Genomic DNA, 57,056 nt, shown 5'->3' with positions numbered 1-57,056 from the left:
TGCAGGCGGCCGATATACCGATTGCCAGCGAAGCGCTGGAAAGCCATGTCACCACACAGGTCACAGCCATCGACCAGGCCAATCGCCAGGTCACGGTCAAGGGCCCGCACGACAAGGACGTGACCTTCCAGCTCACGGAAAAGGCCAAGGCGCTGCCCAACCTGAAGGTGGGTGACGAGGTCGACATCTACGTGACGCGCGCGGTCGCCTATGTGCTCAACACCGATGTTGGCGGGGCGCCGAAGGCAAGCGAGGAGTCCGGTACGATTCGTGCCACCAAGGACAACCCCAACCCGGGGGGCGAAGCGTTCCGCCAAGTCAGGGTGACTTCGCAGATCAAGAAGATCGACCTCAAGAACCATGAGGTGAGCCTGCTGCCGCCGGAAGGCAAGTTGCAGGTGGTCAAAGTCGAAGACCCCGAGTTGCAGGCGCGCATGAAGAACCTCAAGGTCGACCAGACGGTCGATGCGATTTACACCGAAGTGCTGCGGGTCGAGACATCGCGGTAAGTCTGTTAAAGCCTCTTCGCGGGCGAGCTCGTGAGGAGGCCATTGCAGCCCACGACTATTCACCAGGCGAATACTGAAAGTGCATATCTTCAATTTCCATCATCCTTGTCGATTCTTGCATCATCCAGGCATCTTCCCCCTCGATGAGTCCATACATGGTTAACAAGGCGCTGCTTATCGCGTTTCTTCCTCTGGTACTGGCCCTCTTGGCGGGCGTCGTGCTGCCCTACCAGGCTGCCAGCAACGCAGCAGTCGGCCGCGCGCTCGGGCACTGGCTATGGGGTGCTTTCACGTCGCTGACGGTCAGCTCGGTGGTGGTCATCGCTGCGCTGCTGATCCTGCGCGTACCCATGCCCGACCTGGGCAAGGCACTGCAAGGCCCGTGGTGGCTGTGGATCGGCGGGGTGTTGGGTGCGCTGTATGTGGCGGCAGCTGCGGCGTTGACGCCCAAGCTCGGCACGGCGGGGTTTCTGGTGCTGGTGGTGGCGGGGCAGATCCTGACGTCGGTGATCGTCGATCACTTCGGCCTGATGGGGGTTTCCGCCAAGCCGGTCAGCCTGCCCAGGATTGCCGGGGTGGTACTGATTCTGGCAGGCGTTTTCCTGGTGCAGAGTACCTGGGCGGCGAGCCCGTCTACCGACCAGGCTGCAATCGTCAAACAGCCGGAAGGCTGATCAATGCCCGGGCTGGCAGCAGGCCCAGACCGCCTCGCGCAGCCAGCGATGACCCGGGTCGCTGTCTTTCCTGTTGTGCCAGGCCTGCTGATAGGCCAGGGAAGGGATCGCCAAGGGCGGTGCGAACTGGCGCAGGGCCTTGTGCTGGTGCATCGGGCCCACGGCACGCTTTGCGACGGTGAGGATCAGGTCGGTACCACCAAGCACCTCGACCGCTGCACTCCAATGCGGTAGCGCCAAGGCGATGCGCCGGCGCAAGCCCTGCGCGGCCAGGGCGCGCTCGATCTCGTCATGGGCATCCGGGCGCATGGCCATGAGCACGTGCGGCCGCGCCAGCCAGTCGTCCAGCGCCAGGCCGCTCTTGGCCGGCAGCACCTGGCGATCGGCGATGCTGACGAAAGTGTCTTCGAACAGGGTTTGGGCCGTGATGCCTTGCGGCAGCTCGGGGAAAATGCCCAGCGCCAGGTCGAGCTCGCCATCGAGCAACTGCGCCAGCATCGCTTCGCGACTGGCCTGGCTGATGGCCAGGTCGACGCCGGGGGCTGCCTGGCGCAGGTAGCGAACCAGCGGGGGCAGGATGATCCGCGAGGCGTAATCGGACAACGACAAGCGGAACCGCCGCTGCGCCAGAGCCGGGTCGAAGCGTGGGGCGGCCAGCAAGCTGTCGAGGCTGGCCAGAGCGTCCTGCAGGGGCTTGGTCAGGGATTGGGCGCGGGCGGTGAGGGCCATGTGCCCGTTCTGGCGAATCAGCAGGGGGTCGTTGAAATGCGTGCGCAGTTGCGCCAAAGCGTGGCTGACCGCCGGCTGGCTACGGTGCAGGCGAATCGCGGCGCGGGTGACGTGCTTTTCGCTGAGCAGTGCGTGCAGGGCCAATAGCAGGTTGAGGTCGATCTTGCGCAGTTCATCCATGGGGCGAATGGTCTGGGTGGCTTCAGGGGCTATGCATCAGCCTAACAGATGTGCCGGTGCCCTCACGCGCGCTGAAGCTGGGGTGGGTCTGGCGCTGGCCGTTGTTGATTTGTTGTTCATGAGACCGAGCGCCGCCCGCGGCGCATCGCGAAGCGCTTGCCTTGAGATCTTCAGCGCCTTTGAGAACGAGCGCCGCCCGCGCGGCGCATCGCGGGCAAGCCCGCTCCTACATTTGTTGCAACGTGCCATTCCAGTCAGGCCATGGTTGTCCGCCTTGGCGCATGACTGAAGACAGGTGAGGCGGCAGCTGTGCCAGCCGAAAAATCTCGTCGAGCCACCAAGGCTAACAACTATGGCCCATCAGGCCATGGCACGTTGCAACAAATGTAGGAGCGGGCTTGCCCGCGATGCGCCGCGCGGGCGGCGCTCGATCTCAAGGGCGCTAAAGATCCCAAGGCAAGCGCTTCGCGAAGCGCCGCGCGGGCGGCGCTCCGATCTCAAAGGCGGCAAATACCTCCAGGCATGCCCCCGCACCTTCGCTATAATCGCCGCCCGTTTTACTGTAATCCGAGCATTCCAATGGGTCTCTCCACAACCGCCACACCTGAACCGCGCCGCCTGGGCGCCCCCGTGATAGCCTTGGCCCTGTTGCTGGCCGGCGCCTGGTTTCTCAACCTCAACGCCGGCTTCAAGCAGGTGCTGCTACTGATCGTCGGCGCCGCCCTGGGCCTTACGCTGTACCACGCCGCCTTCGGCTTCACCTCGGCCTGGCGGGTGTTCATCAACGAGCGCCGCGGCGCCGGCCTGCGTGCGCAGATGGTCATGCTGACCCTGGCGGTGCTGCTGTTCTTCCCGGCGCTTTCCGCCGGCAGCCTGTTCGGTAATCCGGTGACCGGGCTGGTGGCGCCTGCGGGCGTTTCCGTGGTGTTCGGTGCCTTTATCTTTGGCATCGGCATGCAACTGGGCGGTGGCTGTGCGTCGGGTACGCTGTTCACCGTGGGCGGCGGCAACGCGAGGATGCTGGTGACCTTGCTGTTCTTCATCATCGGTTCGGTGACGGCCACGCACCACGCCGACTGGTGGTTCGCACTGCCGTCGTTGCCGGCAACCTCGATCGTCCAGGCTTGGGGCGTTGGGCCGGCGCTGGTGGTGAGCGTGGCCGTGTTCGCGCTGATCGGCTGGGCTACCGTGGTGCTGGAAAAACGCCGCCATGGTGGCCTGGAAGCCCCGGTGAGCAGCGAGCATCAGGGCCTGCGCCGCTTCCTGCGTGGCCCGTGGCCGCTGCTGTGGGGCGCCATCGCACTGGCCCTGCTGAACTACGCCACCCTGGCCTTGGCCGGGCGCCCGTGGGGCATCACCTCGGCCTTCGCCCTGTGGGGTGCCAAGACCCTTTCCAGTTTTGGTGTGGATGTCGGCAGCTGGGTGTTCTGGCAGGCCCCGGCCAATGCCAAGGCGCTGGCCGCGCCGCTGTGGCAGGACGTGACCACGGTGATGGACCTGGGCATCGTGCTAGGTGCGCTGCTGGCGGCGGGCCTGGCCGGGCGTTTTGCGCCAAGCCTGAAAATCCCGCTGCCGTCGCTGATTGCCGCAGTCATCGGCGGCCTGCTGCTCGGCTACGGTTCGCGCCTGGCCTACGGCTGCAACATCGGCGCCTACTTCAGCGGCATTGCCTCGGGCAGCGTGCATGGCTGGCTGTGGCTGGTTGCGGCATACACCGGCAACCTGATCGGCGTACGCCTGCGCCCGTGGTTCTTCGCCGGCGAGCGTCGGCCAGTGGCGCTGACCGGCTGCTAGGCGCTAGGCTCAAAACTTAATGGCTGGGATGAATAGTTGTCGCAACTAACTGATAAGTAAAGGCTTATCGTTTGGCGACTGCGTGCTGAACGCACTGTTCGTAGTACGTCTGCTTGATCGCCGCCGGCTTGAGCTGCGAGCGGCTGTTATAGGTCTGCTCGGTGATACCGAAGGCGGTCATGCGCATCCATGGCTTGGCGAACCTGCGCACCTGCAGCTTCTTGCGCGTGGCATACAAGGTCACGCCGGAGAGTTTGGCCTGCTGGGCCTCGGCGGCGATCTGTGAGCCCCAACCACACGCCTGGCGATCGTTCTGGCTCAGCGTTCTGGCCTGGGCGCCGAAAGCAGTCGTGGCCAGCAGGCAGCCGGCCACCGTTGCTAGAAATACTCGCATGTTGCTGTCCTAAGCATCTGACGGAGAACGAAGTTTGCCTTCGCTTCAGATGCCTGGGGGCCAGTACTATGCCGCTCAGGTGGTGGCGATGCGCAGGCGATTTGCCAGCGCAGGGCGCAAGCTGTGCAGTGCAAGGCCCGCCACCCATATCACCGAGACTGCGTAGTTCAACCGTTGGTACAGGCCGAACAACTGGCCGCTTTTGGCGGCCTGTGCCATCAGTACCACGGTGATGATCGCCCCAACCACACAGGCCAATGAGAACCGCCCAAGCGCTGGTGAGCCCGCCACGTGTTTGCCGGCCCATATCCAGAGGGCGCTGGCCAGGGTCAACGAGAGGAACATCAGCAGGCCGGACGCATTATGCAGCTGTTGCGACAGCGAAGGATGAGCAGGTGCACAGCCCTGGTCGCAGGGGAACCAGCCGGTGCCCAGGCTGCCCAAGCCATGCAGCAGTAACAGCGCAGCACTTGCCAATGCCACCTTCGAACCCTGCCAACGCCGCGCCAGGCCCCAGGCGAACAAGGCGAACAGCACCGCGAGCGGGAAATTGTTGAGCAGTGGCGACCAGGAATAGGTGGGGGCGCCTACAGCGCCCAGCTGGCTCATGGCTTGCTGCAGGTGGTCGTAGCCGGGGTAGGCCTGGGCGGTGAGCCAGACGCCCAGCAGCAGCCAGAACGGGATGAGCAGGCCGCAAGTCAGCAAAATACGGTCGAGCGTTTTCATCAGTGGTTTCCTTCCGTGGAATGGCTAGATCAAGCATCTACAGTAGCGAGAGCGTTGCGGTCTGCCCCGACCTGATCGCGGGCAACTAGGTATTCAGCCAGCCGCCTTGTCCCGGCGCATCTGCGTCACCAAGGTGAATCTATCATCCGGGTGGACAGTTTCGGATACCGCCATCAGCCCCCCGTCGTCATCCCGGTAGTGCCTCAGAATCTTCAACCCCGGCGCCCCTGTTTCCGCCTTCAGGGCCCGCGCCAATTCTGCGGTCAGCAGCACCGCACGCACCTGTTGGTCCACCACTGCGATAGCGCGCCCGTAATGTTGCTCGATCAGGCTGGCGATCAGTTGGTCGGGGTGTTCACGGGCCAGCTCGATAACGTCGGCATAGTCACGCTGGGCGTAGACGTCGGTCCAGCACAGCGGGGCGGCGCTGTGCTGGCGGTCGACGCGAATGCTCGACACGCAGAAGTAATGCTCGCCCGGCACCAGCCCTAGCCGCGCTGCCTCGCTGAGGTCGGCGACGAAGTGGCGCACGTCCTGGATCTCACGCTGCTGGGTTTCTGCCAGATGCGCAAGGTCGGCCACGGTCGCCAGCGACTGCGAATACCCGCCACGCGGGCTGCTGGCTTCCACCCGGGTGCCGACGCGCTTACGGCGTGACACCAACCCTTGGTTGAGCAACTGGTTGATCGCCGCTCGCACGGTGTGCCGGCTCACTTCATACAGGTCACACAGCTCGAACTCAGTGGGCAACAGACTGCCGACCGGGTAGCGGCCGTTGGCGATGCCTTCCATCAGGTCCCTGGCTACCACGGCGTAGCGCGCTTCGTTCATACCTTCGGTCAGTCCCGTCAATTTCTTCGGTTGACAGTGTAACAGTGGCAGGGCAAGAATTATGTACGGACATATCAAATATGTACGCTCAATAAAAACATTTCAGGATCCTTGCCTATGTCCACCACCGTTTTCGACTCCACCCTGTTCCGCGACATGTTCGGTACTGCCGAGATGCGCGGGGTGTTTGCCGACCAGGCGCTGATCGAGCGCTATATCGAAGTTGAAGTGGCGCTGGCCAAGGCCGAAGCACGCTGCGGCGTGATCCCGCAAGACGCCGCCGAGCAGATTGCCGAGCTGTCGCGCTATGCCTCCCTCGACCTGGCGCTGATGCAACACGAAACCGAAATCGTCGGTTACCCGATCCTGCCCCTGGTAGAACAACTGTCGAAGCTGTGCGGGGACGCGGGCCGCTATGTGCACTGGGGCGCGACCACGCAGGACATCATGGACACCGCCGTTGTACTGCAGGTGCGCGCGGCGCTGGCCATCGTCGAACGTGACGTGCAGGCCGTAAGAGGCCTGCTGGCAGAGCTGGCGCAGCGCTACCGCGACACGCCAATGGCCGGCCGCACCCACCTGCAGCACGCGCTGCCGATTACCTTCGGCTACAAGTGCGCGGTGTGGCTGAGCATGTTCGACCGCCATGCCGAGCGCCTGATGGAGCTGCGCCCGCGGGTGGAAGTGGGGCAGTTCGCCGGTGCCGCCGGTACCCTGGCGTCGCTGGGCGACAAGGGCCTGGAGGTGCAGGCAGCGTTGATGGACGAATTGGGCCTGGGCGTGCCGCAGGCCACCTGGCACGTAGCTCGCGATGGCTTGGCCGAGACCCTGAACTTCCTCGGCCTGGTTACTGCTTCGCTGGGCAAGGTGGCGCTGGACGTGATGATGATGATGACCAGCGAGCTGGGCGAGGTGTACGAGCCGTTCGTCAAGGGCCGTGGCGCCAGCAGCACCATGCCGCAGAAGCGCAACCCGATTTCCTGCGAGCTGATGTACGCCGCAGCCAAGGGCGTGCGCCAGCAGGCCGGGCTGATGCTCGATGCGATGATTCAGGACTTCGAGCGCTCCACCGGCCCATGGCAGGCTGAGTGGATCGCCATCCCCGAAGCGTTCGCTTTGACCGCCGCCTCGCTGGGCCAGGCGCGTTTCATGCTGGCTGGCCTGGACGTACGTACCGAGCGCATGCGCAAGAACCTCGACATGACCCAGGGCCTGATCGTCGCCGAGGCGGTCATGATGGGACTGGCCCCGGCGCTGGGCCGCCAGGTGGCACATGACGTGGTGTATGCCGCCTGCCGCATGGCCAACGATCAGGGCATCAGCCTCCTCGAAGCGCTGCAGGCCCAGGGCGAGGCCACCGCGCGCCTGGACCTGGCAACCCTGGAACGCCTGTGCGACCCGACCAACTACCTAGGCCTGGCGCCGCAGATGGTTGACCTGGCGCTTTCGCGCCCCGGTGCCGTCGCCCGCTGATGCTGCACGGGCCTGGCCGCCGCCAGGCCCTCCCATTACAAGAACAATGAGAACACAATCATGTCTTGCGCCATCAAGAAACCGCTGTACAAGGACCTGACCTTCCAAGTCATCGCGGCGATGCTGCTGGGCATCGCATTCGGCTTCCTCGCCCCAGAGCTTGCTGCCAAGTTCAAGATCCTTGGGGACATCTTTCTCAAACTGATCAAGACTGCCGTGGCACCGCTGGTGTTCTTCACCGTGGTGCACGGCATTGCGTCGGCTGGCGACATCAAGCGCGTCGGCAAGGTTGGCTGGCGGGCGCTGGTGTACTTCGAACTGCTGTCGACCCTGGCCCTGGCCATCGGCCTGCTGTGGGGTAACCTGATCGGCATCGGCTCAGGGATGCACGGCGCCCATGCCAGCAGCGCTGCCTCGGCCGCTGCCAGCGCCGCTGTTGCCAAGGGCCATGCGCCGAACTCGACCATGGACTTTATCTACGCGATTTTCCCCGACAACTTCGTCGGTGCCTTCGCCGGTGGCCAGTTGCTGCAGGTCCTGGTGATCGCGGTGCTGTTCGGCTTCGCCCTGCTGGCTCTCAAGCATGAGCGCCGCGCAGTGATCGAAGATGGGCTGAACCGGGTGTCCGAGTGCTTCTTCGAGTTCATCAACCTGATCATGAAGTTCGCCCCACTGGGCGCTTTCGGTTCGGTGGCCTACGCCGTGGGCAGCAATGGTTCGGCAGTGCTGATGTCGCTGGCCAACCTGGTGCTGATGTTCTACCTGGCCGTGGCGTTCTTCCTGTTCGTGGTGCTGGGTGCGGTGTGCCGGTTATCCGGGTTCAGCCTGTGGCGCTTTCTGACCTATATCAAGGACGAGATATTCATCGTGCTGGGCACCGCCTCGTCGGAAAGCGCCTTGCCACGCCTGCTGCAGAAGCTCGAAAGGTTCGGTTGCTCCAAGCAGAGCGTGGGCCTGGTGCTGCCCACCGGTTACGCCTTCAACCTTGACGGTACCTCGATCTACATGTCGATGTGCGTGCTCTTCATCGCCAACGCCTATGGGGTGCCGCTGGGCTGGGAGCAGCAACTGGGCATCCTGGCGATCATGCTGGTCACCTCCAAAGGCGCGGCAGCGGTGTCCGGTGGCAGCTTCGTGGTGTTCGCCGCCACCGTCACCGCCATCGGTGTGCTGCCGGTGGAAGGCCTGGCGTTGCTGTTCGGCGTGTACCGCTTCATGTCCATGGCCATTGCTACCTGCAACACCATTGGCAACAGCGTAGCGACCGTGGTGGTGGCCAAGTGGGCGGGCGAGTTCACCGAGCAGGCTGCACGCGAGGAGTACACGCGAGTGCTGGGCCGAGCGCCTGGCGCAGCGCTTTGATAAATACCGCGTCAGGTGTATGTGATCGTACAACCGCTTGCGCTATCATGACGGCTGTCTTTCAAGGTGAAATACAGGGCATGACAGAGCAGCAGGTACAGGCAAGGACCCGGCGCAAACCGCGCAGTCTGGCCCAGGAACTGGTCACGGTGCTGACCGAGCGCATTCGCAGCGGCCAGCTCAAGCGCGGCGACAAGTTGCCGACCGAATCGCAGATCATGGCCGAGGAGGGCGTCAGCCGCACCGTGGTGCGTGAGGCGATCTCGCGGCTGCAGGCTGCTGGGCAGGTCGAGACGCGCCATGGCATCGGCACTTTTGTGCTGGATACGCCCTCCACCGGGGGTTTCCGCATCGACCCGGCCACCGTGGTCACGCTGCGTGAAGTGCTGGCTGTGCTGGAGCTGCGCATCGCCCTGGAAATCGAATCGGCCGGCCTGGCTGCGCAGCGGCGCAGCGATGAGGAACTGGCCGGCATGCGTGCGGCGCTGGACGAGCTGAACGAAGGTGCCGCGCATGCCAACGATGCGGTGTCGGCGGACTTCCAGTTCCACCTGCGCATCGCCCAGGCCAGCGGCAACCACTACTTCGCCGACATCATCAACCACCTCGGTACCAGCATCATTCCGCGTACCCGGCTCAATTCTGCACGCCTGGCGCATGATGACCAGGCGCATTACATGAGCCGCCTGATGCATGAGCACGAGGCGATCTACGAGGCCATTGCCCGGAGTGACAGCGAAGGGGCGAAGATGGCCATGCGCATGCACCTGAGCAACAGCCGCGAGCGGCTGCGCCAGGCGCATGCGGAGGCCGAGGCGCAAGGGGTTTGAATTCACGGTTGGCGTTGCTGGCCCTATCGCCGGCAAGCCGGCTCCCACAGGTACGCCGCTGTTCTCAGGCTCAGCGCAAACCCCGTGGGAGCCGGCTTGCCGGCGATAGGGCCGGTAAATTCAATGCAAGACTCAAAAGAAAGCCCCGCAAACGCGGGGCTTTCTTTTATCTCAGGGCATTCAGGGCATTCAGATCGCCCCGTCACTCCACTGCCCATTCACCAGCCGGCGCAAGCCCAGCGGGTTGCTGTCGCGCAGCGCCTCAGGCAGCAGCGTCTGCGGGTAGTTCTGGTAGCAGACCGGGCGCAGGAAGCGGTCGATGGCCAGGGTGCCGACGGACGTGCCACGGGCATCGGAGGTGGCCGGGTACGGGCCGCCGTGCACCATGGCATCGCACACTTCAACGCCAGTGGGGTAGCCGTTGACCAGGATGCGGCCTACCTTTTCTTCCAGCAGCGGCACCAACCAGGCAAACGCTTCGAAGTCTTCCGGCTCGCCGATCAGGGTGGCAGTCAACTGGCCACGCAGCCCGAGCAGGGCGGCGCGCAGTTGCTCGTTATCGCGGGCTTCGACGGCAACCGTGGTCGGGCCGAACACTTCTTCCTGCAGCAGCGGGTCGGCGTCTACCAGCAGGCGGGCATCGGCCTTGAACAGCTGCGCGCGCGCCTGGCTGCCTTCCTGAGGCTGGCCGGCCAGATGTTCGATGCCGGCGTGCGCCTGCAGGTGCTCCAGGCCGCCAACATAGCTGCGCAGGCCACCGGCGTTGAGCAGGGTCTGGCCGGCTTGTTGGTCCAGGTGCTGGCCAAGGTCGCTCAGCAGTTGGCTGAACTGCGGCGATTGCAGGCCGATCACCAGGCCTGGGTTGGTGCAGAACTGGCCGGCGCCCAGGCACACGGAGCCGGCGAGCTCGCGGGCGATGGCCTCGCCACGCTTGGCCAGCGCGCCCGGCAGTATGATCACCGGGTTGATGCTGGACATTTCGGCGAATACCGGGATCGGCTGCGGGCGCTCGGCGGCCATGCGGCACAAGGCGTCGCCGCCCTTGAGCGAGCCGGTGAAACCGACGGCCTGGATGGCCGGGTGCTTGACCAGCCATTCACCGACACCACCGCCGAAGACCATGTTGAACACGCCCTTGGGCATGCCGGTGCGCTCGGCGGCGCGGACGATGGCTGCACCGACCAGGTCGGCAGTGGCCATGTGGCCGCTGTGCGCCTTGAACACCACCGGGCAACCGGCGGCGAACGCTGCAGCGGTGTCGCCGCCAGCGGTGGAGAAGGCCAGCGGGAAGTTGCTGGCGCCGAACACGGCAACCGGGCCGACACCAATGCGCATCTGGCGCAGGTCTACGCGCGGTAGCGGTTGGCGGTCGGGCAGTGCCAGGTCGATGCGTGCGCCCAGGTAGTCGCCACGGCGCAGCACTTGGGCAAACAGGCGCATCTGGCCGCTGGTGCGGCCACGTTCACCCTGGATACGCCCAGCGGGCAGGGCGGTTTCGCGGCAGACAACGGCGACGAAGGCATCGTCCAGCTCGTCAAGCTCAGCAGCAATGGCGTCGAGGAACTCGGCGCGGCGCGCCGGGGCCAGCTGGCGGAATTCGGCGAACGCGGCAGCGGCGGCCTGGGCCGCCTGGTCCACTTCGGCCTCGGTGGCCTGGGCGAAGCTATAGGGCAGGGCCTCGCCGGTGGTGGCGTCCAGGCTCTGCAGGCGTTGCGCGCCAGCGGCGCTGCGCTGGCCGGCGATGAAGTTGTGGCCAAGAATCTCAGGCATGGGGTGCTCCTGTAGGTGAGTAATCAGGTGATAGGCGCCGGGTTGAACAAAGTGATGTCGTTGTGCAGCCGGTGCTGTTCGGCCCAGGTCTGTTTGCGGCCGCTGGCCACGTCCAGGTAGTAGTGGAACAGCTCCCAGCCCAGCTCTTCGATGCTCGACCGGCCGCTGGCGATGCGCCCGGCGTCGATGTCGATCAGGTCCGGCCAGCGCTGCGCCAGTTCGGTGCGGGTGCAGACCTTGACCACCGGCGCCATGGCCAGGCCGTACGGGGTGCCGCGGCCGGTGGTGAACACGTGCAGGTTCATGCCGGCTGCCAGTTGCAGGGTGCCGCAGACAAAATCGCTGGCCGGGGTGGCGCAGAAGATCAGGCCTTTGCGCCCGACCCGCTCGCCGGGGCCGAGCACACCTTGAATGGCGCCGCTGCCTGACTTGACGATCGAGCCGAGGGATTTTTCGACAATGTTGGACAGCCCGCCTTTCTTGTTGCCCGGCGTAGTGTTGGCGCTGCGGTCCGCCGCACCTTGCTGCAGATAGCGGTCGTACCAGTCCATTTCGCGCACCAGCGCGTCGGCGACGTCCTGATTCTCGGCGCGCGAGGTGAGCATGTAGATAGCGTCGCGCACTTCGGTAACTTCCGAGAACAGCACGGTAGCGCCAGCGCGCACCAGCAGGTCGGCGGCATAACCCAGCGCCGGGTTGGCGGTGATGCCCGAGAACGCGTCGCTGCCGCCGCACTGCATGCCGAGGATCAGTTCACTGGCCGGCACGGTTTCGCGGCGGCGCTGGTCGAGCTTTTTCAGGCGGGTTTCGGCCAGGCCCATGATCTGCTCGATCATTTCGGTAAAGCCGAGGCTGGCGTCCTGCAGGCGATACAGCCAGGGTTCGCTGAGGTCCACCGACGGGTCGTTGTCGTGCATTACCTGGCCGGCCTGCAGCTTCTCGCAGCCCAGGCTGATGACCAGCGCTTCGCCGCCCAGGTTGGGGTTGCGCGCCAGGTTGCGTACGGTGCGGATCGGGATGTAGGCGTCGCGCGCGTTGATTGCCACACCGCAGCCGTAGCTGTGGGTGAGGGCGACCACGTCATCGACGTTGGGGTATTGGGGCAGTAATTCGGCGCGGATGCGCTTGACCGCGTGTTCCAGCACGCCGGTCACGCATTGCACGGTGGTGGTGATGCCGAGGATGTTGCGGGTGCCGACGGTGCCGTCGGCGTTGCGGTAGCCTTCGAAAGTGAAGCCGTCGAGTGGCGGCAGGGGCGCAGGGACGGCATCGCAGCGCGGCAGGCTGTCCAGTTCCGGTGCCGCCGGCATGGCCAGCTGGCTTTCCTGGACCCAGCTGCCTTGGCGCAGGTCTTCCAGGGCGTAACCGATGATTTGCCCGTAGCGGCGCACCGGCTCGCCCTTGGCGATCAGCACGGTGGCGACCTTGTGGCTCTGCGGCACGGCTTCGACCAGGGTCAGGCCGTCGGGGAAGCGGGCGCCTTCGCCCAGGCCGCCGTCGTTGACCACCACCACGACGTTATCGTCGTCGTGCAGGCGGACGTAGCGGGGCGAGTCGGAATGTTCGATCAACTGCATGTTCAGGCCCTACGTTTAGGTTCTCAGGCTTTTGTACATCCGCCCGCACCGGCAACCCGGCGCGGGCGTGTTCACTCAGTGACGCGAGCTGGCCAGTTCACCGTTGGCGGCAGGCTCAGCCTGTGGCTTGGGGGCGTCTTCGCGCAGCTCGATACGCTTGATCGGGCCGACGATCACCAGGTAGCTGAACACCGCCACCAGGGCGTTGGCACCGACATACACCAGGGCCCACTTGAACGAGCCGGTAGCACTGATGATGTAGCCGATGACAATCGGGGTGGTGATCGAAGCGATGTTGCCGAAGGTGTTGAACAACCCACCAGACAACCCGGCGATCTGTTTCGGCGAAGTGTCGGCGACCACCGCCCAGCCCAGCGCACCGATGCCTTTGCCGAAGAAGGCGAGGGTCATGAAGCCGACCACCATCCATTCAGCGTCTACATAGTTGCAGAAGACCATGGTGGTCGACAGCAGCAGGCCACAGACGATTGGCAGCTTGCGCGAGAAGGTCAGCGAATTGCCGCGGCGCAGCAGCCAGTCCGACAACACGCCACCCAGCACACCCCCGATGAAGCCGCAGATGGCCGGCAGCGAGGCGATGAAGCCTGCCTTGAGAATGGTCATGCCGCGCTCCTGCACCAGGTACACCGGGAACCAGGTCAGGAAGAAGTAGGTGATCGCGTTGATGCAGTACTGGCCCAGGTAGACGCCCAGCAGCATGCGGCTGGTCAGCAGTTGCTTGATGTAGCCCCATTTCGGGCCGTCATTGCCGCGCTTCTGGTCCATGTCCACCAGGCCGCCGTTCTGCTCGATGTGCTCGAGCTCTTGCGGGCTGATGCGCGGGTGTTGGCGTGGGTTGTAGATGGTCTTCAGCCACACGGCAGAGAACACGATGCCCAGTGCACCCATGACCACGAACACGTGCTCCCAGCCGAAGCTGAACACGATCCAGCCCATGATCGGGGCGAACAGCGCGGTGGCGAAGTACTGCGCCGAGTTGAAGATCGCCGATGCCGTGCCACGTTCTGCGGTGGGGAACCAGGCCGCGACGATACGGGCATTGCCCGGGAACGACGGGGCTTCGGCGAAACCGACCAGAAAGCGCAGGGTGAACAGGGTGACGACCGCCCAGGCGACCGGCAGGCCACCGACAAAACCCTGCAGCAGGGTGAACAGTGACCAGGTGAAGATGCTGAACGCGTACACGTTCTTGGAACCGAAGCGGTCCAGCAGCCAGCCACCAGGGATCTGGCCGGCAACGTAAGCCCATCCAAAGGCGGAGAAGATATAACCGAGGGTTACGGCGTCAATGCCGAGGTCTTTCTGCAGGCTGGAGCCTGCGATGGCGATGGTGGCGCGGTCGGCATAGTTGATCGTGGTCACCAGGAACAGCATGAACAGGATCAGGTAGCGCACATGCGTCTTTTTAGTCGCTTGCATGCTGGCAATACTCCCACTAGTTATTTTTGTGCGGGCTCACGAGTTGTAGCCGGAGTGGGGGTAGCCCACTCCGGGTGCGGCATTGGCAGGCCGCTGGGGGTGCGCTTATTGCGGACCCATCTTGTCCATCAGCGCTGCGAGCATTTCGTATTCTTCAGCGGTCAGGTCGGTCAGCGGGGTGCGCACCGGGCCTGCGTCGTAACCGGCGATCTTGGCGCCAGCCTTGACGATGCTCACGGCATAACCGGCCTTACGGTTGCGGATGTCCAGGTACGGCAGGAAGAAATCGTCGATCAGCTTGCCAACGGTGGCGTGATCTTCACGGGCGATGGCGTGGTAGAAGTCCATCGCGGTCTTCGGCACGAAGTTGAACACCGCCGACGAGTAAACCGGCACACCCAGGGCTTTGTAGGCAGCAGCATACACTTCGGCGGTCGGCAGGCCACCCAGGTAGCTGAAGCGGTCACCCAGGCGACGACGGATCGACACCATCAATTCGATGTCGCCCAGGCCGTCCTTGTAGCCGATCAGGTTCGGGCAGCGTTCGGCCAGTTTTTCCAGCAGGTCGGCGTTCAGGCGGCAGACGTTGCGGTTGTACACCACCACACCGATGTTCACCGATTTGCACACGGCTTCGACGTGGGCCGCAACACCGTCCTGGCTGGCTTCGGTCAGGTAGTGCGGCAGCAGCAGCAGGCCCTTGGCGCCCAGGCGCTCGGCTTCTTGAGCGTATTCGATGGCCTGGCGGGTGGAGCCGCCGACGCCGGCGAGGATGGGTACCGACGTTGCGCAGGTGTCGACTGCGGTCTTGATCACCTGGCTGTACTCGCTGGCGGCCAGGGAGAAGAACTCACCGGTGCCGCCGGCGGCGAACAGGGCGCTTGCGCCGTACGGGGCCAGCCATTCCAGACGCTTGATGTAGCCGGCCTGGTTGAAATCGCCCTGGGCATTGAAGTCGGTGACCGGGAAAGAGAGCAGGCCGTGGGAGAGGATGGATTTCAGTTCTTGTGGATTCATTGTTGTTGGCATCCTGTGGCGCTTGGGGTGAAGGTGTGATGTGTTGCGATGGAGGTAAGTTATCGTACAACCTCCGGAATGGCTAGTCCTTTGTTGGAGATTTTTTTGGGGGAGCGTGAGGGTGCTTGTCATAGGATTTGCGGTGGGGCATAGATCGAGCGCCGCCCGCGCGAAGCGCTTGCCTTGGGATCTTTGGCGCCTATGAGATCGAGCGCCGCCCGCGCGGCGCATCGCGGCTAAAGCCGCTCCTACATTTGTTGCAACGTGCCATGGCCTGATAGGCCATAGTTGTCAGCCTTGGTGGCTCGACGAGATTTTTCGGCTGGCGCGGCTGCTGCCTCACCTGTCTTCAGTCATGCGCCAAGGCGGACAACCATGGCCTGACTGGAATGGCACGTTGCAACAAATGTAGGAGCGGGCTTGCCCGCGATGCGCCGCGCGGGCGGCGCTCGGTCTCAAGGGCGCTGAAGATCCTAAGGCAAGCACCCCGCGGGCGGCGCTCCATCTCCCAGGCGCAGAAAATCCTACGACGACCACACATAAGGTCATCGTATCTCTTAAGAAGGAAAGGAAAAAACGATCGCGGAGACAGGCACAAGCCCGCCGCCCGCTTCCACGGGAAGTGTTCTGGGACCAGCAGAGGGTGACCGAGGAAGCGGGGGCGACCTTGCGCCGCCCCGCGATCAAAACCTAACGAAGCTGAGGTTCAAGCCGCCTGTTGGCGCTTGATCTGGGACTTGCGAACCTGGGCTCGGCAGGCATCGCCGAAGGCCTGGAAGATCTTGATCGAGTCAGGGTTTTTCGCCGCTTGCCACTCCGGGTGCCACTGCACGGCGAACAGGAACGGCGAGATGCTCGGGCCGTGGATCGCTTCGACCAGGCCGTCTTCAGCATGGGCGATCGGCTCTAGGCCGGCACCCAGGTTGCGCAGGCCCTGGCCGTGCAACGAGTTGACGCGAATCTCGTCGGTGCCGAGGGTGTCACGCAGCCAGCTGCCCGGCTTGATCTTCACGCTGTGCACCTGGGCGTACTGCACCTCGACCGGGTCTTCCGGGTTTTCGCGGTGGTCGTTGAAACCAGGTTCGGCGTAGACCTTCTGGTAGATGTCGCCGCCCAGGGCCACGTTGATTTCCTGCATGCCGCGGCAAACGCCGAAGATTGGCAGGCCGCGCTTGAGCGCTGCCTTCACCAGCGGGATGTCGAACAGGTCGCGATTGACGTCCTGGCCTTTGCCCGGGGTCTGGTTTTCCTGGCCGTACAGGCTTGGCTCGATGTTGCTGCCGGCACCGGTCAGGTACACGCCGTCGGCCATGTCCAGATAGGTCTCGAGGTCTTCGACGCCACAGCAGGTGGGCACCAGAACCGGGACGCAATCGGAGAAGTCGACCAGCGGGGTAATGTATTTGTGGGTCATGACCTGATAGTCATGGCCTTTGCGCTCTTGGCTGCCCATGGTCATCAGGACGACGGGTTTGCGCAGGGAAGGTTGCTTGTTGCCAATGTTGCTGTTGGACATATGTCACCTTATGACAGGTTCGACCTGTCGTTGTTGTGCAGGTGCACGGCCCGGGGCCTGATGTGCTACCTGAAGCCCCGAGCACTGCCGGCTCGTCAGAGGCGACGATTCCGGTCGGGGCTTGTAGACAGCTTGCCAGAGCCGTTCGATATGTCAAACGACTGGCAGGGGGGAGGGAAGGGATAAAACGCCTGAATTCGGGGGCTAAAACCCTTGCGGGCCTCAGGCGGCAAGGGTTTGGCAGGGGGTGAGGTCAATAATATTTAACGACGCAGTTGGGTCATTGCAGCGGTGCAATGAAAGGCCGCTTGTGTTGTGTTCGCTGGCCCTATCGCCGGCAAGCCGGCTCCCACAGGGAAAACATCGCATTCAAGACCTGCGCCGTACCTGGGCTGCCCCCAAGGATTGGATTGGTGTCCAACTTCTTGGGGGCAGTCCATACCTGTGGGAGCCGGCTTGCCGGCGATTGGGCCAGTGGCCTCAATGAAGGATCTGCGCCAGAAAACTTTTGGCCCGTGCGGTGCGTGGTTGGTTGAAGAACACCTGCGGCGGGCTGTCCTCGATGATTTGCCCTCCCTCCAGAAACAACACCCGCTCTGCGACCTGCCGGGCGAAGCCCATTTCATGGGTGACGCACAGCATGGTCATGCCGGTGCCGGCCAACTGCACCAGCACATCCAGTACTTCGGCGACCATTTCCGGGTCGAGTGCCGAGGTTGGCTCGTCGAACAGCATGATGCGCGGTTTCATGCACAGTGCTCGGGCGATCGCCACGCGTTGCTGCTGGCCACCGGACAGCTGGCTGGGGTACTTGTGCGCCTGGCTTTCGATACCGACCTTGCTCAAGTACAACCGCGCCCGCTCCTCGGCGTCCTTGCGCGACAGCCCGCGCACGCTGGTGGGCGCCAGCAGGCAGTTGTCCAGCACGCTCATGTGCGGGAACAGGTTGAAATGCTGGAACACCATGCCGATCTCGCTGCGCACCTGGGCCGCCTGGCGGGTGGTGGCAGCGAGGTCGGTACCGGCCACCTGGACGCTGCCTTGTTCAGCAACCTCCAGGCGGTTGATGCAGCGGATCAGGGTGGATTTGCCCGAGCCGGACGGGCCGCACAGTACGATGCGCTCGCCTTCGCGCACCTGCAGGTCGATATCGCGCAATACGTGATAGGCGCCATAGTGCTTGTTCAGGCCCTCGATGCGGATCAGCACCGGGCGTGGGTCGGTTTCAGGGGCAAGGCTGGCAACGCTCAAAGGGGCGGTCATGTTGTTGTTCTCCCGCTTGGATTCAGTCGAAACGTGCCGCGCTATAAGGCGCAGGGTCGGTAAAGGGGCGCTCGCCGGTGAGCAGTTCGGCCAGCAGCCGGCCGCTGACCGGGCCTAGGGTCAGGCCGTGGTGCGCGTGGCCGAAGTTGAACCACAGGCCTTCGTGTCGCGGCGCCGGGCCGATTACCGGGCGCATGTCCGGCAGGCACGGGCGGCGGCCCAGCCAGGGTTTGTCGTCCAGGCGCTCGCCCAGGGCCGGGAACAGCTTGCGCGCCAGCGCTTCGCAGCGCTTGAGCTGGATCTCGTTGCCAGGCGCGTCACTGGCGGCGAACTCGATGCCGGTGGTCAGGCGCACGCCACGTGCCATGGGGGCCAACACATAGCCGCCTTGGGTATCGCAGATCGAGTGCTGCAACTGGGCGCCGCCGCGGGTGCCGTAATGCATGTGGTAGCCGCGCTTGATACCCAGCGGGATCTGGTAACCCAGGCGCTGGTAGAGGTCGGCCGACTGCGGGCCGAGGCAGGCCACCACGTCGTCGGCGGTGATCGAACCGCGCTGGCTGTCGACCTGCCACTGCCCGCCGGCCTGGCGCAGGCTGCATGCATCGCCATGCAGGAACTGCCCGCCACGCTGCACGAACAATGCGGCGTAACCACGCGTGAGGGCGCCGGGGTCCTTCACGGTTTTCGGGTCCAGCCAATGGATGCCGCCGACCACGGCACTGTCGAGCTGATGCTCGCGGGCTTGCATTTGCCCGCGCTCGAGAATCTCGTAGCGCAGGCCGTAACGGGCCAGGCCCTTGAGCTCGGCCTTGGCCTGCTCGAACAACGCAGTGTCGCGGTATACCTCGATCCAGCCCTTGGCCTGCACCAGCCCTTCAAGGCCGGCGGCGGCGATCAACGCGTCATGCTCTTCGACGCAGCGCTGCACCAGCGGCAGCATATCGGCGGCAGCGCCGGCCAGCCGCCCAGGCGCCGATTGCCGCCAGTAGCGCAGCAGCCACGGCGCGGCCTTGGGCAGGTGCAGCAGGCTGTAGCGTACGTCCGGTTGGCGGTTCAGGCCGTAGCGCAGCAGTGCGCCGAATTGCCGCGGGAAGGCATAGGGAATGACGCTGGAGCGCTCGATCAGCCCGGCGTTGCCATGGCTGGTGCCGCTGCCGGGCTGGTCGCGGTCGATCAGGATCACCTGGCGCCCGCGTGCCTGCAGGTGCAGGGCGGTGCTGACGCCGACGATACCGGCGCCAAGGACAAGGGTCTGGCAATGCATGAATGTATCCTCGGTCAGTTCAAGTGGCGGCCCAGGCGGGCTTCCAGGTGTTTCAGCAGGCGCCGTACCAGCTCCACGATCACCAGGTAGAGCACAGCGGCCCACAGGTAGATCTGGAAGTCGTAGCTGCGCGAGAACGCCAGCTTGGTCACCCCCATCAGGTCGTAGATCGTCACCAGCGAGGCGATGGCGCTGGCCTTGATCATCAGGATCAGCTCGTTGCCCAGCGGGCCGATGGCCACCAGCAACGATTGCGGCAGGATCACCTTGAAGAAGGTGGTCGAGCGTTTCAGGTTCAATGCCCGTGCGGCTTCATGCTGCCCGGGCGCCACCGCCATCAGGCTGCCGCGGAAAATTTCGGCCTGGTAGGCGGCGGTGTTCAGGGTGAAGGCCAGCAAGGTGCACAACCAGGCTTCGCGGAAGAACCACCAAAGGCCAACGTCCTGCCAGAACCCCTTCAACGAACCCAGGCCGTAATACAGCAGAAACAGCTGCGCCAGCAGGGGCGAGCCGCGGAAGAAATAGACGTAGCCGGCGGCCAGCCGTTGCAGCAGCAGGTGGCGCGACATCCGCGCCAGCGCCAGCAGCAGGCCGAGCACGGCACCCAGGCTGAAGGAAATCGCCACCAGCTTGGCCGTTACCAGCAAACCATCCACAAAACGCGGCCCGTAGCGCTCCAGCAGATCGGGGTCGAGCACCAGGTTCAGCAGTTGTTCGGCACTCATGTGCGTGCTCCTTGCAGGTGACGGTTGCTGCGCCGTTCGATGAAGGCGAACACCCGCCCCGACAGTGCTGCGAACAGCAGGTACCCCAGGCAGGCCACGCCATAGAAGAACATGGGCTCTTTGGTGACGCTGACCGCGAGGTTGGTCTGGCGCATCAGGTCGACCAGCGAGATGGTCGAAACCAAGGAGGTGTCCTTGAGCAACGACAGCCAGTTGTTCGAAAGCCCTGGCAGGGCAATGCGCGTCAGCTGTGGCAGCACTACCTTGAAGAACGCCGTGCGCCTGCCCAGGCCCAGCGCCGAGCAGGCTTCAAGCTGGCCTTTGGGCAGGGTCTTGAAGGCAGCCAGCCAGATCTCGCTGGAAAACGCGGCGAACACCAGGCTGAAGGCGATCATGGCGGCGAGGAAGGTATTGATCAGGAACTCACCCTGGTAGCCCATCGCGGCCAGCAGCTTCTGCGCGGCGATCTGGCAGCCGTAATAAATGATCAGCAGGGTCAGCAGCTCGGGCAAGCCACGGAACACGGTGGAAAAGCAGGTTGCCCAGGCGCGCGCCAGGCGTTTGCGTGAGCGCGCCGCCAGGGCCACGGCCAGGCCCAGCGGCAGGCCGATGGGCAGGCAGGCGAGGGCCAGCGACACGGTGACCAGCGCGCCGGCCAGCAGCGCCTGGCCCCAGCCGCCACTGGCGAAGGACAGCAAGGACAATTGATCGAGCATGACATATCCCTTGTATTGGCTGGCCCGGCCTCAATCGCCGGCAAGCCGGCTCCCACAGGTGTCGCAGCGAACCTGGGACTCTGTGGGGGCCGACGTGCGGCGTTGGGCTGAACGTCAGTTATAGATGTCGAAGTCGAAATACTTGCTGGCAATCTTCTGGTAGGTGCCGTTGGCGACGATCGCTGTCAGTGCGGCATTCAGGCGCTGGCGCAGCGCCTCGTCGTCCTTGCGCACGGCGATGGCGGCATCGGCCTTGGTCCCGGCCACGTCGCCGAGTACCTTGCAGCAGTCCTGGCCGTTCTTGGTCATCCACTCGTGCAGCGGGAACTTGTCGGCGATCACCCCGTCCAGGCGGCCGGCGGCGAGGTCGGCGTTGGCCTCGTCCAGGGTCGGGTAGAGTTTCACGTCGGCGCCGGCCTTGGCGTATACGTCTTCGGCATAGATCGCCTGGGTGGAGGACGACTGGGCGCCCACGGTGTAGCCGTCGAACGTGGTCTGAGCGTCGCTGATCTTGCTGTCCTTGGCCACGGCGACGGTCAGCGGGGTGCGGTAGTAGTGCTCGGTGAAGGCGATCTTCCTGCGCCGCTCTTCGGTGTCGATCATCGAGGCCACCACGGCATCGTACTTGCGCGCCATCAAGGCGGGGATGATGCCTTCCCAGTCCTGGGCGACCAGGGTGCACTCCACCTTCATCTGTTCGCACAGGGCGTGGGTGATGTCGATGTCGAAGCCATGCAGCTGGTTATCGGCATCCACATAGTTGAAAGGCGGGTACGCGCCCTCGGTGGCGAAGCGCAGGGTTTCGGCGCTGGCGGCACCCGCCACCAGCAGGGCACACGCACCCACCAAAGCCATGGTCTTGTTCATCTCGCACCTCTTGCACTCTTGCTATTGTTGTTTGCCCGTCGTGTAGCCGACGAACTCGTTATGTAGAGCGGCAGTCGCTTCCAAGCGTTTTTCAACATCCGGCCCAAGTTTCTTGCAGACCTCGTTGACCATCAGGTGCACCCACGACAGCATCGCCGAGGTGGATTCCCAGAACAGATTGAATTCGGTGGGGATGCGGAACACCTCGTCGGCGTTGGCATCGGCCCAGTCACAGAAGGTGTCGGTCACCAGCGTCACCGGTATGCCGGCCTGGCGTGCCTTCTGGCACAGCAGCAGGGCATGGCGGGAATACCGGCGCGCCTCGAACACCACCAGGGCGCTGTTTTCCGGGCGGCCAAGCAGCACGTCGCCATAGTGCCCAGCGCTGCCATCCACCACCTGCACGCCATCGCGCAGGTACTGCAGCAGGTGCGCCATGCACTGGGCGACGCCGCGCTCGGTCTGAAAACCGGCAATGAACACCCGTGGCCTGTCCGCCAGGCGCTGGGCGGCCTGGTGCCAGGCATCGCTGCGGCTGTATTCATGCACCCGCACCAACGCGGCGATTTCCAGCTCCAGGCTGCCGGCGCGGTGGCTGTCATCGTGCTGCTGGCGATACTCCTGCAAACGGTCGCCCACCAGCCACGGGCCGTCACCCAAGTCGCTCTGCAGGTCTTGCTTGAGCGCCTTGAGATGGGCATAACCGAGGGAGCGGCAGAAGCGCCCGACGCTGGATTCGCTGACCCCCAGCTTGTCGGCGATGCTGGCAGAGGTCTGGAACGGCAGTTGCTGAAGATTGGCGAGCATGTAGCTGGCGATCTTGTGGCCCGAAGCCGTGGCCCCTTGCAGGCTGTTTTCCAGGCGTTGCTTGATCGGTTGGCTCATGCCGCTGCTCCAGGTGAGGCGTGGAATAGAAAATGGATGTTTTCTGTCACAGCGTCAATATTTGACAGATAGCTGTCACATGCAGGAAAGTTTTTGTCGCTGCCAATGCTGTTGCCATTCCAAATCCAAGAAAGGAGCTTCAGATGTCTGCACCTTCCACCGAACCCGTCGTGCGCGTGCCTTTTGCCGAGCTGCAGGGCCTGTTGCAAGCAATCTTCCAGCGCCACGGCTGCAGCGAGGCGGTGGCCGGCGTGCTCGCCCACAACTGCGCCAGCGCCCAGCGTGATGGCGCCCATAGCCACGGGGTGTTTCGTATTCCCGGGTACGTCTCGACCCTGGCCAGCGGCTGGGTCAACGGCCAGGCCGCACCGCAGGTGAGCGATGTGGCATCCGGTTATGTCAGGGTCGACGCGGGGGGGGGCTTTGCTCAACCGGCCTTGGCGGCAGCGCGTGGGCTGCTGGTCGAAAAGGCCCGCAGTGCTGGTATTGCGGTGCTGGCGATCCACAATTCGCACCACTTTGCCGCGCTGTGGCCGGATGTCGAGCCGTTCGCCGATGAAGGCCTGGTGGCGCTGAGCGTGGTCAACAGCATGACCTGCGTGGTGCCCCATGGTGCGCGCCAGCCGCTGTTCGGCACCAACCCGATTGCCTTTGCCGCACCGTGCGCGGGGCATGACCCGATCGTCTTCGACATGGCCACCAGCGCCATGGCCCATGGCGACGTGCAGATTGCCGCCCGTGCCGGCCAGCCGTTACCCGAAGGCATGGGCGTGGACGCCGACGGCCAGCCGACCACCGACCCCAAGGCCATTCTCGAAGGGGGCGCACTGCTGCCGTTTGGCAGCCACAAGGGCTCGGCGCTGTCGATGATGGTCGAACTGCTGGCGGCGGCACTGACCGGTGGGCATTTTTCCTGGGAGTTCGACTGGTCGGGCCACCCGGGCGCGAAAACGCCGTGGACCGGGCAGTTGCTCATCGTCATCGACCCGAGCAAGGCCGAAGGCGACCGCTTTGCCCAGCGCAGCCGTGAGCTGGTCGAGCAGATGCAGGCGGTGGGGTTGACGCGGCTGCCGGGCGAGCGGCGTTACCGGGAGCGTGAAATCGCCGAGCGCGAAGGGGTGGCGGTGACCGAGCAGGAGCTGCAGGGCTTGAAGGCACTGCTGGGCTGATTGCCCTGTGCATTCTTGCATAGACAACCTTGCACATTAGGTGATGTTCCTTCCCGCCGAGTCCGGGTATCCTCAGGGCAGCCTTTCCGAACTGTCCTGATCCAAGGAGCTGCACGCTGTGTTCAAACATGTCGATGCCTATGCCGGCGACCCGATCCTCTCGTTGATGGAAACCTTCAAGGCCGACCCGCGCGCCGACAAGGTCAACCTGAGTATCGGCCTGTACTACGATGAGGCCGGCGTGGTGCCGCAGCTGGCGGCCGTGGATGCGGTGGAAAAACGCATTGCCGGGGTTGACCACGAAGCCTCGCTGTACCTGCCGATGGAAGGCCTGGCCAGCTACCGCCAGGCCATCCAGGCGCTGCTGTTCGGTGCCGACCACCCGGCCGTCACCGGCAAGCGCGTGGCCACCGTGCAGACCGTTGGCGGCTCCGGCGCGCTCAAGGTCGGTGCCGACTTCCTCAAGCGTTACTTCCCGCAGTCGGAAGTCTGGGTCAGCAACCCGACCTGGGACAACCACCGCGCCATCTTCGAAGGCGCTGGGTTCAAGGTTAATAGTTACCCGTACTTTGACCAGACTACCCGTGGCGTCGACTTCGACGGCATGCTGGCCACCCTGCAGACCCTGCCGGCCAACAGCGTGGTGCTGCTGCACCCGTGCTGCCACAACCCGACCGGTGCCGACCTGACCCAGAACCAGTGGCAGCAAGTGGTGGAAGTGGTCAAGGCTCGCCAGCTGATTCCGTTCCTCGACATCGCCTACCAGGGCTTTGGCGAAGGCCTGGTTGAAGACGCCTACGCCATCCGCGAAATGGCCCGTGCCGGCGTGCCGTGCCTGGTCAGCAACTCGTTCTCGAAAATTTTCTCGCTGTACGGCGAGCGGGTAGGGGGCCTGTCGGTGGTCTGTGACGACGAAGCCACTACCCAGAGCGTACTCGGCCAGCTCAAGGCCACTGTGCGCCGCAACTACTCCAGCCCGCCCAACTTCGGTGCCCAGCTGGTGGCCGGCGTGCTCGGCGATGCTGCCCTCAATGCCCAGTGGGAAGCTGAAGTGGAAGTGATGCGCAAGCGTATCCTCGACATGCGCCAGGCGCTGGTCGATGCGCTGGCGGTACTGCTGCCAGGTCAGGACTTCCAGTTCTTCCTGCGCCAGCGCGGCATGTTCAGCTACACCGGTTTCAGCGTCGAGCAGGTCCGTCGCCTGCGTGACGAGTTTGGTGTGTACCTGATCGACAGCGGCCGGGTGTGCATGTCCGGCCTGCGCCCGGCCAACCTGCAACGGGTTGCCGAAGCGTTCGCTGCCGTTCAGAAGTGATGTGACAAGGGGGCTGCTTTGCAGCCCATTCGCGGGGCAAGCCCGCTCCCACAAGTGCTGAGTTGCACCTGTGGGGGCGGGCCTGCCCTGCGAAGCGGCCCTCCTGGTGACACCTTGTTGTCATGACAAGTGCAACCGTCCCTCGGACGGGGCTTCGCAACCGCCCACTTTCAGTGCACAATCGCGCCCCTCTTGATCTGGTTGGGGTGCACGAAGCGTCTGTTTCGCCATTCCCAGCCCTGTTGCAGTCTTGCGAGTGGAGCTACACCCGGAATGAATGAGCAGGCCCCAAGCGTCGAACGGCGCTATGAAGAATCAACCCCGGCCGCCCTGGGCAGCTGGTCGCGTCAAGACACTACCTGGATGCTGGGCCTGTTCGGCACCGCCATCGGTGCAGGCACCTTGTTCCTGCCGATCAACGCTGGCCTCGGTGGGTTCTGGCCGCTGATGATCCTCGCCGCACTGGCGTTCCCGATGACCTATTTCGCCCACCGTGGCCTGACCCGTTTCGTGTTGTCCGGGCGCAACGGCGGCGACATCACCGAAGTGGTCGAAGAGCATTTCGGCATCACAGCCGGCGCACTCATCACCGTCCTGTACTTCTTCGCCATCTTCCCGATCCTGCTTATCTATAGCGTGGCGCTGACCAACACGGTCACCAGCTTCATGGAGCACCAGCTGCACACGGCGCCGCCGCCGCGGGCGCTGCTGTCGTTCGTGCTGATCCTCGGTTTGCTGGCCATCGTGCGTTGCGGCGAGCAGGCCACGGTCAAGGTCATGAGCCTGCTGGTCTACCCGTTCATCGTCGCCCTGGCGCTGCTGGGCCTGTACCTGGTACCGCACTGGACCGGTGGCATCCTTGATAGCGCCACCCAGCTGCCGTCGGGTTCGGCGTTCCTGCACACCGTGTGGCTGGCGATTCCGGTGATGGTCTTCTCGTTCAACCATTCGCCGATCATCTCGGCCTTTGCCGTTGACCAGAAGCGCCGTTACGGCGAGCACGCCGACGAGCGCAGCGGCCAGATCCTGGCCCGCGCCCACCTGCTGATGGTGGCCATGGTGCTGTTCTTCGTGTTCAGTTGCGTGCTGACCCTCGACAGCGCGCAACTGGCCGAGGCCAAGGCGCAGAACCTGTCGATCCTGTCGTACCTGGCCAACCACTTCAGCAACCCGACCATCGCCTTTGCCGCGCCGCTGATTGCCTTCATTGCCATCGCCAAGTCGTTCCTGGGCCACTACATCGGTGCCAGCGAAGGCCTCAAAGGCATCATCGCCAAAACGGGTGCGCGCCCCGGCGCCAAGGCGCTGGACCGCGTGGTTGCCGCGCTGATGCTGGTGGTGTGCTGGATCGTCGCCACCCTTAACCCGAGCATCCTTGGCATGATCGAGTCGCTGGGCGGCCCGATCATCGCCGTGCTGCTGTTCCTGATGCCGATGTACGCCATCCGCCGCGTGCCCTCGATGCGCAAGTACAGTGGCGCGATGTCCAATGTATTCGTGGTAGTGGTAGGGTTGGTCGCCTTGACCTCCGTGGTGTACGGCCTGCTGGCCTGATTCGCTGCTTGCTGTAGACGTGTCCGGGTTGGCTGTCGCCACCCGGACATTTTTTTGTCCACAAGAATTGTCCGTCATTAGAACAATTTCGCTGTACCCCATAGGCACCCGGCCGCCTTCATGCTTAACTCAGGGTCCTTTTCAAACCCCGTATAAGGATTTCGTCCCATGGCTCAAGTCACGCTCAAAGGCAACCCGGTTCAGGTCAACGGCGAACTGCCGAAAACCGGTGCCCAGGCTCCTGCTTTCTCGCTGGTAGGTGAAGGCCTGGCCGACAAGTCGCTGAAGGACTTCGCCGGCAAGCGCAAGGTGCTGAACATCTTCCCAAGCGTCGACACCCCGACCTGCGCCACCTCGGTGCGCAAGTTCAACGCCCAGGCCAACGCTGTGGCCAACACCGTGGTGCTGTGCATTTCCGCCGACCTGCCGTTCGCCCAGGCTCGCTTCTGCGGCGCTGAAGGCCTGGAGAACGTGAAGAACCTGTCGACCCTGCGTGGCCGTGAATTCCTCGAAGCCTATGGCGTCGCCATCGCCGACGGCCCGCTGGCCGGCCTGGCTGCCCGCGCCGTGGTGGTGCTGGACGAGAACGACAAGGTGCTGCACAGCGAGCTGGTTGGCGAAATCGCCGACGAGCCGAACTATGATGCGGCGCTGGCTGTTCTGAAGTAAGGATTGCGGGGGGCAGGGCGGGTTCTTGTCGCCTGTTCCGGCCTCTTCGCGGGCAAGCCCGCGCCTACAGGTACGTTCTGGGCAACGGAACTCTCCACCCCCCATCCTCTCCAAGCAACACCCTGTAACGGCCCGGAACGCTTTCCGGGCCGTTTTCATTTAAAGTTCAACCTTTTGGCAACGTCAGGCAAAGGTAAACCTCTGGTAAAGGGCCTTTGCTAAAACGATGCCAGTGCTTATCGTTCACCCTCCCAAGTCGCCATTCCGAACAAGGTTCGTTCAACCCATGCAAGCTTCTGTCTCCCGATCCCCCCGTCGCTGGCTCGTCGGCCTGCTGATCCTGCTGCTGGCGGCCTTGCTGGCCTGGTGGCTGTGGCCCGCCGCAACGCCTGCCCACAAGGAGGGCGGCGGGGGACGGCCGGGCAAAGGCATGGGCATGATGGGCGGCCGCCCAGGCTTCGGTGGCTCCACCGAGGCAGTGCCGGTGCGGGTCGAGCCGGTACGGGTGGGCGACTTCCCGCTCTACTACAAGGCCTTGGGCACGGTCACCGCGACCAACACGGTCAACGTGCGCAGCCGGGTGGCCGGCGAGCTGGTGAAAATCCACTTCAAGGAAGGCCAGCAGGTCAAGGCCGGCGACCTGCTCGCCGAAATCGACCCGCGCTCCTACCGCATCGCGCTGCAGCAGGCCGAAGGCACGCTGGCGCAGAACCAGGCACAGCTGAAAAACGCCCAGGTCGACCTGGCCCGCTATAAAGGCCTGTACGCCGAAGACAGCATCGCCAAGCAGACGCTCGATACTTCCGAAGCCCAGGTCGCGCAGTTCCAGGGGCTGGTGAAAACCAACCAGGCCCAGGTCAACGATGCCCGCCTGAACCTCGACTTCACCCAGATCCGCGCACCGATCAATGGCCGCGTGGGCCTGCGCCAGCTGGACCTGGGCAACCTGGTGGCGGCCAACGACACCACAGCGCTGGTGGTCATTACCCAGACCGAGCCGATCAACGTCGCCTTCACCCTGCCGGAAACCGAGCTGAGCACCGTGCTCGAGCGCTACCGCAGCGGCGCCAGCCTGCCGGTCGAGGCCTGGGACCGCAGTGACAGCAAACTGCAGTCCACCGGCGTGCTGGGCAGCATCGACAACCAGATCGACACCACCACCGGCACCCTGAAGTTCAAGGGCCGTTTCGAGAACAAGGACCTGGCCCTGTTTCCCAATCAGTTCGTCAACGTGCGCCTGCTGGCCGATACCCTCAAGCAAGTGGTCATGGCCCCGGCGGCGGCGATCCAGTTCGGTAACGACGGCACCTTTGCTTATGTGGTCAATGCCGAGAACACGGTCAATGTGCGCAAGCTCAAGGTGGGCGCCACCGACGGTGAGAACAGTGTGATCCTCGAAGGCCTGAAGGCGGGTGACAGGCTGGTGCTCGAAGGCACCGACCGCCTGCGCGAAGGCACCAAGGTGGAAGTAGTCGAAGACAGCTCGCAGGTGCCGACCACCCCAGGCCAGCACCTGCAAGGCCAGGACTCGAAAGGTTCGGCGCAGGCCGGTGAAGCGGCAGGCAAGGCGGGCGCATGAACCTGTCGCGCCTGTTCATCCTCCGCCCGGTCGCCACCACGCTGAGCATGCTGGCCATCGTCCTGGCCGGCCTGATCGCCTACAAGTTGCTGCCGGTGTCGGCCTTGCCCCAGGTCGATTACCCGACCATCCGGGTCATGACCCTGTACCCAGGCGCGAGCCCACAGGTAATGACCAGCGCCGTGACCGCGCCGCTGGAGCGCCAGTTCGGGCAGATGCCGGGGTTGACCCAGATGGCCTCGACCAGCTCGGGCGGTGCCTCGGTGCTGACCTTGCGCTTCAGCCTGGACATGAACATGGACGTTGCCGAGCAGCAGGTGCAGGCGGCGATCAACGCCGCCAGCAACCTGCTGCCCAGCGACCTGCCGGCGCCACCGGTGTACAACAAGGTCAACCCGGCCGATACCCCGGTACTGACCCTGGCGATTTCCAGCAAGACCATGCCGCTGCCCAAGCTCAATGACCTGGTCGACACCCGCGTGGCGCAGAAGCTTGCGCAGATCAGCGGGGTGGGCATGGTGAGCATTGCCGGCGGCCAGCGCCAGGCCGTGCGCATCAAGGTCAACGTCGATGCCCTGGCCGCCAACGGCCTCAACCTGGAAGACGTGCGCACCCTGATCGGTGCGTCCAACGTCAACCAGCCCAAGGGCAACTTCGATGGCCCGACCCGGGTGTCGATGCTCGACGCCAACGACCAGCTGCGCTCCCCGGCCGAGTACGCCAACCTGATCCTGGCTTACAACAACGGTGCGCCACTGCGCCTGAAGGACGTTGCCGAAATCGTCGACGGCGCCGAGAACGAACGCCTGGCGGCCTGGGCCAACCAGAACCAGGCGGTGTTGCTGAACATCCAGCGCCAGCCGGGCGCCAACGTCATCGAAGTGGTCGACAGCATCAAGCAACTGCTGCCATCGATTACCGACAACCTGCCGGCTGGCCTCGACGTGTCGGTGCTGACCGACCGTACCCAGACCATCCGCGCCGCCGTCAAGGACGTGCAGCACGAGCTGCTGATCGCCATCGTCCTGGTGGTGATGGTCACCTTCGTCTTCCTGCGCCGCTTCAGTGCCACCATCATCCCGTCGATTGCCGTGCCGCTGTCGCTGATCGGCACTTTCGGCGTGATGTACCTGGCGGGTTTTTCGATCAACAACCTGACGCTGATGGCCCTGACCATCGCGACCGGTTTCGTGGTCGATGACGCCATCGTCATGCTGGAGAACATTTCGCGGCACATCGAAGAAGGTGAAACCCCGATGCAGGCCGCGCTCAAGGGCGCCCGGCAGATCGGCTTCACCCTGATCTCGCTGACGTTCTCGCTGATTGCCGTACTGATCCCGCTGCTGTTCATGGCCGATGTGGTCGGCCGCCTGTTCCGCGAGTTCGCCATTACCCTGGCCGTGGCGATCCTGATTTCCCTGGTGGTTTCGCTGACCCTGACGCCAATGATGTGCGCGCGGCTGCTCAAGCGTGAACCAAAGGAGGAAGAACAGGGCCGCTTCTACCGTGCCAGTGGCGCCTGGATCGACTGGCTGATCGACCACTACGGGCGCGGCCTGCAGTGGGTGCTGCGCCACCAGCCGTTGACCTTGCTGGTGGCCGTGGCCAGCCTCGGCCTGACTGTCGTGCTGTACATGGCGGTGCCCAAGGGCTTCTTCCCGGTGCAGGATACCGGCGTGATCCAGGGCATTTCCGAAGCGCCACAATCCACCTCGTTCGCCGCCATGAGCGAACGCCAGCAGGCCTTGAGCAAGGTGATCCTGCAAGACCCGGCGGTGCAGAGCCTGTCGTCCTACATCGGCGTGGACGGTGACAACGCCACACTCAACAGCGGCCGTCTGCTGATCAACCTCAAACCCCACGGCGAGCGCGACGTGACCGCCGGTGAAGTGATCAGCCGGCTGCAACCGCAGCTCGACAAGCTGGTGGGTATCCGCCTGTTCATGCAACCGGTGCAGGACCTGAGCATCGAGGACCGGGTCAGCCGCACCCAGTATCAGTTCAGCCTGTCTTCACCTGACGCCGACCTGCTCGCGCAGTGGAGCGGCAAGCTGGTCAGCGCACTGCAACAACGGCCAGAACTGCAGGACGTGGCCAGCGACCTGCAGGACAAGGGCCTGCAGGTGTACCTGGTGATCGACCGCGACATGGCCAGCCGCCTGGGGATCAACGTTTCGCAGATCACCAACGCCCTGTACGACGCCTTCGGCCAGCGGCAGATTTCGACCATCTACACCCAGGCCAGCCAGTACCGCGTGGTACTGCAGTCGCGTGATGCCGCCAGCATCGGCCCGCAGGCGCTGGAGTCGATCCACGTCAAGGCCAGCGACGGTGGCCAGGTACGCCTGTCGGCCCTGGCGCGCATCGAACAGCGCCAGGCCCAGCTGGCCATTTCGCACATCGGCCAGTTCCCGGCGGTGATGATGTCGTTCAACCTGGCCCACGGTGCGTCCCTGGGCGAGGCGGTCAAGGTGATCGAGCAGGTGCAGCAGGAGATCGGCATGCCGATCGGCGTGCAGACCAAATTCCAGGGCGCCGCCGAGGCGTTCCAGGCGTCGCTGTCGAGCACCTTGCTGCTGATTCTCGCCGCCGTGGTGACCATGTACATCGTGCTCGGTGTGCTGTACGAAAGTTACATCCACCCGGTCACCATCCTCTCGACCCTGCCGTCGGCGGCTGTCGGCGCCTTGCTGGCGCTGCTCATCAGCGGCAACGACCTGGGCATGATCGCGATCATCGGCATCATCCTGCTGATCGGCATCGTCAAGAAGAACGCGATCATGATGATCGACTTCGCCCTCGAGGCCGAGCGCCACCAGGGCATGACCCCGCACGACGCGATCTACCAGGCGGCGCTGCTGCGCTTCCGGCCAATCCTGATGACCACCCTGGCAGCGCTGTTCGGCGCCATACCGCTGATGCTGGCCACCGGCTCCGGCGCAGAGCTGCGCCAGCCGTTGGGCCTGGTCATGGTCGGCGGGCTGCTGGTGAGCCAGGTACTGACCCTGTTCACTACGCCGGTCATCTACCTGTACTTCGATCGCCTGGCACGCCGCTGGCGCCCGGCCACTGACGCCAGGCAGGCCGAGGCATGAACCTGTCCGGCCCATTCATTCGCCGGCCCGTGGCGACCATGCTGCTGAGCCTGGCGATCATGCTGCTCGGTGGCGTCAGCTTCGGCTTGCTGCCGGTGGCGCCCTTGCCGCAGATGGACTTCCCGGTGATCGTGGTGCAGGCCAACTTGTCCGGCGCCAGCCCCGAGGTGATGGCGTCCACGGTGGCCACGCCGCTGGAGCGCAAGCTTGGCAGCATCGCCGGTGTCACCACCCTGACCAGCAGCTCAAACCAGGGCTCGACCCGGGTCATTATCGGTTTCGAGCAAGGCCGGGATATCGACGGCGCCGCGCGCGAGGTGCAGGCGGCCATCAATGCCACCCGCAACCTGCTGCCCAGCGGCATGCGCAGCATGCCCACCTACAAGAAGATCAACCCGGCGCAGGCACCGATCATGGTGCTGTCGCTGACCTCGGATGTGCTGCAGAAGGGCCAGCTGTATGACCTGGCCGACACCATCCTGTCGCAGAGCCTGGCTCAGGTCAGCGGGGTAGGGGAAGTGCAGATCGGTGGCAGCTCGCTGCCAGCGGTGCGCATTGCCGTCGAGCCGCAACTGCTCAACCAGTACAGCCTTTCGCTGGACGAAGTGCGTACCGCCGTGGACAACGCCAATCAGCGGCGCCCCATGGGCTTTGTCGAAGACAGCGAGCGCAACTGGCAGGTGCGGGCCAACGACCAGCTGGAAAAAGCCAAGGACTACGAACCGATCGTGATCCGCCAGGAGAACGGCACAATCCTGCGCCTGTCCGACGTGGCGACCATCACCGATGGTGTCGAGAACCGCTACAACAGTGGCTTCTTCAATGACCAGAGCGCGGTGCTGCTGGTGGTCAACCGCCAGACCGGCGCCAACATCATCGAGACCGTCGACCAGATCCACGCACAGTTGCCGGCATTGCAGTCGCTGCTGCCGGCCAGCGTGCAGCTGAATGTGGCCATGGACCGCTCACCGGTGATCAAGGCCACCCTCAAGGAGGCCGAGCACACGCTGCTGATCGCCGTGGTGCTGGTGGTCCTGGTGGTGTACCTGTTCCTTGGCAGCTTGCGCGCCTCCCTGATCCCAACCCTGGCGGTGCCGGTGTCACTGGTGGGCACCTTCGCGGTGATGTACCTGTGCGGTTTTTCGCTGAACAACCTGTCGTTGATGGCACTGATCCTTGCCACCGGCCTGGTGGTGGACGATGCCATCGTGGTGCTGGAGAACATTTCGCGGCACATCGAGGACGGCCAGCCGCCCATGCGCGCAGCGTTTCTCGGGGCCAAGGAGGTCGGCTTCACCTTGCTGTCGATGAACGTCTCGCTGGTGGCAGTGTTCGTCTCGATCCTGTTCATGGGCGGCATCGTGCGCAACTTGTTCCAGGAGTTCTCGATCACCCTGGCGGCGGCGATCATCGTCTCGCTGGTGGTGTCGCTGACCTTGACGCCTATGCTCTGCGCCCGCTGGCTGAAGCCGCACCGCGCCGAGCAGACGCGCCTGCAGCGCTGGAGCGACAACGTGCACAAGCGCATGGTCGATGGTTACGACCGCAGCCTGGGCTGGGCCTTGCGCCACAGGCGGCTGACCCTGATCAGCCTGCTGGCGACCATCGGTATCAACATCGCGCTGTACGTGGTGGTGCCGAAAACGCTCATCCCGCAACAGGACACCGGCCAGCTGATGGGCTTCATCCGCGGTGACGACGGCCTGTCGTTCAGCGTGATGCAGCCGAAGATGGAGACCTACCGTCGCGCCCTGCTGGCCGACCCGGCCGTGCAGAGCGTTGCAGGGTTCATCGGTGGCAACAGCGGCACCAACAATGCCATGGTGCTGGTGCGCCTGAAGCCGATCAGCGAGCGCAAGATCGACGCGCAGAAGGTCATCGAGCGCTTGCGCAAGGAGATGCCCAAGGTGCCTGGCGGGCGCCTGTTTCTGATGGCCGACCAGGACTTGCAGCTGGGTGGCGGTGGCCGCGACCAGACCTCGTCGCAGTACCTGTATACCCTGCAGAGCGGCGACCTGGCTGCCCTGCGTCAGTGGTTCCCCAAGGTGGTCGCCGCCATGCGTGCGCTGCCCGAGCTGACCGCCATCGACGCCCGCGACGGCTCCGGCACCCAGCAGGTAACCCTGGTGGTCGACCGTGACCAGGCCAAACGCCTGGGCATCGACATGAGCATGGTCACCACGGTGCTGAACAACGCCTATAGCCAGCGGCAGATCTCGACCATCTACGACAGCCTCAACCAGTACCAGGTGGTGCTGGAGATCAACCCGAAATACGCCTGGGACCCCAGCACGCTGGAGCAGGTGCAGGTGATCACCAGCGACGGTGCACGGGTGCCGCTGTCGACCATCGCCCACTACGAGAACAGCCTGGCCAACGACCGGGTCAGCCACGAAGGGCAGTTCGCCGCCGAAGACATCGCCTTCGATGTCGCCGAGGGCTACAGCCCGGACCAGGCCATGGCGGCAGTGGAGCGGGCGGTGGCCAAGCTCGGGCTGCCCGAAGAAGTGATCGCCAAACTCGGTGGCACTGCCGATGCCTTTGCCAAGACGCAGCAAGGCCAACCGTTCATGATCCTCGGCGCGCTGGTGCTGGTGTACCTGGTGCTGGGCATTCTGTACGAAAGCTACATCCACCCGCTGACCATTCTGTCGACCTTGCCCTCGGCCGGGGTCGGTGCCTTGCTCGCGCTGTACGTCACGGGCGGGGAGTTCAGCCTGATTTCGCTGCTGGGCCTGTTCCTGCTGATCGGGGTGGTGAAGAAGAACGCCATCCTGATGATCGACCTGGCGTTGCAGCTGGAACGCCACCAGGGCATGACACCGGAAGAATCCATCCGCCGTGCCTGCCTGCTGCGCCTGCGGCCCATCCTGATGACCACGCTGGCGGCCATGCTCGGCGCCTTGCCGTTGCTGCTGAGCCGGGCCGAGGGCGCAGAAATGCGCCAGCCGCTGGGCCTGACGATCATTGGCGGCCTGGTGTTCAGCCAGGTGCTGACCCTTTATACGACGCCGGTGGTGTACTTGTACCTCGACCGCCTGCGTCACCGATTCAACCATTGGCGTGGCGTGCGCACCGACGCCGCTCTGGAAACTCCGCTATGAACTTTGCCCAGACTCCACTCCACCACGCCCTGAAGTTGCTGACCCGCGGGCGTGGCTCGCGCCTGGTCGGCGCCGGGCTCTGCGTGGCGCTGCTCAGCGCCTGTACCCTGAGCCCGGACTACCAGCGCCCCGAGCTGAGCACGCCGGCGCAGTTCAAGCAGGCCGAAGGCTGGACCCAGGCCAACCCGTCCGATGCCATTGCCCGTGGCGCCTGGTGGGAGGTTTACGGCGATGCCGGGCTCAATGCGCTGGTCGAGGAGCTCAACCGCAGCAACCAGACCGTGGCGCAATCGGAGGCTCAATACCGTCAGGCTCAGGCACTGGTACGCAGCAGCCGTGCATCGCTGTTCCCCAGCCTGGACCTGAGCGCCAGCAAGAACCGTTCGGCGCAAGGCACCGGCAGCTCCAGCTCCAGCCTGTCCAATAACAGCAGCGGCATCCGCAACACCTACAACGCGCAACTTGGCGTGAGCTGGGAAATCGACCTGTGGGGCAAGTTGCGCGAAACCATGAACGCCAACGAGGCCAGCGCTGAAGCCAGCTTCGCCGACCTCGCCGCGATCCGCCTCAGCCAGCAGTCGGAGCTGGTCCAGAACTACCTGCAGTTGCGCGTGATCGATGAGCAGAAGCGCCTGCTCGAAGCCACCGTCGCCACCTATGAACGGTCGTTGCGGATGACCGAGAACCAGTACCGCGCCGGGGTTTCCGGCCCTGACGCGGTGGCCCAGGCCCGCACCCAGCTCAAGAGCACCCAGGCCGACCTGATCGACCTGATCTGGCAGCGCGCCCAGTTCGAAAACGCCATCGCCGTGTTGCTCGGCAAGGCGCCGGCTGAGTTCGCCCTGGCCGACAGCAAGCGCATCCCGGCCTTGCCGCAGATTCCGGTCAGTTTGCCGTCGCAACTGCTCGAACGCCGGCCGGACATCGCCTCGGCCGAGCGTAACGTGATGGCGGCCAACGCCAACATCGGTGTGGCCCGTGCGGCGTATTTCCCGGATTTGAGCCTGAGCATGAGCGGCGGCTACTCCAGCAGCACCTTCAACAACTGGATTCAGTTGCCCAACCGCTACTGGTCGGTAGGCCCGCAACTGGCGCTGACGTTGTTCGATGCCGGCAAACGCAGCGCCGAAGTGGACCGTACCGTCGCGGTGTACGACCAGACCGTGGCGCAGTACCGCCAGACCGTGCTCGATGGCTTCAAGGAGGTCGAGAACTACCTGGTGCAATTGAAGGTGTATGCCGACGAGGCGGTGGTGCGCCAGGAAGCGCTGGATGCCGCGCGCGAATCGTTGCGCCTGACCGAGAACCAGTACCGCGCCGGGTTGATCGGTTACCTGGATGTGGTGAACGTGCAGACCACCGCGCTGAGCAACGAACGCAGCGCGCTTAACCTGCTTCAGGGGCGGTTGGTGGCCAGTGTGCAGTTGATTGCCGCGCTGGGTGGCGGTTGGCATGCCGATCAGGCGTTTGCCGAGCAGGATTGATCGGGGGAAAGTGACGGGCTATGGGCTGACAGCAAACCGACCAGTGGCAATATGCCTTCATCCTAGCCCAGAACGCGTCTAGGTCAGGCTTCGCGCTGGTTTCGCCGGGTTATTGGATCCGTTCCCATTCGCAAAAAGCCCGTGCGTTTCGGCAAAGCTTGAGTACAATCGTCAGTTTTTCCGGGCTCCCCCTGACCCGTTGCTGGAACTCCCAATGCTGACCGGTAGCTACTCCTCTTCGCTGGTGTTGATTTCGCTGTGCGTGGCCATCCTGGCGTCCTACACCGCCCTTGACCTGACCGGTCGTATCGCCACCGCCAAAGGGCGCGGCGTCTACCTGTGGATGGGCGGGGGCGCGCTGGCCATGGGCATTGGCGTGTGGTCGATGCACTTCATCGGCATGCTTGCCTTCAGCCTGCCGATCAACCTGGGCTACGACATTGGGCTCACGGCATTCTCGTTACTGATCGCCGTGCTGTCGTCCGGCTTCGCCCTTTGGCTGGTGAGCCAGCCCAGCCTGCCCGGGCTGCAGTTGGGGTTTGGCGCGTTGATCATGGGCGCAGGCATCAGCTGCATGCACTACACCGGCATGGCGGCCCTGCGCATGCTGCCGGGCATCGACTACGACCCCACGCTGTTCGGCGCCTCGCTGGCGATAGCGGTAGGGGCATCGGCGGCGGCGTTGTGGATTGCCTTTCGCCTGCGCAAGCATACCCCCTATGTGCGGCAGATCCGTGGCCTGGCTGCGGTGCTGATGGGCGTTGCCATCGTCGGCATGCACTACACCGGCATGGCGGCGGCGAATTTCCCCGCGGGCAGTTTCTGCGGTGCCCTGGCGGGCGGCCTGCAGGGGGACAGCTTGGTGTATCTGGTGCTGATCACTACCCTGGCGGTGCTGGCGGTGGCCTTGCTGACCTCGGTGCTGGACGCGCGCCTTGAAGCGCGCACCGCAGAGCTTGCCCGTTCGCTGACGCTCGCCAACCAGGAACTGACCCAACTGGCGCTGCATGACACCCTGACCGGCCTGCCAAACCGCACCCTGCTATCCGACCGGATCGAGCAGGCGATTGGCAAGGTGGCAGAGCAGGGTGGCTGTTTCGCATTGATGTTCATTGACCTGGATGGCTTCAAACCGGTCAATGATGCCTTCGGCCATCACATTGGCGACCTGCTGCTCAAGGCGGTCGCTGCGCGCTTGCGCGGCCACCTGCACAGCCAGGACACCTTGGCCCGCATCGGCGGTGACGAGTTCGTGCTCCTGGTGGAGTTGCAGGAGCCGGAAGATGCCATGGATGTAGCGGTCAAGCAGGTCAACCTGGTGTCACGCGCGTTCCACGTGGCCGAACATGAGCTGCAGCTGACCGCAAGCCTGGGCATTGTGCTGTACCCGGGCAACGGCCAGGACCAGCTTGAACTGCTGCGCAATGCCGACGCGGCCATGTACCACGCCAAGAGCGCGGGCAAGAATGGCTACAGCTTCTTCGACGTGTCGATGAACAGCAACGCGCGCCAGCAGTTGCAACTGCTACAGGACCTGCGCCTGGCCTTGGAGCAGCGCCAGTTCCGCCTGCATTACCAACCCAAGTTCGACGCTCTGGCCTGCCAGCCAATCGGGGCCGAAGCTCTGCTGCGCTGGCAGCACCCGCAGCATGGCCTGCTGCTGCCGGACCGCTTCATCGGCCTGGCGGAGAAAACCGGGCTGATCATCCCGATTGGCGAGTGGGTACTGGACGAAGCCTGCCGGCAGATGCGCCAGTGGCTTGATCAGGGGCGCAAGGGTTGGCGCATGGCGGTCAACCTTTCAGCCATCCAGTTCTGCCATACCGGCCTGGTCGACAGCGTCGCCCGCGCCTTGCGCGACAACGACCTGCCGGCCAACTGCCTGACACTGGAAATCACCGAAACCACCGCGATGCACGATGCCGATGCCAGCCTGACGGTGCTGCAACGCCTGTCCGACATGGGCGTTGACCTGTCCATCGACGACTTCGGTACTGGTTATTCGAGCCTGATGTATCTCAAGCGCTTGCCGGCCAACGAGCTGAAGATCGACCGCGGCTTCGTCCGCGACCTGGAGCAGGACAGCGATGACGCCGCCATCGTCTCGGCCATCGTCGCCCTGGGCCAGGCGCTGGGGCTGCGTATCGTCGCCGAAGGCGTGGAAACGGACGGGCAACAGGACTTCCTGACCCGCCTGGGGTGTGATTCGTTGCAAGGTTATCTGCTGGGCCAACCCGTGCCGGCGGAGCAGTTCATGGACAAGTGGCAGGCGCTGCAGCAGAGCCCGGAAGCGGTCGCCTAGACCGCATTACGCAGCGCAACGGCCGACCCGAACACCTCCATCTCCGCCTCCACGGCCTCGATGATGCGTTCGACATCCGCCGCCGCCATGATCGCGGTGCAGGGGATGCCGGCAATGGCCAGCAGGGTTTCGCCGGTGGCGCGGTCGAACAGGCGGGCGATCATGCTGCGTGGCGCATCCATGCTGGCTTCGAAGCCTAGCGGATGGAAGTGCCAACGCATCACCTGGCAGGCGTTGGGGAACGTCATCTTGTTCATGCCAGCCTCCTTGTCCGTACCTGGACGCGGTGATCGAGGGGCCGCGAAGACAGCCGCCGGGAAGCTAAAGATAGCACCGGTTCCGTGACAGTTCTGCGCCTAACAAGACAAATGTACTAATGCATGACCCCGGTCACAAAGGCGTCCTGCACACCGTTTGGCGGCAAATTGCCAGGCAAACGTTTTCCCTGCCTTCAGGCAACCAAAACGCGGGAGGACTCTGCAGTTTTTAATCCAATCCCGCAAATTATTTTCGGACCAGCGGTTCGCTGGGTGTATCTGGCCGTTAAAGCTAAGGCATCCTGCGCAAGACAATCGCTCCCTCCTGCGGGGCGGGTTGGCGCAGCCTGCGATTGTGAGCGAGGTAGGCCTGTATTCGCATCGACCGGGGCGAGGGAACTCTTGGTGCAGCGGCAAGTACAACCCGAACAGCTTCGTAAGCCGGCGTTAACTGACGACGTGCATCGGACACCGTTGCGCTCAAAACATGACCAACGGTACGTAAGGTAGTTGCGTCAAACCCGAGGAGGTGGCGAGTTATAGCGCTAGTCACTCGGGCGGCGGCGCGAAGCACAGCAACCCAAAACTGCCCGCTCGGATCGTGTCGGTTGAGGGGGTCGCCCTCGCAGTAGGCATATGAGTTCGGTCCGCCTTTTCCAAAGGGGGACAACCCATCCGGGCGGGTGAACCGCAACAGTTCCGGCTTATAGAGCCGCAGGCCATTGCCTAGTGGATAGCCACCAGAGACTCCATCAAATCGCTGGCCTACAAAAGAGATCATGAGCATCTCAGGATAGACGTTCACTCCCCCATAGGGAGGATAGTGATAAGTTGCCGGTGTTATAGCTGTGCCTATGACCGACTGAGCGATGTCCAGTTGATAAAGCTGCACCCTCCTGGCATTGGTTCGAGGCCTTGTTTGGGAGCAAAAGCGATCAGGCGATGGTGGCGTGGTGGGCGTAGGCATGGTTCGATTCTTGAACAGTCAGCGGGTAACGGATTGTTTCTATTTGTTGGGCGCACGGCTACTGGTAAAACTGTCAGGTTGATTAGCCGAGTAGTCCCGCCGCAATATTGATGGTGAAACCCAGAATCGCCGTGTTGAACACGAAGCCCACCAGTGAATGCGCCAGCACCACCTTGCGCATGCCGCGCCCGCTGACGCCGACGTCGGAGGTTTGCACGGCGACGCTGAGGGTGAACGAGAAGTAGTGAAAGTCCCAATAATCCGGGTTGCGTTCCCCGTCGGCGAAGCGCAGCGCCGGTTCGTCACCCTCGCCGGTATAGAACAGCCGGGCGTAATGCAGGCTGAAGATACAACCTATCAGCAGCCACGAGCCTGCGATGGTCAAGCCGGTGTAGAGGTAGTGCAGGGCCTGGTCGGTGCCTTGCAGGCCGCGGCTTGACGCCAGCTGCAGGGTCACTGCGGCCAGGCTGGCAATGGCGGCGGTGCACACGGTGAACAGCACCAGGCCCGCGTTTTCGTCCTCGACCCGAGCGACTGTGCGAACTTTCTCGGGCGTTGCCCGGCAGGTTAGCCAGAGCACCAGCAGCAGGTACAGCCAGACACCGATGTTCCAGCCGGCGAGAACGCGTTGGATGGTGTCTGCGCCTGAAATGAACCAGGCGCTGGCCAAACCTGCCAGCGCAGCGATGCTCAGGCGGGGGTGGCTACGGGTAAGGCGGTGCAGAGCCATGGGGCCTCATCGACAGGGAGTCATGGCTACCACGATAGCCTATGGGATAACATTTCAGCTCATGCCCGTGTCGAAGCCCCTGAATTTCAAGGAAATCACACTGGCCGCTTTACGCCTGGCGGGGTGCCTGCCGCGCCAGGCACCGCTACAGGATCCACGTTTTGTCCGACCTTTCGCAAAATCCGCTGCTGCAATACCTTGCCCGGCTGGCACCCTCCAGCCAGCAGACCATGCGCTACATCCTGCAAGACGCTGCCGACCGGCTGGGTTTCGTTGACTGCAATCTGGTCGATGTGCCGTGGCACCGGCTGGAGCCGGGCCACGTGATCGGCCTGGTGGCGGCACTGCGCACCGATGGCTACGCGCCCAACAGCTCATCGCTGTACGTCAACGCCATACGCGGGGTGATGAATGAAGCCTGGCGTCAGGGCCTGATCGACCATGAGCAGCTGCTGCGCATCCGGGAGGTCAAGCCGGCCACCGGCAGCCGATTGCCGCCTGGGCGCAACCTGCGCCGCAGCCTGATTCGCGAGCTGATGGAGGTGTGCGCAGCCGACCCACGCCCACAAGGGGTTCGTGATGCGGCGATCATTGCGCTGCTGTACGGCACCGGTATGCGCAAGTCCGAGTCGGTGGACATCGACCTGGACCAGGTGGATTTTGAAGCCCGTAGCCTGCAGGTACTGGGCAAGGGCAACCGGCAGTTGATCAAGTATGCGCCGGTGTGGGCCTTCGAAAAGCTGCAGGCCTGGCTTGACCTTCGCCGGCAGGACCTGCCTGCAGGGGCCTCGGACGACCCGTTCCTGTTCAATCGCATTCGCCGTGGCAACCACATCACCCGTGCCCGCATCACCAAGCATGCGATCTACTACATCGCCCGCCAGCGTGGCGCGCAGGTGGGGGTAAAAATCATGCCGCATGATTTTCGCCGCGCGTTCATCACCCGGGTGATCGAGGAGCACGACCTGTCGATTGCGCAGAAGCTGGCGCACCATGCCAACATCCAGACCACCGCCAGTTATGACCGACGCGATGACAATGAGCGGCGGCGGGCGGTGGATCGGTTCGACTATTGAGGTGGGGCCGGGTGTAGGGCGGGAGCGTTGTTGTTGCTTTCGAGATCGAGCGCTTGCCTTGGGATCTACAGCGCCCCTGAGATCGAGCGCCGCCCGCGCGAAGGGCTTGCCTTGGGATCTTCAGCGCCTGTGAGATCGAGCGCCGCCCGCGCGGCGCATCGCGGGCAAGCCCGCTCCTACATTTGTTGCAACGTGCCGTTCCAGTCAGGCCATGGTTGTCCGCCTTGGCGCACGGCTGAAGACAGGTGGGGCGCCGGCAGCGCCAGCCAAAAAAATCGCGTCGTGCTAACAAGGCTGGCAACTATGGCCTATCAGGCCATGGCACGGTGCAACAAATGTAGGAGCGGGCTTGCCCGCGATGCGCCGCGCGGGCGGCGCTCGATCTCAAAGGCGCTGAAGATCCCAAGGCAAGCGCTTCGCGATGCGCCGCGCGGGCGGCGCTCGATCTCGAGAACGAAAAACACTCCCGGGCGCGCAGGCCTTCAATGAATACTCGATGCCAGCTCGAAGATCGGCATGTACATCAAAATCACGATCACCCCGATCAGCAACCCGATAAAGGTCATCAGCAGCGGTTCGAACAGCTTCACGAACCACTCCACCCAGCGCCCGATCTCCTGGTCATGAAAATCCGCGCAGCGTTCGAGCATTTCCCCCAGGTTCCCCGATTGCTCCCCCGCCCGCAGCAGCCGCAGCGATACCGGGGTCACCAACTGGCCGGCCTCCAGTGCCTCCGACAGCGGCAGGCCTTCCCCCACCCGTTGGCTGGCCTGCGCCAGACCTTGCGCTGCGGCGCTGCCGAGCAGCCCGCGGGCCATGCCCATGGCCGTAAGGATGGGAATACCGCCCTGCAGCAGAATGCCAAGCGAACGGTAGAAGCGCGCGAGCTCATACATCATCAAACGTTGATGCAAGGCCGGCATGCGCCGTATCTGGCGTGACACCCAACGCCGCAGTAGCGGGTTGCGACGCAGCAGCACCAGCGCACCGAGGGTGCCGGCCGTGGCCAGTGCCAGCGGCAATTGATGGGCATGCAGGAACATGCCGACCTGCATCAGCATGCGTGACAGCCACGGCAGTTCACTGCCCATGCCCTCGAACACCAGGCTGAAACGCGGTACCACATAGCCCAGCAGAAACAGCACCACGCCACCGCCGACCAACAGCAGCAGCATCGGGTACACCGAGGCGCCCACCAGCTTCTGCCGAACCAGGTCCAGCCGCTGCCGATATCCGATATAGCGGTGCAGGGCGTCACCCAAGGCGCCCGTGCGTTCACTGGACTGCACCAGTGCCACGTACAACGGCGGGAAAACGCGCGGCTGCTGGGCCAGTGCCTGGGACAGCGAGCGGCCCTCGTACAGCTGGCGAACCAGCGCAGCCAGAACCTTGCGCGCGGCCCCGGGCGGGGCTTTTTCCGCCAGGCTTTCCAGGGCATCGATCAACGGCAGGCCGGCGTGCAGCAGCGTGGTCAGTTCCTGGCTGAACAACACCAGGTCGAACATGGCCTGGCGGCGCCAGGCGATATTGCGCAGGGCGCCGCCGTGGCCGCGCACGCTGACCACCCGCAAACCTTGGCCCTCGGCCTGGCGGCGCGCCTGCTCAGCGTCCTCGGCATCGATCTGCAATTGCACCACGCCCTGTCTGCCCAGGGCCTTGAGGCTGTAGCGCATGGCCGTGCTCCTCATTGCCAGCTGGTAATTTCGGCGTTCTCACCGTCGCCGCCGGGCTGGCCGTCCTTGCCCATCGACAGCAAGTCGTACTCGCCGCCGTTTTCGCCAGGTTGGCGGTAGATGTATGCCCGGCCCCATGGGTCTTGCGGCACCGCTTTCTGCAGGTAGGGGCCAGACCAGCGCGCCTCGCCGCTGGGTGCAGCCACCAGCGCCTGCAGGCCCTGTTCGCTGTTGGGGTAGTGGCCGACTTCCAGGCGGTACAGGTCCAGGGCCTTGCCCAGGCCTTCGATCTGCGCCCGGGCCACCTTGGCCTCCGAGCGGCCGAGCTGGCTGAAGTATTTGGGTGCGACGATGCCGGCCAGCAAGCCGAGCACCACCAGCACCACCAGAAGCTCGAGCAGGGTGAAGCCAGTTTGGCGGTTGGGTGTGCGCTGCATGGTGAAGCCCTCCTGCATGGGGGCATGCTTGCCCAGGGTTTCGCTGCTCCATGCAACAGCCGTGCACGTCTGCCTCGGGGCCTTGCGCCATGCGCCATGGCAAGCGGCACAGTGCTTGCGTCATCCCCGTAAAGCCCGGGTTTTCCGGGGCATTTCCCCCACATCGGGGGCACCGGCGGGGAGGCGACCGACATGCGTGGAATTATCCTAGGACTGATCTGGCTGGCAGGGGCGAGCGCCCAGGCCGACGTGTACATTTCCATCGATGCCAAGGGTGGCTACGTACTGACTAACGTCCACCGGCCCGGGCGCCACTATGAGCGGGTGATCAGCGAACCCCTTGCCCAGGCAGGCCCGGCCAATGCGCAACTGATCACCGGCCGCCCGTACGCTGCCCTGGTGGCCACCGCGGCACGCAAGCACAACGTGCCGCAGGCGCTGCTGCATGCGCTGATCAAAGCCGAGTCCGGTTACAACCCCAAGGCACGCTCGGCAGCGGGGGCGGTGGGGCTGATGCAGCTGATGCCCGATACGGCGAAGGAGATGGGCGTCGAAGATGCCCTGGACCCTGAAGACAACGTGCTGGGCGGCGCGCGCTACCTCAAACGCATGCTGACGCTGTTCGACAACGACATCACCCTGGCGGTGGCCGCCTACAATGCCGGCCCCGATGCGGTAATGCGCCGGGGTGCGGTGCCGCCGTTCGCCGAAACCCGGCGTTATGTGCCCAACGTGCTGCGCGAATACCGCAAGTTGCAGGGCCTGGCGGCAGATTCGCCACTGTGACTGCAGGGCGCCTTGCATCGGCATGATGGAAATCAGTGCCATGGTTTCCCCAACTCTGGGCTATACCCTTTCACAGGTGCTCAGCAGTGGAAGCCACCATGGACATCGCTCCCCGTACCGAGATGCCAGAGCCACCTGCCGGCGCTGAAGCCGGCACCCCGCGCAAACCGTTCAACCTGCTGCGCTGGTACGCCTGGGTGAGCCTGGCCATCATCGTTTCGGTGGCCGCGGGGCTTGGGTTGATCTCAAGCCGTTTCATCATCAACGAAAGTGTCGAGCGCGACGCGCTGCTTACCGCCCAGTTCATTACCTCCATCGCCGATGCAGAAGTGCGCCATGTGTCGATCCCCAACGTGCGCACCATGGGCGAACTGCTCGACCCACGCACCGACCATTCCGCCTTGCCGGGCGTGGCCCCTGAAGCGCGGCGCAAGGCCCGTGGAGAATTTCTCGACCACATCGCCCACCTGCCCGACATGCTCCTGGCCAATATCTACGCCCCTGACCGCACGGTGATCTGGTCGAGCAACCCCGCGCTGATGGGCAAGCTGATCGATGGCGATGACGACCTCGATCGGGCTTTCGAGTACAAGCAGCGGGTCTCGGCCAGTTACCACCATTTCGAGCAGGCCCGCGCCGAACAGAAGTTCGTGACCCCGCCCAAGCAGTTGTTCATTGAAAACTACATCCCGCTGTTCGACGCCGATGGCGAGCGGGTCACGGCCATGGTGGAGATCTACAAGGAGCCCCACGACCTGATCGTGCGTATCGAGCATGGCCTGGTGCGTATCTGGCTGGCGATGACCGTGGGCGCCGGGCTGGTCTATATCGGCCTTTACGGCATCATGCGCCGCGCCGCACGGCTGATGGCGGTGCAGCAGAAACGCCTGATCAGCAACGAAACCTATGTGGCGCTGGGCGAGGTGTCCTCGGCCGTGGCGCACAGCCTGCGCAACCCATTGGCCAGCATCCGCTCCAGTGCCGAGCTGGCGCAGGTGTTCGATGAGGGGCCCGCACAGCGCAATATCGATGAAATCATCAGCCAGGTCGACCGCATGTCGCACTGGATTCGCCAACTGCTGCAGTCGCTACGGCCATTGAACGACGAAGCGGTCGCGGTGGACCTGCCCCAGGCCTTGCAGGAGAGCCTGCAGACTTTTGCCGCAGCGCTTGCTCGCAGCGGCGTGACCGTCGACCTGCAACCGTTGCCCGCCGTGCAGGTGCTGGGCCAGCCGGTGCTGCTGCGGCAGATTTTCAACAGCCTGATCGACAACGCCCTGGAGTCGATGGAGCAAGGTGGCCGGCTGCGGGTGGAGGTGGTCAAGCAGGACCGGCGCAGCGTTACCCTGCGCTTGTCCGACACCGGCAGAGGCATGAATGAACGCCAGCGACGCATGGCATTCCGGCCCTTCTTCACCACCAAGCAAGGCGGGTTGGGGGTTGGGCTGGTGCTGGTGAGACGCATCATGGAACGCTTCGGTGGCTCGGTGAGATTGAGTAGCAGCGTGGGGCATGGCACGCGCGTGTCCCTGAATTTCAGACTGGCGTTATCTTCATAGCTGTTATCAGGAAACCATTGTAAATATTTGATCTAAAAGCGTTATTACACATTTGGGGCATAAAGACCCAAATGTGGGGGGTGTTTCTCGAATCAAGGTTCCAATAGTTATGTAACTAGCTGATATAAATAGACATTGTATTTTCAAGTACCCATGGCTGGTTTTTTGCAGCGCTACATTGGCGACAAATGGCGGCTGCGGCGTGGCTGGCGAAGTGCTATCAACTTGCTACGCACGCTAAGCTCACGGGTGCGACCTTGAACGCAATCTTGCGCGGGAACGAAGCGATGCAGACGCTGGAAACCGAATTCCCCGACAAGACCCCGGCGCAGCCTGGCAGCGGCTTCGCTGCCCCGCTTCGCGAGTTCAACCTGCTGCGCTGGTTTTCGGTGATCAGCCTGCTGATCATTGCCTCGGTGGCAGGCGGCCTGGGTTACGTCTCGACGCGTTTCGTGGTGCGTGACAGCGTCGAGCGCGACGCCATGCTCACCGCCCAGTTCATCCAGGCCATGGCCCAGGCCGAGGTGCGCCATTCGCAGCTGCCGCCCGGCACCACCATGGGCGAATTGCTCGACCCACGGCTGGACCATCAACACCTGCAGGTCAGCCCCGCGCTCGCCGAGTCGACCCGCGTCGAATTTCTCGACCATGTCGAGCACTTGCCCGACACGCTGCTGGCCAACGTCTATGCCCGCGACCGTACCATCGTCTGGTCGACCAACCCGGCACTGGTCGGCAAGCGCATCGCGGCCGATGGCGAGCTGGAGCATGCATTCCGCTCGCGCAAGGCGGTATCGGCCAGCTACCACAAGGCCGAAGAAGGCCGCGAAGAGCAGAAGTTCCAGCGCGCCCCGCAGTACCTGTTCATCGAGAACTACGTCCCGCTGTTCGACAGCCAGGGCGAGCAGGTGATGGCGATGGTCGAGATCTACAAAGAGCCCAAGGACCTGATCCGGCGTATCCAGCGCGGTTACGTGCTGATCTGGGCCTCGACCTTGCTGGGCGGGGCGCTGATCTACTTTGGCCTGTTCTGGATCGTGCGCCGTGCTGCGTCCATGCTGCGCCACCAGCAGGACCGCCTGGTGGCCAGCGAAACCTATGTGGCTCTGGGCGAAATGTCGTCGGCGGTGGCGCACAGCATGCGCAACCCGTTGGCCAATATTCGCTCCAGTGCAGAGCTTGCCCAGGAAATCGCCAACCCCCAGGCGCAGCAGAACATTGTCGACATCATCAGCCAGGTCGACCGGATGTCGCGCTGGGTGCGCGAACTGCTGGTGTCGCTGCGCCCCACCAGCGACATCGCCGAAGCTGTGGACCTGGTGGCGGCCATTGACGATACCCGCCAGGCCTTTGCCCAGCAGATCGAGCGCAACGGCGTGCGCTTCACCTTCGAGGGGCCGCAGGCGCAATGGGTGGCCAGCCAGCCGCTGCAGTTGTCGCAGATCCTCAACAGCCTGTTTTCCAATGCCATCGAAGCCATGCCCAGCGGCGGCCAGTTGCGTGCTCAGGTCAGTGTGCGGGATGGCCAGTGGGTCGACTTGCTGCTTAGCGACACCGGCAAAGGCATGACCAAGCAGCAGGAACGGATGGTCTTCAAGCCGTTTTTCACCACCAAGCAGGGCGGCCTCGGTGTAGGCCTGGCGCTGGCCAAGCGCATCATGGAACGGTTCGGCGGCTCGGTCAGCCTGAGCAGCCGCGAAGAGGAAGGAACCCGCGTCAGCCTCACTTTCAATATTGCAGCGGGAGGGGAACATGGAGCACAGCATCCTGGTAGTCGAGGATGATGAAATCCTTGCCAACAACATTCGCACCTACCTGAGCCTCAAGGGCTTCGAGGTGACCGTGTGCAACAGCGCAGAGCTTGCCTTGGAGCAGATCAAGCGCATCCAGCCCGACGCGGTGCTCACCGACAACTCGCTGCCCGGCATGAACGGCCACGACCTGTTGCGCACCCTGGTGGCGCAGGCACCGGAGCTCAAGGTGATCATGATGACCGGCTACGGCAACGTCGAAGATGCCGTGCAAGCGATGAAGGAGGGCGCGTTCCATTACCTGACCAAACCCGTGGTGCTCGCCGAGCTCAAGCTGACGCTGGAAAAGGCCCTGGCGACCGACCGCATGGAGCGCACGCTGTCGTTCTACCAGGAGCGCGAGGCGCAGAAGTCCGGGCTACAGGCCCTGATCGGCGAGTCACCGGTGATGCTCACGCTCAAGCACACGCTGCGCCAGGTGCTCGATGCCGAGCGCCGCATGGCCAGTGACGACCTGCCGCCAGTGCTGGTCGAAGGCGAAACCGGCACGGGCAAGGAGCTGGTCGCCCGCGCCTTGCATTTCGATGGGTCGCGCAGCAAGGGGCCGTTCATCGAGTTCAACTGCGCATCGATCCCCGCCAACTTGCTGGAAGCGGAGCTGTTCGGGCATGAAAAGGGCGCCTTCACCGATGCCAAGGAGCGCCGTGTGGGGCTGGTCGAGGCCGCCGATGGCGGCACGCTGTTCCTCGATGAGATCGGCGAGATGGACCTGGTGCTGCAGGCAAAGCTGCTGAAGTTGCTGGAAGACCGCAGCATCCGCCGCATCGGCGCGGTCAAGGAGCGCAAGGTCGATCTGCGGGTGATCAGCGCCACCAACTGCAACCTCGAGCAGATGGTGCAGCAGGGCAAGTTCCGCCGAGACCTGTTCTTCCGCTTGCGCATCATTGCCCTGAAGGTGCCTCGGCTGTTCGCACGTGGGCAGGACATTCTGATCCTGGCCCGGCATTTCCTGGCCCACCACGGGCGCCGCTATGGCAAGCCGAACCTGCGTTTCAGTGCCGAGGCCGAGGCCCTGATGCTGAGTTACAGCTGGCCGGGTAATGTGCGTGAGCTACGCAACATGCTGGAGCAGACCGTGTTGCTGGCGCCCAATGAAGTGGTGCAGGCGCATCAGCTCAACCTGTGCCTGACCTTGGTCGACGAGCCGCTGGCCCAGCCCACCGCCACACTGTATGAAATGCCGCGGCATGAACCGGAGCCTGGCACCAGCTTGCCAGACATGGAGCGCGACCTGGTGTGCAAGACGCTCGATCGCACCGATTGGAACGTCACCAAATCGGCGCGGATGCTCGGCCTTTCGCGGGATATGCTGCGCTACAAGATCGAAAAACTGGGGTTGACCCGGCCTGACAAGCGTCAGTGGTGAGCGGTATCCGGTACGGGCTAGTCCGGCCCCTTCACGGTTTACCCGCGAAGAGGCCAATGAAGTCTAACGCTGGCCACCGTCCGAGCCGGCCCCCTGGCCACCCGTTCCTTCCGACCCCGTGCCATCCATACCCGGAAGGTCGCGGTTGTCATTCTGCCTGGCGGGCGGGCTTTCCGGGTCATTGCCCTGTATGCGCGGGTCGGTGTCCCGCGGCATGGGCTTTTCGATCGGGTTGAGGGTGCTGTCGACACCCGGTTTTGGCGCCGGGTTGTGCGGGTCGTCAGGGTAGGTCGGGCCGGTGCCAACCGCCAGGGCCAGCGGGGCGGCGAGCAGGGTGGCGAGCAACAAGCTGGTGCGGATCATCATGGGCAGGCTCCTTTGCGAGGGTAGGGCACGTATGTCTGTTCGGCCCTACCCGACGCACCAAGGTGCCATTACGCCGATCAGCGGTCACACCACCGTCGACAGCGCCATGATGAAAATGATGCCGACCACCGACAGGATGGTCTCCATCATGCTCCAGGTCTTGAAGGTTTCGGCCACCGTCATGTTGAAGTACTGCTTCACCAGCCAGAAGCCGGCATCGTTGACGTGGGACAGGATCAACGAGCCAGCGCCGGTGGCCAGCACCAGCAGCTCCCGGTTGACCCCGGGCACCAGGTCGATCACCGGTGCGACGATACCTGCGCCGGTGATGGTCGCCACGGTCGCCGAGCCCGTGGCGATGCGGATAACCGCCGCCACCAGCCAGGCCAGCATGATCGGCGAAATTTCCGCCTGCACCGCCATCTGCCCGATCACGTTACCGACACCGGTGTCCACCAGCATCTGCTTGAAGCCACCGCCAGCGCCGACGATCAACACGATGGCTGCGGTGGGTGCCAGGCTCTGGTCGAGCATCTTCATGATCTGCTGCCGGGTGAAGCCACGCGCCGAGCCGAAGGTGTAGAACGCCAGCAACAAGGCAGCGAGCAGGGCGGTGATCGGGTGGCCGATCAAGTCCATCCACTGGCGTACGATGTGTTCGGCTGGCAGGACCACGTCAGCGAAGGTCTTGAGCAGCATCAGTACCACCGGCAGCAGTACGGTGACCAGGGTGATGGTGAAGCTGGGCAGGTTGCTTTGATCGGACTCCTTGGCAATCTGGTCCATCAGTTCTTGCGACGGGTTGCCGGGGATGTAGCGGGAGATGAAGTTACCGAACAGCGGGCCGGCAATAATCGCCGTAGGCAGCGCCACCAGCAGGCCGTAGAAGATGGTCTTGCCGATGTCGGCCTTGAAGATGCCGATCGCCAGCAGCGGGCCTGGGTGCGGCGGCACCAGGCCGTGAACCACGGAAAGCCCTGCCAGCAGCGGGATGCCGATCTTGATCAGGGATACCCCGGAGCGTCGGGCGACGATGAACACCAGCGGAATCAACAGCACGAAGCCGATTTCGAAGAACAGCGGGATGCCCACCAGAAACGCGGCGAACATCATCGCCCAGTGCACGTTCTTCTTGCCGAAGGCGCGGATCAGGGTTTGCGCGATCTGGTCGGCGCCGCCGGAGTCGGCCATCAGCTTGCCGAGCATGGTGCCCAGCGCGAGGACGATGCCGACGAAGCCGAGCACGCCACCAAAACCGTCCTGGAACGATTTCATGACCTTGGCCACCGGCATGCCGGACGTCAGGCCGAGAAAGCCCGCAGCAATGGTCAGGGCAACGAAGGGGTGGACTTTGAAATGGGTGATCAGCAGGATCAGCCCGATGATGGTCACCAGGGCGTCGAGCAGCAGGTAGGTATCTGTAGCCAGTCCGAACATGGTTTTAAGGCCTCGGTCTTATCGTTGTTTTTGGCGTTGCTTTTAATTGAACTTTCGCCGTTTCAGGGCATCGAGACAGCGCTGTCTTTGGTGAGCCGGATAAACCGCCGGGTCAGGCGGTCCGCGCCAGGTTCCGCTCACCGCAGGGCTTTAGCCAGGCGTCCACCGACTCGGCCAGCGCTTCGATGGGCAACGTGGCATCCAATGGCAGCGTCAGCGGCTCGCCATGGGGAGATTCAAGGGCGGCGAACTGGCTGTCGATCAGGCTTGCCGGCATGAAGTGGCCAGGGCGGGCGAGCACGCGCTTTTCAGCTTCGGCAGGGGTAAGCTCGAGGAATACGAACACCAGCCCGGGCATCGCCTCGCGCAGGGTGTCGCGATAGCGGCGCTTGAGAGCCGAACAGGTGAGGATCGGGCGTTCGCCATCCTTGACCGTGGCTTGCAGCTCCTGGCCAAGGCGCACCAGCCAGCCGGCTCGGTCGTCGTCGTTGAGGGGGGTGCCAGCACTCATCTTCTTGATGTTTTCGGCAGGGTGAAACGCGTCGCCTTCAATCAGGCGGCCGCCGCTTCTGGCGGCAATGGCAGCACCGACGCAGCTTTTGCCGCAACCGGCCACGCCCATCACCACAATGGCGGACAGGGGAGAATTCATCAGTACCTCCTGCGGGGCGAGATAGCGCTGTCTCGTTGTGGACGAAAGGCTACTCCCCGGTGTTATTGATCTTGTCGTTACGCAGTATGGACGCTTGGCAGAAGGCGTGTAGCCGCCACCACCAAAGATTACATTGCCTGCGTCCTGAGACAGCGCTACCTTAGTGACCGTTCCCCTCCCTTGCAAGTAGTAAAATTACAACATTCATGTCCCGATCAGGCTCCCGCACTACCGGTCGTCCCACCCTGGCAGAAGTCGCCAGGCTTTCCGGGGTTTCCCCGATTACCGCCTCCCGCGCGCTGCGCGGCGTCAGCACCGTTGCCCCGGAATTGGTGGAAAAGGTGGTGGCCGCTGCAGCCAGCCTGGGCTATGTCGCCAACCCGGCCGCCCGGGCGTTGGCTTCTGCACGCAGCCAGTCGGTGGTGGTGCTGATCCCGTCGCTGTCCAACCAGCTGTTCATCGACACCCTGGAGGCCATCCACGATGTCATGCGCCCCCGCGGGCTCGAAGTACTGATCGGCAACTATCACTACGATATCGACGAAGAAGAAAACCTGATCCGCAACTACCTGGCGTATCAGCCGTGCGGCATGCTGCTCACCGGCTTCGACCGCAGCGAGGCTTCGCGGCAAATGCTGACGGCCAGCGGGGTGCCCTGCGTGCACATGATGGAGCTGGGCGGCGAGGCGGGTGCGTTGTCCGTCGGTTTTTCCCAGCAGCAGGCCGGCCGCGCGGCCGCGCAGCACTTGCTCGAGCGTGGTCGGCGGCGCCTGGCGTTCATCGCCGCGCAACTCGACCCGCGCGTGATGCAACGGGCCGAAGGCTTCCGCCAGGCTTTGGCCGAGGCAGGCATGGCCGCGACCGAACTTGAAATCCTCTCGCCGCAGCCCTCGTCCATTGCACTGGGCAGCGAGTTGTTCAGCCAGCTGCTGGCGCAGGCGCCGGATGTGGACGGCATTTTCTTCTGTAACGACGACCTGGCCCAGGGCGCGGTGCTGCAGGCGTTGCGGCAGGGGATCGAAGTGCCACGCCAGGTGGCGATGGTCGGTTTCAATGACTTGCCGGCCTCAGCGCACATGGTGCCGCGCCTGACCTCGATCCGTACGCCACGGGCTGCCGTCGGTCGGGGTGCGGCACACGCGTTGCTGGCCTTGCTCGATGGCAAGCGCGTGTCCACCGAGCAGCAGGACCTGGGGTTTGAATTGATGGTGCGCGAAAGCTCCTGACTTTTCTTTGTCACTAATGACTAAGTGATATCAGTTCGCTTGCATGCTTTCGGCGCCGATCTATGCTCAGGAAACCCCGCGCACAAAGGACCCCGGCGCCATGTTCGATTTTCATCGCAAGTCAGATTTGATCGAAATTCAGCGCACTCGCCAAGCCCTTGCCGAAGCCCAGGCAAAGCTCGCGGCGATCAGCCGTTCCATGGCAATGATCGAGTTTGCCCCCGATGGCACCATCCTCGACGCCAATGCCCATTTCTGCCAGACCATGGGTTATACCGTCGAAGAGTTGCGCGGCAAGCACCACCGGTTGTTTTGCGACCCGGCCTACGTGAAAACGGCCGAGTACCAGCAGTTGTGGCGGGAGCTGGGGGAAGGCAAGGCCATCAGCGGGACATTCGAACGCGTCGACAAGGCGGGCCGCGAGGTGTGGCTCGAAGCCAGCTACATGCCGGTGCGTGATGAGCTGCAGCACGTGACCAGCGTGATCAAGGTGGCCTCCGATATCAGCCAGCGGGTAAAGGAAGAGCACGAAAACCAGAGCCTGCTCAAAGCCATCGGCCGCTCCATGGCTGTGGTCGAGTTCAACCCGCAAGGGCGGGTGATCAAGGCCAACCAGAATTTCCTCTCGACCATGGGGTACCGCCTGGAAGAGGTGGTTGGCCGCCACCATGGGCTGTTCTGCCTGGCGCATGAGCGCGAGTCGGCCGGGTACCGCGAATTCTGGGCGTCGTTGAACCGCGGCGAGTACCACTCGCATCGCTTCGAGCGGGTCAACAAGCAAGGCCAGACGGTGTACCTGGAGGCTTCCTACAACCCGATCTTCGACAGCAAGGGCCGGCTCTACAAAGTGGTCAAGTTCGCCAGCGACATCACTGCGCAGGTCAGCACTCAGCAGAGCGCGGCCGAAGCGGCGCATGCCAGCTCTGTGCAGACCGACGCCTGCGCCCGCAAGGGTACCGAGGTGGTGCAGCAGACGGTACAGGTCATCGAACAGATTTCCCAGGAGCTCAATGACGCGGCGCGCAGCATCGATGCGGTCAGTAAACAGTCGGATGTAATCGGGCAGATCGTTTTGACCATCCGCGGCATTGCCGACCAGACCAACCTGCTGGCCCTGAATGCCGCCATCGAGGCGGCCCGCGCCGGTGAGCATGGTCGCGGCTTCGCCGTGGTCGCCGACGAGGTGCGCAGCCTGGCTGCCAGGACCAGCAAGGCCACCTTGGAAATTGTCGATGTGGTGCGGCAGAACCATGACCTTTCGCTCACCGCAGTGGCCAGCATGCAGTCGAGCCTGACGCGCACGGGGCGAGGCGTTGCCCTGGCGAACGAGGCCGGCACGGTGATCATGGAAATCCAGCAGGGCTCACGCCATGTGGTCGATGCCATCAGCCAGATCAACTCGACGCTGCAATTGCACTGAGGGCATCCGCCAGTTCGCGCTGCAGGGCCTGCAGGCTGGTTTTAAGCCGCAACTGCAGCGCGTCGGTCGGCAAGCCTTCGGCCTGGGCTTGTTCGATGGCTTCGCAATCGCGCACGACTGCGCGCACCTTGAGCATTTTGGCGCCGCCCTTGATGCGGTGGGCCACCGCACGCACCGCGTCGCGGTCCGGCGCTGTGCCCAAGGCATGCAGCGCGGCCAGGTCTTCGCTGGCGCTTTGCGACAGCTGCTCGAGCAGGCGCCGCACCAGTTGCTCGTCGTCCTGGGTGAGGTGGCGCAGCTCGTTCAGGTTGAAACCGCTGCCACTTGGCACACCTGCAGCAGCACCGGGGCGGGCCTGCGGTAGATGGGCTGCGAGGGTGCGCAGGCCGAGTGGCTTGAACAGGCAATCGTCCATGCCGCTGGCGAGGCAGCGCTCGCGCTCCTCTGCTTGAGCATTGGCGGTAATCCCGAGAATCTTGCAGGCGGGCAGACCAAACGCCTGCTCCTGCTGACGAATCCTGCGCGTCAGGTCGTGGCCATCCATGACCGGCATGCTGCAATCGGTGATCACCAGGTCGAACGCTGCTTGCTGCCAGTGATCCAGGGCCGTTTGGCCGTCCTCTGCCAAGGTCACCCGATGGCCCAAGGTGGTCAGCTGTTTTTCCAGCAGCAGCAAATTGGCGGGGTAATCATCCACCACCAGGATGTTCAGTGGGCCGTGTTCGCCTTCCTGGGCCGGCGTTTCGGCCTCGGCGGGGGCGGGCGCTTCGCTGACGGGAAGTCGAAGTTCGACCAGCACCTTGGTACCTACGCCCTCGACGCTTTGCAGGCTCAGTGTGCCGCCCATCAGCTCGGCCAGGGTCCGGCTGATGACCAGGCCCAGGCCTGCGCCTTGGCGTGCCCGCGGGCCTCGCGCCTGGGCGAAGGCACTGAACAGTCGCGCCTGGTCCGCCGGGCCAATGCCGATGCCGGTGTCGCGCACGTTCAGCTCGACCAGCACGGCATTGCTTGCGGTTGCTGGCCGAATCACCAGGCTGGTTTGCACCTCGCCGCGGTCGGTGAATTTGATGGCATTGCTCAACAGGTTGGAAAGAATCTGCTTGAGCCGCAGGGCGTCTGCCAGTACCCAAGCGGGCGCGTCAGGCAATTCACTCTGCAGGCGAAGGCCCTTGGTTCGTGCATTGCCCTCGAAAACCCTCAAGGTGCTGCGTACCAGTTCAACCAGGTCGGTAGCCACCGGTTGCAGGGTCATATGGCCGGATTCGACGCGCGAGATATCCAGAATGTCGCCGATCAACCCCAGCAGGCCAATGGCCGAATCGTGCGCCGTTTGCAGCGCCAGGACGTCGCAGCGCCCGGCTCGGCCGTCTTCGAGCGCCAATTCGAGCAGGCCGATCACCGCATTCATGGGGGTGCGAATCTCGTGGCTCATGGTTGCCAGGAAGGTGCTCTTGGTATGGCTCGCCTGCTCTGCGTCGTCTTTTGCCTGGCGCAGTTGTTCGAGCAGCCCGCGGCTCAGTGCCAACTGCTCCTGCAGCGCGCGTTGGGCTTCTGTGCGCTGGTGGATGAGCTTGCGCAGGTAGCTGTTCCAGAACACCACGCCGGCCAGCACCAGTGCAGACAGCACCAGTACCTGCAGCGCCAGCGTACGGTAATTGCGCCATGGGCTGTCGCTGACCAGGCTGCTGGTGCGCCAACGGTTGACCAATTGGTCCAGCTCCTCTGGCGGGATGCTCAGCAGGGCCTTGTCGAGGATGGCCTGCAGTTGCGGTTGGCCGGGGGCGACGGCGAACGCAGCCAAGGCCGGGTTTTCGCCGAGCACGCTGGCAATGCGCAACTTATCCTTGAAGACCTGGTTGATGTAGTACGTGGCATTGATGTGGCTGCTGTAGGCGACGTCAGCGCTGTCGTTGGCCACGGCTTCCATGAGCCTCAGGGGGTTGTTCACCTCGACGACCTTGGCCTTGGGGTAGCGGCGCTGCACCTCGGCGCGCAAGGGGGAGCCACGCACCACGGCAATGCGCTGGCCATCAAGGTCTCTGGATTGCACTTGCCACCCAGCCTGGTTGCGCGTTACCAGGACCCGCGGGCTTACCAGGTAGGGGCGGGTATAACGCAGCTGGGCCGCACGCTGCGCGCCGTAACCCAAGGCACCGATCATTTGCGCCTCGCCACGTGCCACCTGCTCGACCATGGTCTGCACGGCATTGCGCTCGATGAACTTGAAGTGCAGCCCGGTGCGCAAGCCGATCCGCTTGAGCAGGTCGATGGTAATGCCTGTCGGTTGCTGGCGGGCATCGTTGAAGGTCAGCGGGGCGAGTGCCGTGTCGATCAGTACGCTGACCGTCGGGTTGCGATCGATCCAGGCCTGCTCTTCAGCGCTGAGCGCTGACAAGTGACGCTCGAGCAGGATGCTGGTGTTGCCGCTGCTCCAGCGGCGCAGGATGCTTAAACGTTCGCTTTCGGTAATCTTCCCC

Annotated in this window: 46 protein-coding genes and 1 pseudogene (2 of these 47 running past the window's edge); 23 read left to right on the top strand and 24 right to left on the bottom strand. The window is 63.9% G+C overall.

All coding sequences use genetic code 11. The features are described 5' to 3' along the window. Positions 1–509 carry the 3' portion of a hypothetical protein gene (locus ACNQPL_RS10140; RefSeq protein ID WP_387533204.1) on the top strand. 70 nt of this gene lie to the left of the window's left edge, so only the last 509 of its 579 coding nucleotides appear in the window; its start codon lies off the left edge, out of view; its stop codon occupies positions 507–509. A 155-nt stretch (positions 510–664) separates the two neighbouring features. Then, positions 665–1,183 (top strand): DMT family transporter, encoded by a 519-nt coding sequence (locus tag ACNQPL_RS10135; RefSeq protein ID WP_346614337.1) that lies wholly within the window; start codon positions 665–667, stop codon positions 1,181–1,183. Here the strand turns inward: ACNQPL_RS10135 and ACNQPL_RS10130 are convergent, their stop codons facing one another. Next, positions 1,184–2,092, bottom strand: a complete 909-nt coding sequence (locus tag ACNQPL_RS10130) for a LysR family transcriptional regulator (protein ID WP_346614336.1) — start codon at positions 2,090–2,092, stop codon at positions 1,184–1,186. A 579-nt stretch (positions 2,093–2,671) separates the two neighbouring features. Between ACNQPL_RS10130 and ACNQPL_RS10125 the strand changes: the two genes are divergently transcribed. Further along, positions 2,672–3,886, top strand: a complete 1,215-nt coding sequence (locus ACNQPL_RS10125; protein ID WP_416466591.1) for a YeeE/YedE family protein — start codon at positions 2,672–2,674, stop codon at positions 3,884–3,886. Between the two features lie 64 nt (positions 3,887–3,950). Here the strand turns inward: ACNQPL_RS10125 and ACNQPL_RS10120 are convergent, their stop codons facing one another. From ACNQPL_RS10120 to ACNQPL_RS10110, 3 genes are all read right to left on the bottom strand, one after another. Further along, a complete protein-coding gene (locus tag ACNQPL_RS10120) occupies positions 3,951–4,280 on the bottom strand; it encodes a hypothetical protein (RefSeq protein ID WP_387533519.1) in 330 nt (109 codons plus the stop codon). A gap of 75 nt (positions 4,281–4,355) precedes the next feature. Further along, positions 4,356–5,006 (bottom strand): DUF998 domain-containing protein, encoded by a 651-nt coding sequence (locus ACNQPL_RS10115; RefSeq protein ID WP_416466590.1) that lies wholly within the window; start codon positions 5,004–5,006, stop codon positions 4,356–4,358. Between the two features lie 93 nt (positions 5,007–5,099). Continuing rightward, on the bottom strand, positions 5,100–5,837 hold the full coding sequence (locus ACNQPL_RS10110; RefSeq protein WP_346614332.1) for a GntR family transcriptional regulator: 738 nt from the start codon (positions 5,835–5,837) through the stop codon (positions 5,100–5,102). 117 nt (positions 5,838–5,954) lie between these two features. Here ACNQPL_RS10110 and ACNQPL_RS10105 point away from each other — a divergent pair, with 117 nt between their 5' ends. The 3 genes from ACNQPL_RS10105 (at position 5,955) to ACNQPL_RS10095 (ending at position 9,502) form a co-directional block, all read left to right on the top strand. Next, positions 5,955–7,310, top strand: a complete 1,356-nt coding sequence (locus tag ACNQPL_RS10105; protein WP_387533510.1) for a class-II fumarase/aspartase family protein — start codon at positions 5,955–5,957, stop codon at positions 7,308–7,310. 60 nt (positions 7,311–7,370) lie between these two features. Beyond that, complete coding sequence (locus ACNQPL_RS10100; RefSeq protein ID WP_416466589.1) at positions 7,371–8,672, top strand: cation:dicarboxylate symporter family transporter; 1,302 nt, start codon at positions 7,371–7,373, stop codon at positions 8,670–8,672. Between the two features lie 80 nt (positions 8,673–8,752). After that, a complete protein-coding gene (locus ACNQPL_RS10095; protein ID WP_346614329.1) occupies positions 8,753–9,502 on the top strand; it encodes a FadR/GntR family transcriptional regulator in 750 nt (249 codons plus the stop codon). Positions 9,503–9,691: 189 nt separating this feature from the next. On the opposite strand, the gene ACNQPL_RS10090 is transcribed toward ACNQPL_RS10095, so the two are convergent. The 11 genes from ACNQPL_RS10090 to ACNQPL_RS10040 form a co-directional block, all read right to left on the bottom strand. Continuing rightward, a complete protein-coding gene (locus ACNQPL_RS10090) occupies positions 9,692–11,272 on the bottom strand; it encodes an aldehyde dehydrogenase (NADP(+)) (RefSeq protein WP_416466588.1) in 1,581 nt (526 codons plus the stop codon). 23 nt (positions 11,273–11,295) lie between these two features. After that, entirely contained in the window at positions 11,296–12,849 is a 1,554-nt protein-coding gene (garD, locus tag ACNQPL_RS10085) for a galactarate dehydratase (RefSeq protein ID WP_416466587.1), read from the bottom strand. A gap of 75 nt (positions 12,850–12,924) precedes the next feature. Then, positions 12,925–14,289: an MFS transporter gene (locus ACNQPL_RS10080; RefSeq protein WP_346614326.1), complete on the bottom strand. Its 1,365-nt coding sequence runs from the start codon at positions 14,287–14,289 to the stop codon at positions 12,925–12,927. A gap of 105 nt (positions 14,290–14,394) precedes the next feature. Next, a complete protein-coding gene (gene kdgD / locus ACNQPL_RS10075) occupies positions 14,395–15,306 on the bottom strand; it encodes a 5-dehydro-4-deoxyglucarate dehydratase (RefSeq protein ID WP_346614325.1) in 912 nt (303 codons plus the stop codon). A gap of 706 nt (positions 15,307–16,012) precedes the next feature. Beyond that, positions 16,013–16,822 carry a gamma-glutamyl-gamma-aminobutyrate hydrolase family protein gene (locus ACNQPL_RS10070; RefSeq protein ID WP_346614324.1) on the bottom strand — a complete coding sequence of 270 codons (810 nt, stop codon included), beginning with the start codon at positions 16,820–16,822 and terminating at the stop codon, positions 16,013–16,015. Between the two features lie 480 nt (positions 16,823–17,302). Beyond that, positions 17,303–18,085, bottom strand: coding sequence for an amino acid ABC transporter ATP-binding protein (locus tag ACNQPL_RS10065; protein ID WP_416466586.1), 783 nt, complete (start codon positions 18,083–18,085; stop codon positions 17,303–17,305). A 22-nt stretch (positions 18,086–18,107) separates the two neighbouring features. Further along, positions 18,108–19,352, bottom strand: coding sequence for an FAD-dependent oxidoreductase (locus ACNQPL_RS10060; protein WP_416466585.1), 1,245 nt, complete (start codon positions 19,350–19,352; stop codon positions 18,108–18,110). Positions 19,353–19,366: 14 nt separating this feature from the next. Beyond that, positions 19,367–20,077 carry an ABC transporter permease gene (locus tag ACNQPL_RS10055; RefSeq protein WP_416466583.1) on the bottom strand — a complete coding sequence of 237 codons (711 nt, stop codon included), beginning with the start codon at positions 20,075–20,077 and terminating at the stop codon, positions 19,367–19,369. Further along, on the bottom strand, positions 20,074–20,793 hold the full coding sequence (locus ACNQPL_RS10050; RefSeq protein ID WP_346614320.1) for an ABC transporter permease subunit: 720 nt from the start codon (positions 20,791–20,793) through the stop codon (positions 20,074–20,076). The genes ACNQPL_RS10055 and ACNQPL_RS10050 overlap by 4 nt, the downstream gene beginning before the upstream one ends. Positions 20,794–20,907: 114 nt before the next feature. Continuing rightward, positions 20,908–21,660 (bottom strand): transporter substrate-binding domain-containing protein, encoded by a 753-nt coding sequence (locus ACNQPL_RS10045; RefSeq protein WP_416466582.1) that lies wholly within the window; start codon positions 21,658–21,660, stop codon positions 20,908–20,910. 21 nt (positions 21,661–21,681) lie between these two features. Then, on the bottom strand, positions 21,682–22,545 hold the full coding sequence (locus ACNQPL_RS10040) for a MurR/RpiR family transcriptional regulator (protein WP_416466581.1): 864 nt from the start codon (positions 22,543–22,545) through the stop codon (positions 21,682–21,684). 143 nt (positions 22,546–22,688) lie between these two features. Between ACNQPL_RS10040 and ACNQPL_RS10035 the strand changes: the two genes are divergently transcribed. The 9 genes from ACNQPL_RS10035 to ACNQPL_RS09995 all read left to right on the top strand — a co-directional run bounded on the left by ACNQPL_RS10035 (position 22,689) and on the right by ACNQPL_RS09995 (position 38,816). Next, complete coding sequence (locus ACNQPL_RS10035) at positions 22,689–23,714, top strand: Ldh family oxidoreductase (RefSeq protein WP_346614317.1); 1,026 nt, start codon at positions 22,689–22,691, stop codon at positions 23,712–23,714. 118 nt (positions 23,715–23,832) lie between these two features. Then, the gene (locus tag ACNQPL_RS10030) at positions 23,833–25,029 is read left to right on the top strand and encodes an amino acid aminotransferase (protein WP_346614316.1); all 1,197 of its coding nucleotides are present in this window, start codon (positions 23,833–23,835) and stop codon (positions 25,027–25,029) included. A 273-nt stretch (positions 25,030–25,302) separates the two neighbouring features. Continuing rightward, positions 25,303–26,583 carry a serine/threonine transporter gene (locus tag ACNQPL_RS10025; protein WP_416466580.1) on the top strand — a complete coding sequence of 427 codons (1,281 nt, stop codon included), beginning with the start codon at positions 25,303–25,305 and terminating at the stop codon, positions 26,581–26,583. Positions 26,584–26,751: 168 nt separating this feature from the next. Further along, positions 26,752–27,252: a thiol peroxidase gene (tpx, locus tag ACNQPL_RS10020; RefSeq protein WP_416466579.1), complete on the top strand. Its 501-nt coding sequence runs from the start codon at positions 26,752–26,754 to the stop codon at positions 27,250–27,252. A 286-nt stretch (positions 27,253–27,538) separates the two neighbouring features. Further along, entirely contained in the window at positions 27,539–28,831 is a 1,293-nt protein-coding gene (locus ACNQPL_RS10015; protein WP_416466578.1) for an MdtA/MuxA family multidrug efflux RND transporter periplasmic adaptor subunit, read from the top strand. Next, positions 28,828–31,926 (top strand): MdtB/MuxB family multidrug efflux RND transporter permease subunit, encoded by a 3,099-nt coding sequence (locus ACNQPL_RS10010; RefSeq protein ID WP_416466577.1) that lies wholly within the window; start codon positions 28,828–28,830, stop codon positions 31,924–31,926. Before ACNQPL_RS10015 ends, ACNQPL_RS10010 begins: the two co-directional genes overlap by 4 nt. Then, positions 31,923–35,030, top strand: coding sequence for an efflux RND transporter permease subunit (locus ACNQPL_RS10005; protein ID WP_416466576.1), 3,108 nt, complete (start codon positions 31,923–31,925; stop codon positions 35,028–35,030). Before ACNQPL_RS10010 ends, ACNQPL_RS10005 begins: the two co-directional genes overlap by 4 nt. Next, on the top strand, positions 35,027–36,514 hold the full coding sequence (locus tag ACNQPL_RS10000) for an efflux transporter outer membrane subunit (protein ID WP_416466575.1): 1,488 nt from the start codon (positions 35,027–35,029) through the stop codon (positions 36,512–36,514). The genes ACNQPL_RS10005 and ACNQPL_RS10000 overlap by 4 nt, the downstream gene beginning before the upstream one ends. A 214-nt stretch (positions 36,515–36,728) precedes the next feature. Continuing rightward, complete coding sequence (locus ACNQPL_RS09995) at positions 36,729–38,816, top strand: putative bifunctional diguanylate cyclase/phosphodiesterase (protein ID WP_346614309.1); 2,088 nt, start codon at positions 36,729–36,731, stop codon at positions 38,814–38,816. Here the strand turns inward: ACNQPL_RS09995 and ACNQPL_RS09990 are convergent. The 3 genes from ACNQPL_RS09990 to ACNQPL_RS09980 all read right to left on the bottom strand — a co-directional run bounded on the left by ACNQPL_RS09990 (position 38,813) and on the right by ACNQPL_RS09980 (position 40,770). Continuing rightward, entirely contained in the window at positions 38,813–39,073 is a 261-nt protein-coding gene (locus ACNQPL_RS09990; RefSeq protein ID WP_346614308.1) for a DUF1652 domain-containing protein, read from the bottom strand. The two genes, ACNQPL_RS09995 and ACNQPL_RS09990, sit on opposite strands and share 4 nt — an antisense overlap. 292 nt (positions 39,074–39,365) lie before the next feature. Further along, positions 39,366–40,040: an RHS repeat-associated core domain-containing protein gene (locus ACNQPL_RS09985; protein ID WP_416466573.1), complete on the bottom strand. Its 675-nt coding sequence runs from the start codon at positions 40,038–40,040 to the stop codon at positions 39,366–39,368. An 82-nt stretch (positions 40,041–40,122) separates the two neighbouring features. Then, positions 40,123–40,770, bottom strand: a complete 648-nt coding sequence (locus ACNQPL_RS09980) for a DUF1345 domain-containing protein (RefSeq protein WP_346614306.1) — start codon at positions 40,768–40,770, stop codon at positions 40,123–40,125. A 161-nt stretch (positions 40,771–40,931) separates the two neighbouring features. Here ACNQPL_RS09980 and ACNQPL_RS09975 point away from each other — a divergent pair, with 161 nt between their 5' ends. Further along, complete coding sequence (locus tag ACNQPL_RS09975) at positions 40,932–41,846, top strand: site-specific integrase (RefSeq protein WP_416466572.1); 915 nt, start codon at positions 40,932–40,934, stop codon at positions 41,844–41,846. 482 nt (positions 41,847–42,328) lie between these two features. On the opposite strand, the gene ACNQPL_RS09970 is transcribed toward ACNQPL_RS09975, so the two are convergent. Next, a complete protein-coding gene (locus ACNQPL_RS09970) occupies positions 42,329–43,519 on the bottom strand; it encodes a type II secretion system F family protein (protein ID WP_416466571.1) in 1,191 nt (396 codons plus the stop codon). 11 nt (positions 43,520–43,530) lie between these two features. Further along, positions 43,531–43,956 carry a type II secretion system major pseudopilin GspG gene (gspG, locus tag ACNQPL_RS09965; RefSeq protein WP_416466570.1) on the bottom strand — a complete coding sequence of 142 codons (426 nt, stop codon included), beginning with the start codon at positions 43,954–43,956 and terminating at the stop codon, positions 43,531–43,533. A gap of 192 nt (positions 43,957–44,148) precedes the next feature. Between gspG and ACNQPL_RS09960 the strand changes: the two genes are divergently transcribed. From ACNQPL_RS09960 to ACNQPL_RS09945, 4 genes are all read left to right on the top strand, one after another. Continuing rightward, on the top strand, positions 44,149–44,742 hold the full coding sequence (locus tag ACNQPL_RS09960) for a transglycosylase SLT domain-containing protein (RefSeq protein ID WP_346614302.1): 594 nt from the start codon (positions 44,149–44,151) through the stop codon (positions 44,740–44,742). A 98-nt stretch (positions 44,743–44,840) separates the two neighbouring features. Continuing rightward, a complete protein-coding gene (locus ACNQPL_RS09955; RefSeq protein ID WP_416466569.1) occupies positions 44,841–46,301 on the top strand; it encodes a sensor histidine kinase in 1,461 nt (486 codons plus the stop codon). A gap of 287 nt (positions 46,302–46,588) precedes the next feature. Next, complete coding sequence (locus tag ACNQPL_RS09950; RefSeq protein WP_346614300.1) at positions 46,589–48,085, top strand: HAMP domain-containing sensor histidine kinase; 1,497 nt, start codon at positions 46,589–46,591, stop codon at positions 48,083–48,085. After that, positions 48,054–49,478, top strand: a complete 1,425-nt coding sequence (locus tag ACNQPL_RS09945) for a sigma-54-dependent transcriptional regulator (protein ID WP_346614299.1) — start codon at positions 48,054–48,056, stop codon at positions 49,476–49,478. The genes ACNQPL_RS09950 and ACNQPL_RS09945 overlap by 32 nt, the downstream gene beginning before the upstream one ends. A 63-nt stretch (positions 49,479–49,541) precedes the next feature. Here ACNQPL_RS09945 and ACNQPL_RS09940 read toward each other — a convergent pair whose 3' ends face one another. The 3 genes from ACNQPL_RS09940 to ACNQPL_RS09930 all read right to left on the bottom strand — a co-directional run bounded on the left by ACNQPL_RS09940 (position 49,542) and on the right by ACNQPL_RS09930 (position 51,933). Next, on the bottom strand, positions 49,542–49,841 hold the full coding sequence (locus ACNQPL_RS09940) for a hypothetical protein (protein ID WP_346614412.1): 300 nt from the start codon (positions 49,839–49,841) through the stop codon (positions 49,542–49,544). A gap of 87 nt (positions 49,842–49,928) precedes the next feature. Then, the gene (locus ACNQPL_RS09935) at positions 49,929–51,281 is read right to left on the bottom strand and encodes a GntP family permease (RefSeq protein ID WP_346614298.1); all 1,353 of its coding nucleotides are present in this window, start codon (positions 51,279–51,281) and stop codon (positions 49,929–49,931) included. Positions 51,282–51,393: 112 nt separating this feature from the next. Next, positions 51,394–51,933, bottom strand: a complete 540-nt coding sequence (locus ACNQPL_RS09930) for a gluconokinase (RefSeq protein WP_346614297.1) — start codon at positions 51,931–51,933, stop codon at positions 51,394–51,396. Positions 51,934–52,139: 206 nt separating this feature from the next. Here ACNQPL_RS09930 and ACNQPL_RS09925 point away from each other — a divergent pair, with 206 nt between their 5' ends. The 3 genes and pseudogenes from ACNQPL_RS09925 (at position 52,140) to ACNQPL_RS09915 (ending at position 54,579) form a co-directional block, all read left to right on the top strand. Beyond that, positions 52,140–53,159, top strand: coding sequence for a LacI family DNA-binding transcriptional regulator (locus ACNQPL_RS09925; RefSeq protein WP_346614296.1), 1,020 nt, complete (start codon positions 52,140–52,142; stop codon positions 53,157–53,159). 43 nt (positions 53,160–53,202) lie between these two features. Further along, positions 53,203–54,042, top strand: a pseudogene (locus tag ACNQPL_RS09920) (PAS domain-containing protein); the annotation flags it as partial. Positions 54,043–54,084: 42 nt separating this feature from the next. After that, positions 54,085–54,579: a methyl-accepting chemotaxis protein gene (locus ACNQPL_RS09915; RefSeq protein ID WP_387530882.1), complete on the top strand. Its 495-nt coding sequence runs from the start codon at positions 54,085–54,087 to the stop codon at positions 54,577–54,579. On the opposite strand, the gene ACNQPL_RS09910 is transcribed toward ACNQPL_RS09915, so the two are convergent. Beyond that, on the bottom strand, positions 54,554–57,056 hold the 3' portion of the coding sequence (locus ACNQPL_RS09910; protein ID WP_416466568.1) for a transporter substrate-binding domain-containing protein. It continues 773 nt past the right edge of the window; only the last 2,503 of its 3,276 coding nucleotides appear in the window; the start codon falls outside the window, past its right edge; it ends in the stop codon at positions 54,554–54,556. The two genes, ACNQPL_RS09915 and ACNQPL_RS09910, sit on opposite strands and share 26 nt — an antisense overlap.

Origin of the sequence: Pseudomonas sp. LFS044 (assembly GCF_047978245.1) — a bacterium.
In the GTDB taxonomy this organism is placed as follows: domain Bacteria; phylum Pseudomonadota; class Gammaproteobacteria; order Pseudomonadales; family Pseudomonadaceae; genus Aquipseudomonas.
Note: the sequence above shows the minus strand (reverse complement) of the source record. Positions and strands in the feature narration are given on the sequence as shown.

Excerpts from the sequence above, each read along its gene's own strand:
- kdgD (WP_346614325.1), bottom strand. The coding sequence starts at position 15,306 with ATGAATCCACAAGAACTGAAATCCATCCTCTCCCACGGCCTGCTCTCT.
- ACNQPL_RS10115 (WP_416466590.1), bottom strand. The coding sequence starts at position 5,006 with ATGAAAACGCTCGACCGTATTTTGCTGACTTGCGGCCTGCTCATCCCG.
- ACNQPL_RS09950 (WP_346614300.1), top strand. The coding sequence starts at position 46,589 with ATGCAGACGCTGGAAACCGAATTCCCCGACAAGACCCCGGCGCAGCCT.
- ACNQPL_RS10130 (WP_346614336.1), bottom strand. The coding sequence starts at position 2,092 with ATGGATGAACTGCGCAAGATCGACCTCAACCTGCTATTGGCCCTGCAC.
- ACNQPL_RS10070 (WP_346614324.1), bottom strand. The coding sequence starts at position 16,822 with ATGTCCAACAGCAACATTGGCAACAAGCAACCTTCCCTGCGCAAACCC.
- gspG (WP_416466570.1), bottom strand. The coding sequence starts at position 43,956 with ATGCAGCGCACACCCAACCGCCAAACTGGCTTCACCCTGCTCGAGCTT.
- ACNQPL_RS10025 (WP_416466580.1), top strand. The coding sequence starts at position 25,303 with ATGAATGAGCAGGCCCCAAGCGTCGAACGGCGCTATGAAGAATCAACC.
- ACNQPL_RS10055 (WP_416466583.1), bottom strand. The coding sequence starts at position 20,077 with ATGAGTGCCGAACAACTGCTGAACCTGGTGCTCGACCCCGATCTGCTG.
- garD (WP_416466587.1), bottom strand. The coding sequence starts at position 12,849 with ATGCAGTTGATCGAACATTCCGACTCGCCCCGCTACGTCCGCCTGCAC.
- ACNQPL_RS10040 (WP_416466581.1), bottom strand. The coding sequence starts at position 22,545 with ATGAGCCAACCGATCAAGCAACGCCTGGAAAACAGCCTGCAAGGGGCC.
- ACNQPL_RS09940 (WP_346614412.1), bottom strand. The coding sequence starts at position 49,841 with ATGATCCGCACCAGCTTGTTGCTCGCCACCCTGCTCGCCGCCCCGCTG.
- ACNQPL_RS10005 (WP_416466576.1), top strand. The coding sequence starts at position 31,923 with ATGAACCTGTCCGGCCCATTCATTCGCCGGCCCGTGGCGACCATGCTG.
- ACNQPL_RS09930 (WP_346614297.1), bottom strand. The coding sequence starts at position 51,933 with ATGAATTCTCCCCTGTCCGCCATTGTGGTGATGGGCGTGGCCGGTTGC.
- ACNQPL_RS10050 (WP_346614320.1), bottom strand. The coding sequence starts at position 20,793 with ATGCTCGATCAATTGTCCTTGCTGTCCTTCGCCAGTGGCGGCTGGGGC.
- ACNQPL_RS10125 (WP_416466591.1), top strand. The coding sequence starts at position 2,672 with ATGGGTCTCTCCACAACCGCCACACCTGAACCGCGCCGCCTGGGCGCC.
- ACNQPL_RS09980 (WP_346614306.1), bottom strand. The coding sequence starts at position 40,770 with ATGGCTCTGCACCGCCTTACCCGTAGCCACCCCCGCCTGAGCATCGCT.
- ACNQPL_RS10080 (WP_346614326.1), bottom strand. The coding sequence starts at position 14,289 with ATGCAAGCGACTAAAAAGACGCATGTGCGCTACCTGATCCTGTTCATG.
- ACNQPL_RS09985 (WP_416466573.1), bottom strand. The coding sequence starts at position 40,040 with ATGCCTACGCCCACCACGCCACCATCGCCTGATCGCTTTTGCTCCCAA.
- ACNQPL_RS09935 (WP_346614298.1), bottom strand. The coding sequence starts at position 51,281 with ATGTTCGGACTGGCTACAGATACCTACCTGCTGCTCGACGCCCTGGTG.
- ACNQPL_RS09960 (WP_346614302.1), top strand. The coding sequence starts at position 44,149 with ATGCGTGGAATTATCCTAGGACTGATCTGGCTGGCAGGGGCGAGCGCC.
- ACNQPL_RS10120 (WP_387533519.1), bottom strand. The coding sequence starts at position 4,280 with ATGCGAGTATTTCTAGCAACGGTGGCCGGCTGCCTGCTGGCCACGACT.
- ACNQPL_RS09995 (WP_346614309.1), top strand. The coding sequence starts at position 36,729 with ATGCTGACCGGTAGCTACTCCTCTTCGCTGGTGTTGATTTCGCTGTGC.
- ACNQPL_RS10090 (WP_416466588.1), bottom strand. The coding sequence starts at position 11,272 with ATGCCTGAGATTCTTGGCCACAACTTCATCGCCGGCCAGCGCAGCGCC.
- ACNQPL_RS10035 (WP_346614317.1), top strand. The coding sequence starts at position 22,689 with ATGTCTGCACCTTCCACCGAACCCGTCGTGCGCGTGCCTTTTGCCGAG.
- ACNQPL_RS09945 (WP_346614299.1), top strand. The coding sequence starts at position 48,054 with ATGGAGCACAGCATCCTGGTAGTCGAGGATGATGAAATCCTTGCCAAC.
- ACNQPL_RS10010 (WP_416466577.1), top strand. The coding sequence starts at position 28,828 with ATGAACCTGTCGCGCCTGTTCATCCTCCGCCCGGTCGCCACCACGCTG.
- tpx (WP_416466579.1), top strand. The coding sequence starts at position 26,752 with ATGGCTCAAGTCACGCTCAAAGGCAACCCGGTTCAGGTCAACGGCGAA.
- ACNQPL_RS10000 (WP_416466575.1), top strand. The coding sequence starts at position 35,027 with ATGAACTTTGCCCAGACTCCACTCCACCACGCCCTGAAGTTGCTGACC.
- ACNQPL_RS09970 (WP_416466571.1), bottom strand. The coding sequence starts at position 43,519 with ATGCGCTACAGCCTCAAGGCCCTGGGCAGACAGGGCGTGGTGCAATTG.
- ACNQPL_RS10015 (WP_416466578.1), top strand. The coding sequence starts at position 27,539 with ATGCAAGCTTCTGTCTCCCGATCCCCCCGTCGCTGGCTCGTCGGCCTG.
- ACNQPL_RS10060 (WP_416466585.1), bottom strand. The coding sequence starts at position 19,352 with ATGCATTGCCAGACCCTTGTCCTTGGCGCCGGTATCGTCGGCGTCAGC.
- ACNQPL_RS10100 (WP_416466589.1), top strand. The coding sequence starts at position 7,371 with ATGTCTTGCGCCATCAAGAAACCGCTGTACAAGGACCTGACCTTCCAA.
- ACNQPL_RS10110 (WP_346614332.1), bottom strand. The coding sequence starts at position 5,837 with ATGAACGAAGCGCGCTACGCCGTGGTAGCCAGGGACCTGATGGAAGGC.
- ACNQPL_RS10095 (WP_346614329.1), top strand. The coding sequence starts at position 8,753 with ATGACAGAGCAGCAGGTACAGGCAAGGACCCGGCGCAAACCGCGCAGT.
- ACNQPL_RS09925 (WP_346614296.1), top strand. The coding sequence starts at position 52,140 with ATGTCCCGATCAGGCTCCCGCACTACCGGTCGTCCCACCCTGGCAGAA.
- ACNQPL_RS10105 (WP_387533510.1), top strand. The coding sequence starts at position 5,955 with ATGTCCACCACCGTTTTCGACTCCACCCTGTTCCGCGACATGTTCGGT.
- ACNQPL_RS10065 (WP_416466586.1), bottom strand. The coding sequence starts at position 18,085 with ATGACCGCCCCTTTGAGCGTTGCCAGCCTTGCCCCTGAAACCGACCCA.
- ACNQPL_RS10135 (WP_346614337.1), top strand. The coding sequence starts at position 665 with ATGGTTAACAAGGCGCTGCTTATCGCGTTTCTTCCTCTGGTACTGGCC.
- ACNQPL_RS09955 (WP_416466569.1), top strand. The coding sequence starts at position 44,841 with ATGGACATCGCTCCCCGTACCGAGATGCCAGAGCCACCTGCCGGCGCT.
- ACNQPL_RS09990 (WP_346614308.1), bottom strand. The coding sequence starts at position 39,073 with ATGAACAAGATGACGTTCCCCAACGCCTGCCAGGTGATGCGTTGGCAC.
- ACNQPL_RS10045 (WP_416466582.1), bottom strand. The coding sequence starts at position 21,660 with ATGAACAAGACCATGGCTTTGGTGGGTGCGTGTGCCCTGCTGGTGGCG.